54 protein-coding genes (2 of these 54 running past the window's edge) are annotated in these 57,671 nt (G+C 43.1%); 37 read left to right on the top strand and 17 right to left on the bottom strand.

The window, feature by feature from the left end; translation table 11 throughout:
• The 11 genes from VJY63_RS11720 to VJY63_RS11670 form a co-directional block, all read left to right on the top strand.
• Positions 1-216 carry the end of a helix-turn-helix transcriptional regulator gene (locus VJY63_RS11720; RefSeq protein ID WP_324051010.1) on the top strand. The gene continues 522 nt to the left of window position 1, outside the view, so only the last 216 of its 738 coding nucleotides appear in the window; its start codon lies beyond the left edge, outside the window; its stop codon occupies positions 214-216.
• Positions 217-234: 18 nt separating this feature from the next.
• Positions 235-1,122 (top strand): DMT family transporter, encoded by an 888-nt coding sequence (locus tag VJY63_RS11715; RefSeq protein WP_324051009.1) that lies wholly within the window; start codon positions 235-237, stop codon positions 1,120-1,122.
• Positions 1,123-1,189: 67 nt separating this feature from the next.
• Complete coding sequence (locus VJY63_RS11710; RefSeq protein ID WP_324051008.1) at positions 1,190-3,118, top strand: FAD-dependent monooxygenase; 1,929 nt, start codon at positions 1,190-1,192, stop codon at positions 3,116-3,118.
• A gap of 226 nt (positions 3,119-3,344) precedes the next feature.
• On the top strand, positions 3,345-4,376 hold the full coding sequence (gene queA / locus VJY63_RS11705) for a tRNA preQ1(34) S-adenosylmethionine ribosyltransferase-isomerase QueA (protein ID WP_324051007.1): 1,032 nt from the start codon (positions 3,345-3,347) through the stop codon (positions 4,374-4,376).
• A gap of 17 nt (positions 4,377-4,393) precedes the next feature.
• Positions 4,394-5,545: a tRNA guanosine(34) transglycosylase Tgt gene (tgt, locus tag VJY63_RS11700; protein WP_324051006.1), complete on the top strand. Its 1,152-nt coding sequence runs from the start codon at positions 4,394-4,396 to the stop codon at positions 5,543-5,545.
• Between the two features lie 53 nt (positions 5,546-5,598).
• Positions 5,599-5,931: a preprotein translocase subunit YajC gene (gene yajC, locus VJY63_RS11695; protein ID WP_324051005.1), complete on the top strand. Its 333-nt coding sequence runs from the start codon at positions 5,599-5,601 to the stop codon at positions 5,929-5,931.
• A gap of 36 nt (positions 5,932-5,967) precedes the next feature.
• Positions 5,968-7,812, top strand: a complete 1,845-nt coding sequence (gene secD / locus VJY63_RS11690; protein ID WP_324051004.1) for a protein translocase subunit SecD — start codon at positions 5,968-5,970, stop codon at positions 7,810-7,812.
• A 14-nt stretch (positions 7,813-7,826) separates the two neighbouring features.
• Positions 7,827-8,765: a protein translocase subunit SecF gene (gene secF / locus VJY63_RS11685; RefSeq protein ID WP_324051003.1), complete on the top strand. Its 939-nt coding sequence runs from the start codon at positions 7,827-7,829 to the stop codon at positions 8,763-8,765.
• Positions 8,766-8,806: 41 nt separating this feature from the next.
• Positions 8,807-9,781: an ABC transporter substrate-binding protein gene (locus tag VJY63_RS11680; RefSeq protein ID WP_324051002.1), complete on the top strand. Its 975-nt coding sequence runs from the start codon at positions 8,807-8,809 to the stop codon at positions 9,779-9,781.
• A gap of 67 nt (positions 9,782-9,848) precedes the next feature.
• Positions 9,849-10,739 (top strand): ABC transporter permease, encoded by an 891-nt coding sequence (locus VJY63_RS11675; RefSeq protein WP_324051001.1) that lies wholly within the window; start codon positions 9,849-9,851, stop codon positions 10,737-10,739.
• Between the two features lie 14 nt (positions 10,740-10,753).
• Positions 10,754-11,548, top strand: coding sequence for an ABC transporter ATP-binding protein (locus VJY63_RS11670; protein WP_324051000.1), 795 nt, complete (start codon positions 10,754-10,756; stop codon positions 11,546-11,548).
• 77 nt (positions 11,549-11,625) lie between these two features.
• Here the strand turns inward: VJY63_RS11670 and VJY63_RS11665 are convergent, their stop codons facing one another.
• Positions 11,626-14,187, bottom strand: a complete 2,562-nt coding sequence (locus VJY63_RS11665; protein WP_324050999.1) for a PBP1A family penicillin-binding protein — start codon at positions 14,185-14,187, stop codon at positions 11,626-11,628.
• 314 nt (positions 14,188-14,501) lie between these two features.
• On the opposite strand from VJY63_RS11665, the gene pilM reads away from it, so the two are divergent.
• The 9 genes from pilM to VJY63_RS11620 are packed head-to-tail and all read left to right on the top strand — an operon-like array spanning position 14,502 to position 22,683.
• Entirely contained in the window at positions 14,502-15,581 is a 1,080-nt protein-coding gene (gene pilM / locus VJY63_RS11660; RefSeq protein WP_324050998.1) for a type IV pilus assembly protein PilM, read from the top strand.
• Positions 15,578-16,117 (top strand): PilN domain-containing protein, encoded by a 540-nt coding sequence (locus VJY63_RS11655; protein ID WP_324050997.1) that lies wholly within the window; start codon positions 15,578-15,580, stop codon positions 16,115-16,117. The genes pilM and VJY63_RS11655 overlap by 4 nt, the downstream gene beginning before the upstream one ends.
• Entirely contained in the window at positions 16,114-16,797 is a 684-nt protein-coding gene (locus tag VJY63_RS11650; RefSeq protein WP_324050996.1) for a type 4a pilus biogenesis protein PilO, read from the top strand. Before VJY63_RS11655 ends, VJY63_RS11650 begins: the two co-directional genes overlap by 4 nt.
• 24 nt (positions 16,798-16,821) lie before the next feature.
• The gene (locus tag VJY63_RS11645; protein ID WP_324050995.1) at positions 16,822-17,319 is read left to right on the top strand and encodes a pilus assembly protein PilP; all 498 of its coding nucleotides are present in this window, start codon (positions 16,822-16,824) and stop codon (positions 17,317-17,319) included.
• Between the two features lie 6 nt (positions 17,320-17,325).
• Positions 17,326-19,077 carry a type IV pilus secretin PilQ gene (locus VJY63_RS11640; protein WP_324050994.1) on the top strand — a complete coding sequence of 584 codons (1,752 nt, stop codon included), beginning with the start codon at positions 17,326-17,328 and terminating at the stop codon, positions 19,075-19,077.
• Positions 19,077-19,616 carry a shikimate kinase AroK gene (gene aroK, locus VJY63_RS11635; protein ID WP_324050993.1) on the top strand — a complete coding sequence of 180 codons (540 nt, stop codon included), beginning with the start codon at positions 19,077-19,079 and terminating at the stop codon, positions 19,614-19,616. The genes VJY63_RS11640 and aroK overlap by 1 nt, the downstream gene beginning before the upstream one ends.
• A 24-nt stretch (positions 19,617-19,640) precedes the next feature.
• Positions 19,641-20,741 (top strand): 3-dehydroquinate synthase, encoded by a 1,101-nt coding sequence (gene aroB, locus VJY63_RS11630; protein ID WP_324050992.1) that lies wholly within the window; start codon positions 19,641-19,643, stop codon positions 20,739-20,741.
• 56 nt (positions 20,742-20,797) lie between these two features.
• Positions 20,798-22,348 carry an AAA family ATPase gene (locus VJY63_RS11625; protein WP_324050991.1) on the top strand — a complete coding sequence of 517 codons (1,551 nt, stop codon included), beginning with the start codon at positions 20,798-20,800 and terminating at the stop codon, positions 22,346-22,348.
• 38 nt (positions 22,349-22,386) lie between these two features.
• Positions 22,387-22,683, top strand: coding sequence for a hypothetical protein (locus VJY63_RS11620; RefSeq protein WP_324050990.1), 297 nt, complete (start codon positions 22,387-22,389; stop codon positions 22,681-22,683).
• 71 nt (positions 22,684-22,754) lie between these two features.
• On the opposite strand, the gene VJY63_RS11615 is transcribed toward VJY63_RS11620, so the two are convergent.
• From VJY63_RS11615 to map, 4 genes are all read right to left on the bottom strand, one after another.
• Positions 22,755-23,120 (bottom strand): hypothetical protein, encoded by a 366-nt coding sequence (locus tag VJY63_RS11615; protein WP_324050989.1) that lies wholly within the window; start codon positions 23,118-23,120, stop codon positions 22,755-22,757.
• 24 nt (positions 23,121-23,144) lie between these two features.
• Positions 23,145-23,492, bottom strand: a complete 348-nt coding sequence (locus VJY63_RS11610) for an ArsC family reductase (RefSeq protein ID WP_324050988.1) — start codon at positions 23,490-23,492, stop codon at positions 23,145-23,147.
• 64 nt (positions 23,493-23,556) lie between these two features.
• Positions 23,557-26,277 carry a [protein-PII] uridylyltransferase gene (locus VJY63_RS11605; protein ID WP_324050987.1) on the bottom strand — a complete coding sequence of 907 codons (2,721 nt, stop codon included), beginning with the start codon at positions 26,275-26,277 and terminating at the stop codon, positions 23,557-23,559.
• Positions 26,278-26,336: 59 nt separating this feature from the next.
• The gene (gene map / locus VJY63_RS11600; RefSeq protein WP_324050986.1) at positions 26,337-27,113 is read right to left on the bottom strand and encodes a type I methionyl aminopeptidase; all 777 of its coding nucleotides are present in this window, start codon (positions 27,111-27,113) and stop codon (positions 26,337-26,339) included.
• A gap of 356 nt (positions 27,114-27,469) precedes the next feature.
• Here map and rpsB point away from each other — a divergent pair, with 356 nt between their 5' ends.
• The 15 genes from rpsB to rnhB all read left to right on the top strand — a co-directional run bounded on the left by rpsB (position 27,470) and on the right by rnhB (position 41,896).
• Complete coding sequence (rpsB, locus tag VJY63_RS11595; protein ID WP_324050985.1) at positions 27,470-28,198, top strand: 30S ribosomal protein S2; 729 nt, start codon at positions 27,470-27,472, stop codon at positions 28,196-28,198.
• Between the two features lie 109 nt (positions 28,199-28,307).
• Positions 28,308-29,168: a translation elongation factor Ts gene (gene tsf, locus VJY63_RS11590; RefSeq protein WP_324050984.1), complete on the top strand. Its 861-nt coding sequence runs from the start codon at positions 28,308-28,310 to the stop codon at positions 29,166-29,168.
• Positions 29,169-29,297: 129 nt separating this feature from the next.
• A complete protein-coding gene (gene pyrH, locus VJY63_RS11585; RefSeq protein WP_324050983.1) occupies positions 29,298-30,032 on the top strand; it encodes a UMP kinase in 735 nt (244 codons plus the stop codon).
• Positions 30,033-30,073: 41 nt separating this feature from the next.
• Complete coding sequence (gene frr / locus VJY63_RS11580; protein WP_324050982.1) at positions 30,074-30,631, top strand: ribosome recycling factor; 558 nt, start codon at positions 30,074-30,076, stop codon at positions 30,629-30,631.
• A gap of 19 nt (positions 30,632-30,650) precedes the next feature.
• A complete protein-coding gene (gene uppS, locus VJY63_RS11575) occupies positions 30,651-31,397 on the top strand; it encodes a polyprenyl diphosphate synthase (RefSeq protein ID WP_324050981.1) in 747 nt (248 codons plus the stop codon).
• 21 nt (positions 31,398-31,418) lie between these two features.
• A complete protein-coding gene (locus VJY63_RS11570) occupies positions 31,419-32,225 on the top strand; it encodes a phosphatidate cytidylyltransferase (RefSeq protein ID WP_324050980.1) in 807 nt (268 codons plus the stop codon).
• On the top strand, positions 32,222-33,400 hold the full coding sequence (ispC, locus tag VJY63_RS11565) for a 1-deoxy-D-xylulose-5-phosphate reductoisomerase (RefSeq protein ID WP_324050979.1): 1,179 nt from the start codon (positions 32,222-32,224) through the stop codon (positions 33,398-33,400). Before VJY63_RS11570 ends, ispC begins: the two co-directional genes overlap by 4 nt.
• Before the next feature lie 24 nt (positions 33,401-33,424).
• A complete protein-coding gene (gene rseP / locus VJY63_RS11560; RefSeq protein ID WP_324050978.1) occupies positions 33,425-34,780 on the top strand; it encodes a sigma E protease regulator RseP in 1,356 nt (451 codons plus the stop codon).
• A 121-nt stretch (positions 34,781-34,901) separates the two neighbouring features.
• A complete protein-coding gene (bamA, locus tag VJY63_RS11555) occupies positions 34,902-37,268 on the top strand; it encodes an outer membrane protein assembly factor BamA (protein ID WP_414674858.1) in 2,367 nt (788 codons plus the stop codon).
• 19 nt (positions 37,269-37,287) lie between these two features.
• Entirely contained in the window at positions 37,288-37,812 is a 525-nt protein-coding gene (locus tag VJY63_RS11550) for an OmpH family outer membrane protein (protein WP_324050976.1), read from the top strand.
• An 8-nt stretch (positions 37,813-37,820) separates the two neighbouring features.
• Positions 37,821-38,855 (top strand): UDP-3-O-(3-hydroxymyristoyl)glucosamine N-acyltransferase, encoded by a 1,035-nt coding sequence (gene lpxD, locus VJY63_RS11545; protein WP_324050975.1) that lies wholly within the window; start codon positions 37,821-37,823, stop codon positions 38,853-38,855.
• Positions 38,856-38,935: 80 nt separating this feature from the next.
• Positions 38,936-39,373 carry a 3-hydroxyacyl-ACP dehydratase FabZ gene (fabZ, locus tag VJY63_RS11540; RefSeq protein WP_324051037.1) on the top strand — a complete coding sequence of 146 codons (438 nt, stop codon included), beginning with the start codon at positions 38,936-38,938 and terminating at the stop codon, positions 39,371-39,373.
• A 2-nt stretch (positions 39,374-39,375) separates the two neighbouring features.
• The gene (gene lpxA / locus VJY63_RS11535; RefSeq protein WP_324051036.1) at positions 39,376-40,143 is read left to right on the top strand and encodes an acyl-ACP--UDP-N-acetylglucosamine O-acyltransferase; all 768 of its coding nucleotides are present in this window, start codon (positions 39,376-39,378) and stop codon (positions 40,141-40,143) included.
• A complete protein-coding gene (lpxB, locus tag VJY63_RS11530; RefSeq protein ID WP_324050974.1) occupies positions 40,140-41,273 on the top strand; it encodes a lipid-A-disaccharide synthase in 1,134 nt (377 codons plus the stop codon). Before lpxA ends, lpxB begins: the two co-directional genes overlap by 4 nt.
• Positions 41,270-41,896 carry a ribonuclease HII gene (rnhB, locus tag VJY63_RS11525; RefSeq protein ID WP_324050973.1) on the top strand — a complete coding sequence of 209 codons (627 nt, stop codon included), beginning with the start codon at positions 41,270-41,272 and terminating at the stop codon, positions 41,894-41,896. Before lpxB ends, rnhB begins: the two co-directional genes overlap by 4 nt.
• Here rnhB and VJY63_RS11520 read toward each other — a convergent pair whose 3' ends face one another.
• The 12 genes from VJY63_RS11520 to tsaE all read right to left on the bottom strand — a co-directional run bounded on the left by VJY63_RS11520 (position 41,897) and on the right by tsaE (position 54,628).
• Entirely contained in the window at positions 41,897-42,481 is a 585-nt protein-coding gene (locus tag VJY63_RS11520; RefSeq protein ID WP_324050972.1) for an undecaprenyl-diphosphatase, read from the bottom strand. It abuts the gene before it with no gap.
• Positions 42,462-43,271, bottom strand: coding sequence for a methyltransferase domain-containing protein (locus tag VJY63_RS11515; RefSeq protein ID WP_324050971.1), 810 nt, complete (start codon positions 43,269-43,271; stop codon positions 42,462-42,464). Before VJY63_RS11515 ends, VJY63_RS11520 begins: the two co-directional genes overlap by 20 nt.
• A gap of 103 nt (positions 43,272-43,374) precedes the next feature.
• On the bottom strand, positions 43,375-44,670 hold the full coding sequence (locus tag VJY63_RS11510; protein ID WP_324050970.1) for an adenylosuccinate synthase: 1,296 nt from the start codon (positions 44,668-44,670) through the stop codon (positions 43,375-43,377).
• Between the two features lie 84 nt (positions 44,671-44,754).
• Entirely contained in the window at positions 44,755-45,924 is a 1,170-nt protein-coding gene (locus VJY63_RS11505) for an ATP phosphoribosyltransferase regulatory subunit (protein WP_324050969.1), read from the bottom strand.
• Positions 45,925-46,009: 85 nt separating this feature from the next.
• Positions 46,010-46,885 carry a protease modulator HflC gene (hflC, locus tag VJY63_RS11500; protein ID WP_324050968.1) on the bottom strand — a complete coding sequence of 292 codons (876 nt, stop codon included), beginning with the start codon at positions 46,883-46,885 and terminating at the stop codon, positions 46,010-46,012.
• Positions 46,885-48,120, bottom strand: a complete 1,236-nt coding sequence (hflK, locus tag VJY63_RS11495) for an FtsH protease activity modulator HflK (protein ID WP_324050967.1) — start codon at positions 48,118-48,120, stop codon at positions 46,885-46,887. The genes hflC and hflK overlap by 1 nt, the downstream gene beginning before the upstream one ends.
• 88 nt (positions 48,121-48,208) lie before the next feature.
• Positions 48,209-49,504, bottom strand: a complete 1,296-nt coding sequence (gene hflX, locus VJY63_RS11490; RefSeq protein WP_324050966.1) for a ribosome rescue GTPase HflX — start codon at positions 49,502-49,504, stop codon at positions 48,209-48,211.
• A 22-nt stretch (positions 49,505-49,526) separates the two neighbouring features.
• Positions 49,527-49,763, bottom strand: coding sequence for an RNA chaperone Hfq (hfq, locus tag VJY63_RS11485; protein WP_324050965.1), 237 nt, complete (start codon positions 49,761-49,763; stop codon positions 49,527-49,529).
• A gap of 149 nt (positions 49,764-49,912) precedes the next feature.
• Complete coding sequence (gene miaA / locus VJY63_RS11480) at positions 49,913-50,923, bottom strand: tRNA (adenosine(37)-N6)-dimethylallyltransferase MiaA (RefSeq protein WP_324050964.1); 1,011 nt, start codon at positions 50,921-50,923, stop codon at positions 49,913-49,915.
• The gene (gene mutL, locus VJY63_RS11475; RefSeq protein ID WP_324050963.1) at positions 50,920-52,818 is read right to left on the bottom strand and encodes a DNA mismatch repair endonuclease MutL; all 1,899 of its coding nucleotides are present in this window, start codon (positions 52,816-52,818) and stop codon (positions 50,920-50,922) included. The genes miaA and mutL overlap by 4 nt, the downstream gene beginning before the upstream one ends.
• Complete coding sequence (locus VJY63_RS11470) at positions 52,815-54,155, bottom strand: N-acetylmuramoyl-L-alanine amidase (RefSeq protein ID WP_324050962.1); 1,341 nt, start codon at positions 54,153-54,155, stop codon at positions 52,815-52,817. Before VJY63_RS11470 ends, mutL begins: the two co-directional genes overlap by 4 nt.
• Positions 54,156-54,169: 14 nt before the next feature.
• On the bottom strand, positions 54,170-54,628 hold the full coding sequence (tsaE, locus tag VJY63_RS11465) for a tRNA (adenosine(37)-N6)-threonylcarbamoyltransferase complex ATPase subunit type 1 TsaE (RefSeq protein ID WP_324050961.1): 459 nt from the start codon (positions 54,626-54,628) through the stop codon (positions 54,170-54,172).
• A gap of 98 nt (positions 54,629-54,726) precedes the next feature.
• On the opposite strand from tsaE, the gene VJY63_RS11460 reads away from it, so the two are divergent.
• Both VJY63_RS11460 and VJY63_RS11455 read left to right on the top strand, forming a co-directional pair.
• Entirely contained in the window at positions 54,727-56,526 is a 1,800-nt protein-coding gene (locus VJY63_RS11460; protein WP_324050960.1) for a sensor histidine kinase, read from the top strand.
• Positions 56,523-57,671, top strand: partial view of a sigma-54 dependent transcriptional regulator gene (locus tag VJY63_RS11455; protein ID WP_324050959.1) — the 5' portion only. Its footprint extends 246 nt past the window's final position; 1,149 of the gene's 1,395 nt are visible here — the first part of the coding sequence; its start codon is at positions 56,523-56,525; its stop codon lies beyond the right edge, outside the window. The genes VJY63_RS11460 and VJY63_RS11455 overlap by 4 nt, the downstream gene beginning before the upstream one ends.

Genomic DNA, 57,671 nt, shown 5'->3' with positions numbered 1-57,671 from the left:
CAGTTAAATCAAGCGCAACTTAGTCAGGGTCCCTTAGCATTTTTATCTGAACGAGAAAGGCAAGTATGTGCGGCTGTTCTGCAGGGAAAAAAGAGTGAAACCATTGCTTATGAACTGGATGTTGCCCCAAGCAGTGTAGTGACCTATCGCAAAAGAGCATACGAGAAACTGGGTATTAGTAGCCGCGCCCAGTTATTTGCAATCTGCCAAAATTAATTATTGGTTAGGAAAAAGATGACGCAACACCTTAGAGCAGATCTTCTATTAGTGGCAACCACCTTAATTGCCGCAGCGGGTTGGATGTTTTCTAAAGAAGCATTAGCAGGTTTTAGCCCTTTGTTTTTTATAGCTTTACGCTTTGCAGGAGCTGGTGTGGTGCTAGCCTTTTTTTGTATAAAGCCGCTGCAAAGTTTAACTAAAATTCAGTTAATTGCAGCTATAAAGATAGGCCTATTATTTGGGTCTGCTATGGTATTTTGGATACTGGGTTTGAAGCATGCTCAGCACTTGGGGGTAGGCGCTTTTTTAACCAGCTTGGGTGTGGTTATGGTTCCTTTGCTAAACTTTATTTTAGGTGGAGAAAAACCCAGTCACTTTGCTTTTCTTTCCCTGCCTTTTGTTGTTTCTGGATTAGCTGTTTTATCTTTAGATAGTGAGTTTTATTTTGGTCTGGGAGAGCTGTGCTTTTTACTTTCAGCCTTCTTCCTAGCCTTTATGTTTATCTTTAATAGCCGTGCAGCAATTAGTATTGGCGCTTTACCTTTAACTTCTGTGCAGCTTATGGTTGCCGGTCTTGTTACAGGGTTAGTTTCAGCTTTTTTTGAAGAGTGGAGCTTCCAGTATTCACCAGCCATTTGGGGTTGGTTTTTTGCCAGCTTATTTTTAGCCACCAGCCTAAGATTTTTAATGCAAACCTATGCACAAGGCTTAGCACCACCTAGCCACACTGCGATTATTATGACATTAGAACCCGTTTGGACTGCCTTATTAGCCAGTTTTTGGTTTAGTGAAACAATGAGTTTTTCACAATTACTGGGCTGTACCTTAGTATTTGTTGCTGTGCTAGTTAACCGCGCACCCGCCTTACGTTTATGGTTAAGAGCCAAGCGTCCCCATTTATAGGTGACAGACTTTTTTTGCTTACCCTCTAGACTCTAGTGCATCAGTTTATTGTTAAGAGGATTAGGCAATGCAGTTTCACCTGAATGGTTTTAAGCCAGGTAATTATCAAATTCCAGACGCAGCTCGAAAGCCTGCGCCTATTCCACCGATTAAAGACCTACCCAAAGAAGTCGATGTGTTAATTGTCGGTTGTGGTCCTGCAGGCTTAGCTTTAGCAAGGCAACTGGCAGAATTTCCAGATATCTCCACCTGTATAGTGGAACAAAAAACTGGCCCTATGTTGTTTGGTCAGGCCGATGGTATTTCATGTCGTACCATGGAAATTATGGAAGCTTTTAATACCAGCGAAATGCTGGTTAAAGAAGCCTACCAACTTCATCAGAATGCTTTTTGGGAGCCAGATAGTGAGCAACCCAACCAAATAAAGCGCACCCATAAAGTAGCCGATGCCAGACTCGGGCTTTCTGAGTTTACTCACTGTGTAGTGAACCAAGCACGCCTTCACGAGTTGTTGCTTGATGGTATGGAAAACTCTGTTACCCAACTAGTACCCCATTACAGCCGCCAGTTAGTTGATTTAACAGTTGATGCTAAGCTTACCCAAGATTTGAATGCCCACCCCATTACAGCAACTTTTGAAAGAAGTGCTGCAGGTGCTGCTAAAGTAGAAACGGTTAAAGCTCGTTATGTGGTAGGTACTGATGGTGCAAGAAGTGCCGTTCGTAAAGGTTTATCTATAAAACTAGAAGGTGACTCAGCCAACAAAGCTTGGGGGGTAATGGATATTCTACTTGTCACCGACTTCCCCGATATTCGTGTAAAAAGCTTTATTCAATCCAAGCAAGATGGCGCAGTAATGATAGTGCCACGCGAAGGCGGTTACCTAGTTAGGCTGTATGTAGAGCTAGATTTACTTGATAAAGGCCAGCGAGCGGCAGCTCTAGATTTGGATGCACAAGCTATTATCGCCAAGGCGCAAAAAATTATGCAGCCTTACACCCTCGATGTTAAAGAAGTGGCTTGGTGGTCTATTTATGAAGTGGGGCAGCGAGTTGCCGACCGTTTTGATGATACGCCAGCGGGTAATCCTGAAGGGCTAATCCCACGGGCTTTTGTTGCTGGTGATGCTTGCCATACCCATAGCCCTAAAGGTGGCTGGGGTTTAAACACCTCCTTACCTGATACCTTTAACCTAGGCTGGAAGCTGGCCGCTGTCTTGCAAGGCAAAGCCGACCCCAAACTGCTGCAAACTTATTCATCAGAAAGACGCAAGGTTGCACAGATGCTGATTGATGCCGACAGGCAAATGTCGGCTTTGGTCGCTACCAGCCCCACAGCAAATAAAGGTGCGAACCAAACTAAAACTAGCACTGCCGATATCGAAAAGTTTATCGCTAAACAAAACGGTTTTATTGCTGGAACTTCAATAGGTTATGACCCTTCTTTTATAGTAACCGGCTTAGAAAACCAAAGCTTGGCTAAGGGTTTTAAGATTGGGCAGCGCTTTCATTCAGCTAAAGCCTTGCGTGTGGCCGATGGCAGGCCGCAACACTTAGGGCATTTAAATAAAGCCGATGGTCGTTGGCGCATCTTTATTTTTGGCGACAAGAAAAATCCAACTGATAAGGCTTCTGGTGCTTACAAGTTGGTTGAATACCTAGCTAACTCTGAAAATTCACCAGTCAAAAAATACACGCCTAAGAGTGCGGATATTGATTCAATCATAGATGTTTACTCAGTTTTTCAACAGCAAGATTTAGCTATAGAAGAACTGCATGATTTTTTATGGCCAGCTAAAGGTAAGTTGGGTTTAAGGGATTACGAAAAAATATTTTATACAGATACTGCTAAAGATATTTTTGAGCTACGTGGCATCGACCGCAAACAAGGGTGTATGCTAGTGGTGCGACCTGATCAGCATATTGCTAATATCCTGCCTTTGAGCGCCCATAAAAAATTAAGCGACTTCTTTGCAGAATTTATGCTTGTGCCTTAAGTGTAATTAAAAAGTTAAGCGACAACTCAAGCTAGCCTACTTCTAAAAAACACCTTGAAAGTCATTTTTAAAATAAGGATTTTAAGGGGGTGGGCTGATTTAATTTTTTCTATATTTTGATTGTGTGAAAACTGAATAACAGCCAGCAATGACCTTTGCTGCTATCTAGGTTAAAATCCTGCCCTTTGTAAAATCAAGCACCATCTAACCAATAGCTAGGGCAACCATGCAGCGCAGCGATTTTCATTTTGATTTACCCAACGAGCTTATCGCCCACTATCCAACTGCACTAAGGCGCGGTTCGCGTTTATTGGTGCTAGAAGGCGATAACCTACAGCACCGTCAATTTCCTGATCTGTTAGATTATTTACACAAAGGCGATCTGTTGGTTTTTAATAACACCCGCGTTATACCTGCACGCTTATTTGGGCAAAAAGCCACCGGCGGAAAAATAGAAGTATTAATAGAGCGCCCGTTAGATGAACACCGTGCTTTAGCGCATATACGTGCCAGTAAATCACCCAAAGCTGGTGCTAAATTATTTTTAGAAGGCGGTATAGAAGTTGAATGCACAGGCAGAGAAGGGGCGCTGTTTTGCTTAACCTTTCTTAACCCTGAGCCTTTGTTAGAGCTGTTAGAAAAACACGGTCATTTACCTTTACCACCTTATATAGACCGTGCTGATGAACTGGATGACCGAGAACGCTACCAAACGGTTTATGCTCAGCATTTAGGTGCGGTTGCAGCACCCACTGCAGGTTTACATTTTGATGATGAACTGCTAGCGCAAATTCGTGCCAAGGGCGTAGATACGGCTTTTGTAACCTTGCACGTTGGCGCAGGCACGTTTCAGCCAGTCAAAGTGGATAAACTAGAAGAACACGTTATGCACAAGGAATGGCTGGAAGTCACTGAAGCCGTTGCCGCCCAAGTGAATGCGACTAAATCGGTTGGCGGACGTGTAATTGCGGTGGGTACAACTAGCGTGCGCTGTTTAGAAACCGCTACCCGTTGCGGTGTAACGCAGGCTTTTAGTGGTGACACGGATATTTTTATCTACCCTGGGTATCAGTGGCGTTGTGTCGATAAATTACTGACCAACTTTCATTTGCCAGAATCCACGCTATTAATGCTGGTTAGTAGTTTTGCTGGCTATGAACCCATTCAAACAGCTTACCAAGCTGCAGTAGCCGAAAAATACCGATTTTTTAGTTATGGCGATGCCATGCTCTTGTCGTTAAATACTGCTGCCGATTAAATTACAGGATTAAATCAATGAAGCGTTCTGAATGTTCTATGCAGTTTGATTTATTAAAAACCGATGGCAAAGCTCGCCGAGGACGGATTACCTTTCCCCGTGGCACAATTGAAACGCCTGCTTTTATGCCTGTGGGGACTTACGGGACAGTGAAAGGCATTATGCCGGATGAAGTCGAAAAACTAGGTGCTGAAATTGTACTGGGTAATACCTTTCATCTTATGCTAAAGCCCGGCACAGACGTGGTGCAAGCGCACGGTACGTTGCATGATTTTATGCAGTGGCAAAAACCGATTTTGACGGACTCGGGTGGTTTTCAGGTTTTTTCATTGGGTAAACTGCGTAAGATTACCGAAGAAGGCGTTCACTTTCGTTCACCACACGATGGTTCTAAAGTATTTATGGGACCAGAAGAATCCATGCAAATTCAGCGCGAGTTAGGCTCTGATATTGTGATGATTTTTGATGAATGCACACCTTATCCGGCGACTTTTTCTGAAGCCGAAGCGTCGATGGAGTTGTCATTGCGTTGGGCGAAGCGCTCGCGTGACGCGCACGGTGATAGTTCTGCTGCTTTATTTGGCATTATTCAAGGCGGTATGTACCCTGATTTACGCAAGCGTTCATTGGAAGGTTTGTTGGATATTCAGTTTGATGGTATGGCGATTGGTGGCTTGTCGGTTGGCGAACCTAAAGAAGATATGATTAGTACACTAGATTATTTGCCAGCCCTTATGCCAGCGGATAAACCCCGTTATTTAATGGGCGTGGGCAAGCCAGAAGATTTAGTTGAAGCGGTGCGCCGTGGCGTGGATATGTTTGATTGCGTGATGCCGACGCGTAACGCTCGCAACGGTCATTTATTTACCAGCAGCGGTGTCGTTAAGATTCGCAACGCTCAGTATAAAAAAGACACTGGCCCGATTGATGCTGAATGCGATTGCCATACTTGCCAAAATTTTTCGCGTAGTTATTTGCATCACCTTGATCGTAGTAAAGAAATGCTAGGTTCGATGCTCAACACTATTCATAATTTACGTCACTACCAGCGCCTTATGGCCGGTTTGCGTCAGGCGATAGAAGCAGGTAAATTGACGGACTTTGTTGAAGATTTTTATTCGCGTCGCGGATTGCCTGTGCCAGAAATGCTTGCGCCAGAAATGGCTTAACTATCACCCCATAGCAATTAAAAATAAACACCCACAACCCTTAGGAGTTTTTTATGGACTTTTTTATCACTGCTGCACACGCTGCTGATACTGGCGGCGCTAGCCCTATTTCTAGCATTGTTATGCTGGTTGGTTTTGTTGTAATTTTTTACTTTATGTTGATTCGTCCACAACAAAAACGGGCTAAAGAACACAAAAACTTGCTAGCCGATATCGCCAAAGGTGATGAGATCTCTTTAGCAGGCGGTATGCTAGGTCGTGTGACTAAAGTAACCGATGAGTTTTTAGTCATTGAAATTGCAAACGAAGTTTCAATTAAAGTACAAAAAGCAGCCGTTACTGCTGTGTTGCCTAAAGGCACTTTAAAAGCAGTGGATGCTGAATAATCCAAATAATTTTTCTCCGACCAAATTAAGGCTGCCATGCTGAACCGTTATCCACTCTGGAAAAACCTGCTGATACTGCTAGTGATCGGCATAGGGGCGATTTATGCCCTGCCAAACCTCTACCCAGAAGACCCCGCTGTACAAATCTCTGGTACACGAGGTTCAATTGAAATCACCAACACTGATTTAAAGCGTGCCCAAAAAGCACTAGAACAGGCTGGCATTAATGTTCTGCAGGCCAGTTTAGAAGGTAACAGCGGCTTAATCCGTTTGTTAGCGGATGATCAGCAACTGGCAGCCCGTGAAGTTATTCAACAGTCTTTAGGTGAAAAATACGTTGTTGCCTTATCTCAGGCAGCAACAACACCCGATTGGTTAGTTAGTCTAGGCGCACGTAGCGTTAATTTGGGTTTGGATTTACGTGGTGGTGTCCACTTCCTTATGGAAGTGGATATGGAGGCAGCGGTTAAACAGCAGTTAGAAGTCACTGCGAGCGAAATTCGCGCTACCCTACGCAAAGAAAGGCTGCGTTTTCGTAAAGTCAGTGTAGAAAAAGGGCAAATAGAAGTACTGCTTGGCAGCGCAGATGACTTTGAAAAGGCGCGTCGCCTGTTACAGGTTGACCGCCTAGATTACACCTTTACCGAAGGTGATTCCGGCTTGCTGCTAATCGCTATGAATGAGCAAGCAATTAGAAATTTAGAAGACTATGCAGTCGATCAAAACTTAACCACCTTGCGTAATCGTGTAAACGAGCTGGGTGTAGCAGAGCCACTCGTTCAACGCTCTGGCCGTAACCGCATAGTAGTAGAGTTGCCCGGTGTACAAGACACAGCAGCCGCCAAACGTATTCTAGGTGCTACCGCTAACTTAGAGTTTCGCCTAGAAGCGCGTCGCAATGCTGATCCTCTTGATACAGAGAGCTTTGATTTTCGTGACCAACCCAACCGTAGCGCTATTTTAGAAAGGGATATAATTACTACCGGTAATCATGTCGCTAATGCCAGCGTAGGCTTTGATGAAAACAATAAGCCGCAGGTGAATATTCGCCTGAATGGCCAAGGTGGCCGTTTAATGTCACAAGCGACTAAAACTAATGTGGGTCGCAGTATGGCAGTGCTATTTATTGAGCATAAAACGCGTACACGTTTTGTGCAGCGTGATGGTGAGCGCGTTGAAATACGTGAGCCCTATACTGAAGAAGGCATTATTTCTTTAGCCACTATTCAAAGCCAATTAGGTGCAAGCTTTCGAATTACCGGCTCTGGCAGTGTGCAAGAAGCCTCTGAACTTTCTTTGCTTCTTCGTGCCGGTGCATTAGCCGCGCCTATTTATTTTGTTGAAGAACGCACCATAGGCCCAAGTTTAGGTCAGAAAAATATTGAGCAGGGCGTAACTTCCATTCAAATTGGTTTGGCGCTAGTGGTTATCTTTATGCTGGCTTGGTACCGAGTATTTGGTATTTTTGCTTGTGTTGCACTAACCACTAACCTAGTTATGTTGGTTGCCTTACTGTCGGTGCTAGGTGCAACCCTAACTCTGCCAGGTATTGCCGGTATAGTGCTAACCCTAGGTATGGCGGTAGATGCTAACGTGTTAATCAACGCGCGTATTAAAGAAGAAATTCACCAAGGCGGTTTATCGCCCCAAAATGCCATTCATGCCGGTTATGAAAGAGCTTTTGCAACCATCTTAGATGCCAATATCACCACCTTCTTAGTAGCTATTATTCTTTTCTTTATAGGCACTGGGCCAATAAAAGGCTTTGCCGTTACACTTTCGTTGGGTCTGCTGACTTCCATGTTTACCTCCATAATGGTTACCCGAATGCTGGTGAACTGGGTTTATGGTGGACGTAATATTAAACGTCTTTCGTTATAGGTCAGGAGCCGAATATGACTAACAAAACCAGTTACAAACTAACCAATATTAACTTTATGGGTTTGCGCTTTTTTACCTTTGGTTTATCAGCAGTATTACTATTGGTTTCTATTGGTTCTTTAGCCACACAAGGTTTGCGTTTAGGCTTAGATTTTACCGGCGGCACCTTGGTAGAACTGCATTACGCCAGCTCGCCAGATTTAGAAGAAGTTAGAGGACACCTAGAAATAGCTGGCTACGAACAGTTTGTAGTGCAAAATTTTGGTAGTTCGCACGATGTTTTAATACGCCTTAATCAAGGCTTTTCGCCTGAAGTGGGTGAACAAGTACGCAGCCTTTTAGATGCTCAAGATGCAGGAAAAGTAAAACTAACTCGTGCGGAGTTTGTTGGTGCTCAAGTAGGTGATGAACTGCGTGACCAAGGTGGTCTAGGCATGTTAGTTGCCATGTTAGGTATCATGATTTACGTAGCCTTCCGCTTTCAGTACAAGTTTGCAATTGGCTCCGTCTTAGCATTAGTACATGACGTTATTATTTTGCTGGGCTTTTTCTCAGTCTTTAAAATTGATTTTGACCTCACCGTACTAGCAGCACTTTTAGCAGTGGTAGGTTATTCCATTAACGACACCATCGTTGTTTATGACCGTATTCGTGAAAACTTTCGCAAGGTTCGTGAAGGAACGGTGAGCGAATTAATTAATGTCTCTATTAACCAAACGCTAATACGTACCACCATAACTTCATTAACAACCTTGTTAGTTGTGGTTGCGCTTTTCTTGTTAGGCGGAGAAATGATTCGTAACTTTGCCCTAGCGTTAATGGTGGGCATTATTGTAGGTACTTATTCTTCTATCTACATAGCTGGCACACTTTTGCTTACCATGAAAGTAACCCGAGACGATTTGGCTATCCTAATTAAAGAAGGTGTATTGGAAGACGACGGTCGCCCCTAATGGGCTATTCAGGTTAATAACCTTATTGGAGAACCTAACCTATGCGTAACTTTTCAAAAAAAGTGCTAACTGTTTTAGCCGCTGTTACTTTGGCAACAATGACCAGCCTGCCTGCTCTAGCTGCAACTAAATCGGTTGCTATTACTGCCATTGTTGAGCACCCAGCCTTAGATGCTGTAAGGGATGGCGTGTTGGATGCGCTGAATGAAGCCGGTTATATTCAAGGCAAAAACCTTAAATGGCAATACCAAAGCGCTCAAGGTAATACCGCTACAGCAGGACAAATAGCACGTAAATTTATTGGTGATAATCCTGATGTTTTGGTTGCCATTGCAACGCCATCAGCACAATCCGCTGTAGCCGGCACTAAACGTGTGCCGATTGTGTTTTCAGCCGTAACCGACCCTGTTGAAGCACAGCTAGTGCCTTCTTGGGAAGCCAGCGGTACTAACGTAACGGGTGTTTCTGATTTATTAGCATTGGATAAGCAAATTGAGTTAATCCTAGAAATTGTGCCTAATGCTAAAAAAATTGGCATGGTTTATAACCCAGGTGAAGCAAATTCTGTGGTGGTGGTGGAAGCCTTTAAAAATATTTTACCTAACTATGGCATGGAACTCGTTGAAGCGGCTGCGCCGCGTTCGATTGACGTGGGTTCTGCTGCACGTAGTTTAGTGGGCAAAGTTGATGTGATTTATACCAGCACCGATAATAATGTTGTTTCTGCTTATGAAGCCTTGGTTAAAGTCGGTAATGATAGAAAAATACCTTTAGTCGCTTCAGACACTGACAGTGTAAAGCGTGGTGCTATTGCTGCCTTGGGTATGGATTATCGTGACTTAGGCCGTCAAACGGGTCGTATGGTAGTCAGAATTTTAGAAGGTGAAGCGCCAGGTAAAATTAAGCCAGAAACGAGCGATAACCTACAGTTGTTTTTAAATGAAGCAGCTGCCAAAAAACAAGGCGTTACTCTTTCTGAAGAACTATTAAAAACTGCCACTGAAGTTATCCGTTAATTTAAATCTACCTACCAAGTTTTAAATACAGACTTGGTAGGTTTTAATCACCCCTTGGGTTTAACTCATGTCTTTGTTTTCAATGTTTGGTGCACTAGAAATTGGTCTTATTTTTGGTCTAGTGGCACTGGGTGTTTTTATATCCTTTCGCTTATTAAAGTTCCCCGATTTAACCGTTGATGGCAGCTTTCCTTTAGGTGGTGCTGTTGGTGCGGTTCTAATAGCCAGTGGTATGGATCCTTTTTTAGCTACCTTTTTGGCTATGTTAGCTGGCGCATTAGCCGGTGTATTAACGGCTTTATTAAACGTGCATTTGAAAATCATGGATCTGCTAGCCAGTATCCTAATGATGATAGCCCTTTACTCCATTAACCTTAGAATTATGGGTCGCCCTAACGTACCTTTAATTATGGAGCCTACAGTTTTTAGTATTTTAGAAGTCAGCTGGATTGAAGATTACATCATGCGTCCGCTAATTTTAATTCTAGTGGTGATTATTGCTAAGCTGCTGTTAGATGCCTACTTTGCAACCCAGCAAGGATTGTCGATTCGTGCCACAGGTTCTAATCCACGCATGGCACGTGCTCAGGGCGTGAACACCGGCGCAATGATTATTCTAGGTATGGCGATTTCTAATGGTTTAGTCGCGCTGGCGGGTGCGTTGTTTGCACAAACGCAAGGTGGTGCAGATATTTCAATGGGCATTGGTACCATTGTTATTGGCTTAGCCGCAGTGATTGTTGGCGAGAGTATTTTACCGGCGCGTAAAATGTATTTGTTAACCCTAGCTGTGATTATTGGCGCTGTGGTTTACCGCTTCTTTATTGCCCTAGCTTTAAATAGCGATTTTATTGGTTTGCAAGCGCAAGACCTTAATCTAGTGACTGCGTTGCTGGTTGTATTTGCCTTGGTTATTCCCCTGATTAAAAAGCGTTTTAGCCGCGCTAAAAGACTTTAAAAGAGATTTTAATTATGTTGCAGGCATCTAACCTTACGATTACTTTTAATGCAGGTACGCCCATTGAAACCCGCGCTTTACAAGGCTTGTCTGTCGCCATTCCTTCCGGTCAATTTGTTACTGTGATTGGCACGAATGGTGCGGGCAAATCGACTTTTTTAAATGCAGTTTCAGGTGATTTAGACGTTGATAGTGGCAGTATTCTAATTGATGAAGTTGAAGTGGCTAATCAGCCTGTTTGGAAACGCGCTAGCTTAGTAGCACGGGTTTTTCAAGACCCAATGGCGGGTACTTGTGAAGACTTAACCATTGAAGAAAACATGGCTTTAGCCCAACAAAGGGGCAATTGCCGTGGTTTAAGCTGGGCAGTTAAAGCGTCACAAAAAGATTACTACCGTGAACAGTTAGCCCGTTTAAACTTAGGTTTAGAAAACCGCTTAACCGACCGTATTGGGCTGCTTTCGGGTGGACAACGCCAAGCCGTTAGCTTGTTGATGGCTTCTTTACAACCTTCACGTATTTTATTGCTAGACGAACACACTGCAGCACTTGACCCCCGCACTGCCAACTTTGTATTGGAGCTTACCAATACGTTAGTCACCGAGAAAAATCTTACCACTATGATGGTGACTCACAGTATGCGCCAAGCCTTAGACATCGGCGATCGCACTCTAATGTTGCACCAAGGCAAAGTGGTTTTAGATGTTGCCGGCGAAGAACGTAAAGGTATGCAAATAACCGACTTGCTCGCCATGTTTGAGCAGGTAAGAGGCGAAGAAGTAACCGACGATGCGCTTTTATTAAGCTGAAGATTGGCTGTGTGATTAACCTTAATGAATTTAACATTAATCACTTTTAACCACCTATCTAGCTAATTTTCTTATGTTTAAAACAACGCTTCTGGCGGTGGGGCGTTGTTAGGCGTTGTTAGCTCACCTTCTTCTTCAAAATTATTTTGCAATAGGTTATCAAAAGAGTAATCTTCTGGAACACGTTCACGGTAGAAAGTTTCAAACATGGCATTTTGTTGGCCCGGACTAGCTAATAAGCCATTGGTTGGATCAATCCGTACTGTTACCAAACCTTCAGGACGTGCCATCGCACTTTCGGGCTTATTTTTTAACGCCACTTCCATAAACTTTATCCACATTGGCAAAGCTAGGTTAGCGCCATATTCGCCCGTGCTAGAGGGTTGATCGAAGCCTGCCCAAACAGTCGTAACCAAATCGCTGTTAAAACCCGAAAACCAAGCATCATGCAGCTCGTTGGTGGTGCCTGTTTTGCCACGAATGTCACTACGATCCAATGCTTTAGCACGGCTGCCCGTGCCGTCATCAATCACATCACGCAAAATAGAATGCATGGTGTAAACAGCACGTTCGTCAACAGCAGACTTAGACAAAGGATAAGTAACGCCAGCTAAATTAATATTGGGTTGATCTGCTGGGCAGTTACGACAAACCTTAGGCTTAACAGCGCGATACAGCACTTCACCATCAAAGCTTTCAATGCGTGTTACCAAGTGCGCTTCTACCGGATAACCGCCATTCGCCAACATGGCATAAGCACGGGTCATTTCAACGGGCGTTACGTTAGCACTGCCTAACGCCAAAGATAAGTTACGCGGCATACGGTCAGCAGAAAATCCAAAACGACTAATGTAATCAATGGCTTGCCCAATACCTATATAATTAAGTACACGAATGGAAATTAGATTACGCGACTTGTATAAACCCTCACGCAAGCGAGTTGGCCCATAAAAAGTACCCGTTGAGTTTTGTGGCCGCCAAGCATCTTCCAACTGCTGATCTTCAAATACCACCGGCGCATCGTTAATAATAGTGGCTGGGGTATAGCCTTTTTCCAACGCGGCCATGTATACAAAAGGTTTAAAAATAGAACCTGCTTGACGCGCTGCTTGATCGGCACGGTTAAAATGGCTTTGATTAAAATCAAAACCACCCACCATCGCAGTAATTTCACCAGTTTCAGTCTTCATCGCTACTAAGGCGGCTTCTAAAGCCGGTAATTGCGCTAATTGCCAAGGCTGTTGATTTGCACTGCTGCGCTGCAATCGTATTAAATCACCTTGTTTAGCGAGGCGATTGCCGGTTAAAGCGTGTCTATCTTTCCAAAAAGGTGAATGATAACGCCCTGCCCAATCCCAAGCGGCTGGGGTAAGTTCAATTAGCTCGCCACCTTTTTTTAATACTAATAAACGCTTAGATTCAGCTTCAACCACAATCGCAGGCTGTAAATCACCATAAACAGGCGTGTTAGCTAATACCTTTAACCAATTGCTAACATCTTTACCTAATTGTGCTTGTAGTTTTCTTGCTACTGGATCTTGCAAGGCAAGCTGCACTTGCTCTAAACCCGATTCAGTAGCTTCTATTTCAGCCAAAGCATCACCTTCCAAAGCTTCTTGCTGTGCCACCAATGGAATCGCTTCACGCTCTACACCGCGCCAACCTCGCCGTTTATCATAATTAAGCAAACCGTCTTTAATGGCTTGATTAGCCGCTAGCTGCTGTTCGCTAATAATGGAAGTGTAGACTTTTAAACCACGTGTATAAGCTTTATCGCCAAACGTTTCTAGTGCAAACTGGCGTGCATTTTCTGCCACAAACGGGGCATCAATATCCTGCTCTGGCGGGTAATAACGTGCAGTAACGGGGGCGCGAATGGCTGCTTCATAGCTAATATCGTCTAATAAATTTAGGTGATACATCCGCGATAAAATCCAATTACGGCGAATTAACGCACGGCGTGGGTTAACAATGGGATTATAAGCAGAAGGCGCTTTAGGCAAACCAGCAATCATCGCTAATTGCGCCAAATTTAGGTCTTTTAATGGTTTACCATAATAAACTTCAGCAGCAGCACTGATGCCATAAGCACGATTGCCCAAATAAATTTTGTTAACGTAAAGTTCTAAAATTTGTTGTTTGCTTAGTTGTTGCTCAAGGCGTAAAGAAAGAAGGATTTCACGGATTTTACGCGCAAAAGTACGGTCACGGGTGAGTAAGTAGTTGCGCGTAACCTGCATGGTAATCGTAGAGCCGCCCGATTGAATTCGCCCAGAATCAACTAACTGCACAGCAGCACGTGCCAAGCCTTTAATATCAACACCTGGATGTTCATAAAAGCTGGTATCTTCTGCTGCTAATAAAGCATCAATGTAACGCTTAGGAATGTCTTGATAATTAATTCGGGTGCGACGATGCTCACCAAATTCTGCCACTAATAAATTATCGGCCGTATAAACGCGCATCGGCACTTCTAGCTGCTCACTTAGCAAGGATTCCATATCCTGTAACTGAGAGACCTCTTCATGCAAACTTGGCCAATAATATACAACAATCGCAAAAGCCCACAGACCACCCAAACCTGCTCCAGCAAGGCCAAGCCAGAAAAAAAACTTCAGGATATTTTTGAAAAGACGCATAACTTACCTAGTGATGATTACTGGGTTTATTCCACTCGCAATTAAGCGCCGATAATGACACAAAACCTTATGAAAAGGGCTGGCCAGCACGAATTTTTAGTATTTCTATAATGTAGTCAAAGAAAACTGCAACCAAGAAATGCTAAAGCACTTACTCTTCGATACAAAAAAAAGTAGATAGCCACAAAAAATCAACCTATACAACAAAGAGCTATTTCATAAATATCGGCTCAACAAAATGGCAGCCATAAAAAAACATCACGCTAAATTAATTACCTGAGCTGAATTAACTATCTGAGGATTAAAATTTTGCCATGCTTAAAATGCCAAAGCTTAGTTTCTTTAGTTCTAAAAAGTTGCCGCTTATCGGTATCGACATTACGAGTTCAGCCATTAAATTGCTGGAAATCCACCCTTATGGTAACAAATTACAAGTCGCTAGTTACGGTGTTGCACTTTTAGAAGAAGGCGCTGTTATTGATCGGCGTATTAAAAATGAACAATCCGTTGCACGCAGTATTAAACACGTGATCGAGAAAACTCAGCCAAGCACTCAACGTACGGCTGTTGCTGTGCCTACTGCAGCGGTTATTACTCGCACGCTAAGCCTACCCATAGCGTTAAGTGACAACGAAATGGAAGCGCTTATTATGCTTGAAGCAGAGCAGCACATTCCTCACCCTTTAAATGAGGTGGCGATTGATTTTCAGCGCCAACGACCACTTAACCTTAATGATGAAAACCAGCCGGTGCTTTTGGTTGCCTGCCGTAAAGAAGTAACCAACCAATTAGACTGTATTTTAGACGCTGCTGGTTTAGAGCCGCTAGTAACCGATGTTGAAAAATTTGCAATGGAGCGTTCGCTGGGGCTGATTATTAATAAATTACCCAAGCAGCAAACAAACCAAATCGTTGCTGTTGCTGATATTGGTGCTCACACGTCAACGCTTAATGTGCTGCATGATGGCGAAATCATTTACAGCCGTGAACAAATGTTTGGGGGCAAACAACTGACCGATAACATTCAACAATATTACGGGTTATCAGGCAAGGAAGCCGATTATTTTAAGAAAAAAGGTGACTTACCCGCCGACTATAGCACAACACTTTTAAAACCTTTTAAAGCAGCACTTATTCAGCAAATAGAACGGCAATTGCAGCTGTTTTACTCGTCCATGCCCTACCAAGCTATTGATTCTTTAATACTTGCAGGGGGTTCTTCAGCGATTGAAAATTTACCTCAACGGCTACAAAAACAGCTAGGTTGTCCTACTTATATCGCCAATCCTTTTGTCGACATGGTGTTAAGCGACAAGGTTAATGCACAAGCTTTAGCTCAAGATGCACCCGCCATGATGATTGCCTGTGGACTCGCCATGAGGGTTTGGGTATGACTATTAATCTACGACCTTGGCGTGAAGCAAACCGCCAAAAACAACAACGAAGCTTTACACAATTAAGCCTTGCTGCGTTAATGTTTGGCTTATTAATCAGCCTATTGCTATGGCACAACACCACAAGCTTAATCACCAATATTCAAAAAGAAAATCAGCTTATACAGCAGCACCTAGCCCAGCTTGAGCTTGAAATTAACACTGTCGCCAATCTGCGCGAACAACACCAGCAGCTCCTAAAACGGATAACCATTATTCAGCAACTACAAAATAAGCGTGCTATCGCTGTTGAGCTAATGCAACAACTTGCCAGCAGCATTAATGAGGGTGTTTTTTTAACTGAACTCAAACGAACAGAAACAGCGTTATTACTCAAAGGGCAAGCCAATACACCACAAGCCATTGCTGCTTGGATGCGCGATTTAAAAACCCAATCACGCTACGGTGAACCCATTCTACGCAGCATGACCAACAATGATAAAACTCGCTTAACGCATTTTGATTTACTGATTCCTTTACAGGCGTTAATACCATGATGTTAAACGTGGCGATAATCAGAATAAAAGAGTGGTTTAAAGGTGAGTTAGGCGCTATTAAACGATTAAAACAAGATGACCTAGACCTAGTTAATGCAGGGCAATGGCCGAGTTTAGTTAAAATACTGTCACTATTGCTGCTCATCAGTAGCGTTGTTTTTATTAGCCACTGGCTGTTGCTTAGCCGCTATCAAGAAGCTTTAAGCAGCGCACAAAAAGAACAGCAAAGCTTTTTGGCACATTATCAACAGCGCTCTTTTCAGGCCGCCAATTTAATCGCCTATCAACAACAGATGCAGCAAATGGAAGCAACTTTTACCCGTTTGCTGGCTTTTTTACCCAGTGAGAATGAAGTCCCCCATCTGCTAGATAACATACAGCAACAGGCAACGCAGCAACACCTTGAAGTTCTTGCGGTTAATTTAAAAAAACCTGAAGTACACAATTTTTATACTCGACTGCCCTTTGAAATGAAAGTGCGAGGCGATTTCCATCGTTTAACCCATTTCATGGCTGGTATTAGTCGTTTTGATCGAATTGTCACACTGCACAATTTTAGTCTGATACCCGATAAAACCGACCCCAACCTTTTAGCTTCAGATCAATTATTAATCTTAGAAATTGAAGCACAAACCTACCGTTACAACGCATCACTTAGCATGGCAGAAGGGAATCAATAATAAATAATAAGGAAATAAATAATAATGTACCGATTTTTATTATCGCCATTCTTGCTACTCCTAATAGCTTGTAGTGATTCAGCAGCAACCCAAGCAATTGAAGCGCAATTGGCTGGGTTACGGATTAAACCGCAAGGCGAAATAGAGGCGCTGCCCCATCTTCCCAAGATCCTAAAAATAACCGATACCTATTTACCAGCAAGAGACCCTTTTTTACCAGTCAACAACAGCATCAACAATCTTAAACTTTCAGTTCCAAATTTAAACCGTCCACTCACGGTTTTAGAACAATGGGACGTTGCACAACTTTCTTTTCGCGGCAGTATGCAGCGAGGTAAAAGTCTACGCGCATTCATTATCACGCCAGATAAACAGCTGGTTACGGTTGTAAAAGGCGACCGCATGGGTAAAAACCACGGCACCATCGTGCATTTAGATAAAGAAAGCATAACGCTTGTTGAAATCATTTCTTCAGGTTCTGAATGGCAGGAAAGGAAACACATCATTAATCTATCTAGGTAGGATTTTATGACTGCTAACTTACACACTCACACTCAATATTGGCTAGTAACGCTGCTCTTAATTGGCGTTTTTATGCCGTTCATTGCATGGGCTAATAGTACGCTAACTAATAGCACTCAACTTATTGGTATCGACTTTCGGCTTACGCCACAAGGCAATGCTTTAATTATTATCGACTTTTCTACTGTTCCCACGTTGCCTAATACAAAACAACTTGCCAACGGCTTACACTTAAAGTTTGCAGCCACCAACATTAATCACAACTTAATTAATTTGTATGACAGCAGCGACTTTGCGACTCAAGTTAAGCAACTGGAGCTTCTTCAAACGGGCACAATGGCTGAATTAATCATGCAAATAAACGGTGAATTTAGCTACCAGCTAAATACTAACGGTCAGCAGTTGCAGATTGAAATAGCCAATAAATTGAGGCAGCAAACAACAGTTGATACTCAGCCTAATGAGGATGAACGCTACACAGGCGAACTGATTTCGTTAAACTACCACGACATTCCATTGCGTAGCCTGCTGGCTGAACTTGCCGCATTCTTGGGCTTAAATTTAATGACTGACGACAGCATTACCGGCAATGCTACATTGCACCTTGATAGCATTCCTTCCGATCAAGCTTTAGCTATTTTGCTTGCTTCCCAAGGATTGGCTAGCCGCCAACAAGGTAACGTATTATTGGTTGCGCCCGTTGAAAAATTGATTCGCTTAGAGCAGCAACAAAAATCAACTTTACAACTACTCAATACACGCCCTTTAGAAGAAGCCTTTATTAAAATTAGTTACTCTGATGCCAAAGCGATACAAGGGTTTATTCTAGGCGACCAGCAGCCAGTGCAAGCACAACAAAAAGAAATCAATATTCAAAACACGCAGCGTTTTTTATCAGACCAAGGTCATTTATTAGTCGATGATCGCACCAATACCTTGTATGTGCGTGATACTGCTGAACAAGTTGAGCGCATTAAAGATATTGTCGACATCCTTGACGTACCTGTCGATCAAGTAATGATTGAAGCTAGAATTGTGGTTGCTAGTACAGGGGTCGGTGAGCAACTAGGCATACGTTGGGGAATGCGTAACAGCCCTACAAAGGGTGCTAGTCAATTTGAAACAACGCAAGTCAATACGAATGGCAATCTACTTAATGCCAATATGCTCAGCAGCAATCAAGGTACAAGCCTAGATTTTAACCCTGTAACGGGCTTCAATTTTGGTTTCATTTCTAATAATCTATTGCTTGATTTAGAGTTAGCTGCATTAGAATCAGAAAATCGTAGTGAAGTCATTTCTCAACCTAGAGTCATTACCTCCAATCGTAACAAAGCAGTGATTCGATCCGGTGAAGAAATTCCTTATACTTCAATAGATAAAGACGGGGTACGTACTACCGAGTTTCGCCAAGCTGAATTGCGTTTAGAAGTAACACCACAAATAGTCAATGATGGACGAATTTTTTTAACGCTACAGGTTAACAATGACAGCAAAGGTGAAGAAACAGCGAATGCTGGCCCAACCATCAACACTAACGCAGTAGATACTCAAGTATTGGTAAATAACGGAGAAACTATTGTCATTGGTGGTATATTCACTTCACAAAAACTAGAAGGCGAAGTTAAAACACCCTTATTGGGTGACATCCCTTTAATTGGCTGGTTATTTCGCCGTACCTTTAGTGAGCAAAAGAAAGTAGAATTACTTATTTTTATTACTCCCAGAATGATTAACAATACTTTGGCTAAACAATAATGCAGGATGAACAGCGCTGTAACTCGCTTACTAACATTTTTTTAATTGGCTCAATGGGTGCAGGTAAAAGCACGCTTGGTCGTTTATTGGCAACCGCTTTAAAGCGCCCTTTTTACGATTCAGACAAGGTAATTGAAGAGCGGTGTGGTGCTAGCATTCCGTGGATTTTTGATCTTGAAGGCGAAGAAGGGTTTCGAGAGCGCGAAATTCAAACCATTGATGACCTAACGCAACTAAAAGGCATCATACTTTCAACTGGCGGCGGCAGTGTTATTAAGCCAGAAAATCGCCAGCATTTAAAAGAACGCGGCGTGGTTATTTTTTTACGCACCACAGTAGAACAGCAGCTGTTACGCACCAGCAACGACCGTAACCGACCGCTGTTGCAAACAGACGATCCACGCGCAAAATTAGACGCACTAAAAAAAGTACGTGATCCACTTTACCTAGCAACAGCCCACATCGTTGTGGATACCGATCAGCGTCCACCTCGCCAAGTGATGCTAGACATTAAAGCGCAATTAATGCAGCACCTGTAACCACAAGATTCTATTGGAATGTATATGCACAGCCTGAACTTAGACCTTAAAGAGCGTAGTTACGCTATCCACATTGGTCAAAATCTACTTAATAAACCGCATTTAATTCTGCCTCAACTCAACGGAAAACAAGTATTAGTGGTCAGCAATACCACGGTTGCACCGCTTTACCTTGAGCAACTTACGACTAACCTAAGCCAAGCTAAGCCAGAACTGGTGATTAAAACCTGTATTTTGCCCGACGGTGAAGCTTATAAAAACCTAGCGCATTTGGCATTGATTTGGGATGCCTTGTTAACCGCCAACTTTAGCCGCAATGCAACGTTAATTGCTTTAGGCGGTGGCGTGATTGGCGATATGACGGGGTTTGCGGCGGCTTGTTATCAGCGTGGTATTAACTTTATTCAAATTCCTACTACGCTTTTGTCGCAAGTTGACTCTTCAGTGGGCGGAAAAACGGGCGTTAATCACCCACTGGGCAAAAATATGCTAGGTGCTTTTTGGCAACCGCGCCTAGTGCTAGCCGATACTGAAGTTTTAAAAACCTTACCCACTAAAGAACTTGCCGCAGGCATGGCTGAAGTCATTAAATACGGTTTGCTGGGTGATATTGAATTTTTAGGCTGGCTAGAAGAAAATATGGCTGGTCTTATGGCGGGTGATAGCCAGCTATTAAGCGAAGCGATTACCCGTTCTTGCCAGTGTAAGGCTGATATTGTGGCAAAAGATGAACGTGAAAGTGGTCAGCGAGCTTTATTGAATTTTGGACACACTTTTGGTCATGCCATAGAAACTGAAATGGGCTATGGACAATGGTTACACGGTGAAGCGGTGGCTTGTGGTATGTGGCTAGCGGCTGATTTATCGCGCCGGTTAGGTTGGTTAAGCACCACCGATGTTGAACGGGTAGAAAATATTCTACGTGCTGCCAAACTGCCTACTTTACCGCCTAAAACCATGACTCCAGCCAGTTTTTTACAGCACATGGCGGTCGATAAAAAAAATATTGATGGGCAGCTTAGGCTTATTCTTTTAAAACAACTAGGCACAGCTGAATTGGTGGATTTTAATGACCTACCCTTACTAAAAGAATGCCTAGCAGACGCACTTAAAAAAACGCTGTAACCTTAATTCTAAACACGTTTTTTAAGCCAAAGTAAAATGTCCACGGAGTCGCTGGCATGCAACCTAGGGAACCATTACTAAACAGTGAAACATCGTTTAATGAACAGCTATTACTACTTGAGCATGTGAATGACGGTGCTGTTTTTTATGCAGGTAAACAACACGGTAAACACTTAGATTTATTGCTACATCTAAGCCGTTACAGTAACTTGCTATTGACCGTTACTGGTCAGCAAGGCAGTGGTAAAACACACCTAAAAAACCGGATGTTACAACAGCTAGATTCCGGTGTTGTCGTTAGCCTACTTGATGCAAAAACAGCCACATCAGCCGCGCAGCTATTACCTAAACTTAGTCAAAGCTTAAACATTGAAATTCCGGCTAAAGCAGATTTTGAATTTTACTTAACAGAAATTCGTCACCTAAGTAATCAGCTAAGTGAAGAGGGCGGTAGCTGCCTGATCGTCATTGATAATGCCGAGAATTTAGAACAAGACGCACTGGATCTTATTTTAGAGCTTGCTACCACAATCAGCGATAGCCAAAGGCCTCATCTTGCTTTATTTGGTCGCCAAGCGTTATTTACTAAACTGCATCACAAAGACAACCTTGCCCGTTTTGAATCGGTAGGCCATCATTTACCTTTAGAAGGCTTTAATGAAAGCGAGGCTAGATCTTACCTAGAACACCGTTGCGCTAGCGTGGGAATTAATAGCCTGCCATTAAATGAACAGCAGTTTGCTAATGTTTATAAAGCATCCAAAGGCTTGCCTGGGCTGCTTAATCTAGCGTTAGTCAATCAACTACGGCAAGGTGAAAATAATCCAGTCACACCCAATGACGAGAAGCCGGCCAAAAAAATTAAAAGCCCCGCCAAGCCAACAACAGCTAAAGCAAAGCCCAATAAAACAACTAAAAAAGCTAATGAGCAGCGTAAGTTACCGCTTTGGCTTTTATTTGCAGGTGCGGGTGTTCTTGCTTTGTTAGTCGTCGGTTTTCTTTACAAAGATCAATTTCTGTCGAACTCAACACCCAATGAAAGCCTTGCTAATGATTCAAAAGACCCATTGCACAGTAAAAACACCCTACCAACCCTGCCGATTAAACCTTTAGTTGAAACCGATCCACTCATTATAGAAGAAGCTTTTACGCCAGAAACAGTGATTGTTGACGAGCAACCCACCATACCAGCCACTGAAATATTGCTTGATTTACCCGATGACACACCTAATAGCATTAAACCTAGCATTGCGCCTACGCCTGCAACGCCTAAAGTAATCGCCAAGCCAGCCGCTTGGGTTGATGCAGGTTCACGCCGTGAAGCAACTTTGATGGCAAAACCTGCCAATCATTACAGCTTGCAAATGATGGGTACTCAAGATGAAGCAGCGGTTAAAAGCTATATTCAGGCACAAGCAGCACCAGCAAACTTCTCTTATTTTGAAGGCCGCTATAAAGATAAACCTTGGTATGTGGTGGTCTATGGTGATTATACAGACCGCGATCAGGCCTTGGCAGCTATTCAAAGTTTGCCCGAAGCGCTACAAAAGCAACGACCTTGGGCGAAAAGTTTTCAAAGTGTACAGACCGATATTCGTAGCCGTTAAGTATTCGTTAAACCTAAATTTTATTGGAGTAGCAAAGAATGAAACTTAAATACCGCTTACAAGGCACAACTACTAGCGGCGAAATTATTGATTTGCCAGATTTAGCTGAAATTGAAGTAATTTGGGACAAAGGCTTACCGGCAACTATTTTAATTAGCCCCGATTACCTAGAAGGTAGCAGCCTTTCAATTGAAGTGGGTAGCGAAGAAAACGAAGAACACAGTGTAGAAGACTACGGCGTATTAGTCTTGCGTCCTGGTTCTTGTAATGTATTAGACATTCAAATTGAAACGCATCGCATGGAAGAAGAAAAAGAAGACTGTAATCACTGCTAAAGTTTAATCAATGTAAAAATCCCAGCAATCACGGCTGGGATTTTTTTAAAGCTAGATTTTAAAACGAAACTCTAGTCGTCTACTTCATCTAAAATAGTTGCCAGTAAAGGGGCTTGTTCATCTAAATCAAACACCATAAATGACAGCTTTACATCTAAAAATGCATCAAATAAAGCACGATCCATATCCGCCGGCCAAGCATTTTCGTCATCTTCCCAAGACAAGAGTTCATTTTCTAATAATTCAAAGTGGCGTTCATCAATAAAATCTTCCAGTGCCTGCTCATCTTCTAATTCAGGAATAAGATAAGTCGTAGCTTCTAGGTTAACTTCATTAAGATTAACCTGCTCATCTCCGTCTTCGTTTAGGCTGTTAATCCAATCCACAAAAGGTTGTTTTAATTGGATACTAATGGCAGAGCGGTTGAGCATTTTCATGGTGAATCTCCGGCTAAAAATCAATTATTGGGTAAGTTGCTGTTGCCATTCTGCTGGATTAAAACCCACTAACAATTGGCCAGCTGTATTAAGCACTGGACGTTTAATTAAGCTAGGGTTGGCTTGCATAAGCGTAATCGCAGACGCTTCGTTGATGGTTTCACGGTCAGCTTCAGGTAATTTACGCCAAGTAGTGCTGCGACGATTAATTAATACTTCCCAGCCGACTTGATCGACCCAAGCTTGCAAAGTGCTGATAGCTATTCCAACTTTTTTATAATCGTGAAACTGAAAATCTAGCTGCTGTTCTTGTAACCAGACGCGTGCTTTTTTCATAGTGTCGCAATTAGGTATTCCGTAAAGAGTCAACATTTTAACCTTTCTATTAATCTTCTGCTGATAATTATTAGCATTAATATCAATAACCTAGCGTTTCTTAACGATTCCAACCCGAATCATACAACGGATAACCCGGTTCTTTAGCTTCTTTGTCAAGTTCATCACATAAACGTGCTTCTAACTGCTTACACAATTCAGGATCAGACAAAGGATTACCATTTTGTAAGGTAACAAAAAAGACATCTTCAACCCTTTCACCAAGCGTAGCTATTTTGGCATTTTGTAACCACAGATCAAACTCAACAAAAATACGCCCTATTCTAGCTAATAAACCAGGACGGTCAGGGGTTATCACTTCGATTAAAGTCCGCAAGTTATTCAGGTCATTACTAATATAAACTTGCGTTGGTAGCGTAAAATGCTTTAGCTGTCTTGGCGTGTGGCGTTTAACCAACTGTGGAAAATTATCAGGATTATTTAGTGAACCAATTAATTCACGTTCAATTTCGGCTAGGCGCTGACTACTGCAAGGGATTTTGCCATTTTGCTCTAATACAATTAGCGTATTTAGTGTAAAACCTTCGTCACTTGAAGCAATGCGTGCATCGTGAATCGACAGACCTAAACGGTCGAGTGTTGCCGCTGTTGCTGCAAAGCCAAAAGCAACATCACGCGAATGGATAAAGACTTTAGTGCCGCCTTCGCTAATATTTTTGGTGGGTGCTAATAACAATACTAACGGCTCTTTGCTGGGCGCATGATTTAAGATGCCTAACGTATGCCATACCACTTCATCGGCGGTATTTTGCAAAAAATAATCGCTACCCAAATTAGCCCACAAATTTAGAATGCTTGACTGATCCACGCCTTGATCTTGCAAATGCACTAAAGCTTCACACTGGGTTTCTTCTACCCATTCGGCAGTATCAATTGGGTTTTCTAAACCACGCCGTAAAGCCCGCTTGGTTTCAGAGTACAGTTGGTTAAGTAACGCTGCTCGCCAACCATTCCAAAGCTTAGGATTAGTCGCATTAATGTCTGCAACGGTTAAAACGTGCAAATAATCTAGGTGCTGCTGATTACCCACTTTTTGGGCAAAACGGCGAATCACTTCAGGGTCGGTTAAATCCTGTTTTTGGGCAGTGATCGACATAATTAAATGGTTTTTAACCAACCAAGCGACTAGCTGCGAATCACGTTTGCTTAAACCTTGCCTGTCACAAAAAGCCCGCGCACTCACAGCGCCTAATTCAGAATGATCGCCACCATAACCTTTGCCTAAATCATGAAACAAACCAGCCAACCAAATTAAAGCCAGATTAGGTAGTTTGGGGATAATGGTTGAGGCTAGTGGGAAGTTCTTTTCTTGTGCAGGATCACGAAATTTTTGCAGCAAACGCAGCAGTCTTAACGTATGTGCATCGACCGTATAAATATGAAATAAATCGTGCTGTGTTAACCCTACAGCATGACCAAACTCAGGTAAATAACGTCCCAAAATGCCATAACGACTCATGCGAGTCAGTTGCAACGGCACATCACCAGAAGAATTGACCAGCGCCATAAATAATTGATTAACACGGTGATCTTGACGAAAAGCTTCGTCGATTAAATGCCGGTGATCGCGCAATGCCCGAATAGTCGTGGCTCGCACCCCTTTAATCGTCGAGTGTTCCGCCATTAACAAAAATATTTCAATGAGTGCAAAAGGGTCGCGCTCAAAAACATCATCGCCCAAATGCTCGATTAAGCCATCGCGAATTTGAAAGCGTTGATTAATGGCGGTGATTTTTTGTGCTTGATTCGTTTTTAACAACGCTTCTTCAAAATACTGCAGCAGCACATCGTTGAGTTCTGTCAGCGTGGTAACAACGCGGTAATAACGTTTCATAAACTGTTCAACAGCCAAGCGTTTTTCAGTATCTAAATAACCAAACAACACCGCCAATTGACGCTGGTAATCAAATAACAAGCGGTCTTCGCAACGGTCTGCTGTTAAATGTAATGCATAACGTACTTGCCATAAAAAGCTTTGCCCTTGTTCTAGCAAACGAATTTCTGTGGCCGTTAAAAATCCTTCAATAAACAAGTCTTGTAAAGAAGCTGCGTTAAAATGCCGTTTAGCAACCCAGCCAATCATTTGAATATCGCGCAAACCACCCGGCGAGCTTTTTATATTAGGTTCTAGGTTATGGTCGCTATTATTAAATTTATGATGCCTTGTTACTTGTTCTTGCCATTTAGCATTAAAAAATGCCGCAGAAGGCCACATTTTATCGGGTGCAAGGCGTTGATTCATGGTTGTTTGTAAAGCTAAAGACCCGACTAATAAGCGGTTTTCAAGCAGATTGGTTGCGACAGTAATGTCAGCACTAGCTTCACGTTCGCAATCAAGCAAGGAGCGAAAGCTGTGCCCAACTTCTAGCTTAATATCCCACAACAAAGTAATAAATTCACTGACGGCTTGACGACAATTTACGGTTTCGTCAGCGGTCAAAATCAGCAGATCAATATCCGATTTAGGGTGTAATTCGCCGCGCCCATAACCACCCACAGCTAGTAAAGCAACGGTATTATCTGGCCAAACAAATTGTTGCCAAATAATCATCAACAGTTGATCTAATGCCCAAGCACGCCCATAAACCAAATCACGAATATCTGCACCATCGTAAAAGGCTTGATCTAAGCGCTGATTAATCAATCCTAATGCTTGCTTTAATAGTGGGATTTGTACCTGTTTACCTTGTTCAAGCTGCTGTGAAAGGCGACTAAAATCATAGAGTGCTAAATTAGGTTGAAACTTATAGTTAACACTCATTGACTTGCCTCTAAAATTACTTTGTAAAAAAATCTTATAGAAAAAATAGCCGTACAGGATTAGAAGTTTTCTTCGTTGCGGCGAGTTAAAGCTTCAACACCCGTGTGTGTTACCAATAAAGTGTGTTCCCATTGCGCGGTTAAACTGTGGTCTTTAGTCACGACTGTCCAGCCATCATTTAATTGTTTGCAATGGCGTTTACCGGCATTAATCATTGGCTCTATAGTAAAACACATACCCGGCTCTAACACTAAATCGGTATGTGAGGTATAGCCATTATAGTGAAGAATTTGTGGGTCTTCGTGAAAGCCACTACCAATGCCGTGACCACAGTATTCTTGCACAATCGAAAAGCGCTCTTTTTTAGCCATTTCTTCAATAACTTGACCAATTTCAGAAATACGCGCACCCGGCTTAACCAAAGCAATGGCTGCATACAGTGCTTCTTTGGTAAATTCCGTTAAACGCCGTGCCAAAATAGAAGGCTCGCCTACATAAAACATTTTACTGGTATCACCGTGATAACCATCTTTTATTACTGTGATATCAATATTAATAATGTCGCCTTTTTTAAGCTGCTTAGCGTCATCAGGAATACCATGACAAATTACATGATTAACCGAGGTGCAAATCGACTTAGGAAAACCGTGATAATTAAGTGGTGCAGGAATGGCTTGTTGCTCTTCTACTATGTATTTATGACAAATCGCATCCAACTCACCGGTAGAAACGCCTGCTTTAATATAAGGTTCAATCATTTCTAAAACGTTTGCTGCCAAACGACCAGCAACGCGCATTTTCTCTATTTCTTCAGGCGTTTTAATTAAAACATTCATTAAACAAACTCACTTAAAAAGTTAACTCAAAAAAAATCAGGCTTTATGTTAGCGCTAGACTGTGCTATAAAGTGCGCGCTTAAAATCAACTGTAAAAGGATACGACAAGGGTCGTCCATTGGCAAACAAGCTAAGGTATGAATCTTGGTCAATAGGCGTTGATTTTGAACAAAATAGCTTTGAAAAAAGCAAATAACCGCACTTATTTAAGTGCAATTTAACGTCACACATATACCGACACATTCATCTGGGTGCCTTTACCTTTAGCAATGAAGATTTTGCTAAACTTTTATTAAGTTAAGGTTGATGTTTGGGGTGTATGGAGGCCTAACCCGCAGTACTGGAGTATTAAAGAAATGGCACAAGTATCAATGCTTGAATTGTTACAAGCTGGCGCTCACTTTGGTCACCAAACGCGCTACTGGAACCCAAAAATGGGTAAGTACATTTTTGGTGCGCGTAACAAAATCCACATTATTAACTTAGAAAAAACCGTTCCTGCATTAAATGAAGCGATTAGCTTTGTTGAAAAGCTAGCTAGCGGTAAAAACAAAATTCTTTTTGTTGGTACTAAACGCGCAGCTAGCAAAGTTATTCGTGAAGAAGCTGACAAGGTTAATATGCCTTATGTTAACCACCGCTGGTTAGGCGGTATGCTGACTAACTACAAAACCATTCGTCAGTCAATTCGTCGCCTACGTGAACTAGAAACTCAGTCACAAGACGGTACATTTGAAAAGCTAACCAAAAAAGAAGTGTTAATGAACTCGCGTGAAATGGAAAAGCTAGAGCGCTCCATTGGCGGTATCAAAAACATGGGTGGCTTACCTGATGCACTATTTGTTATTGACGTAGACCACGAGCGTCTAGCCATTAACGAAGCTAACAAGCTAGGTATTCCTGTTATCGGCGTAGTTGACACCAACTCTAACCCAGATGGCGTAGACTTTATTATTCCTGGTAACGATGATGCGATTCGTGCCGTACAGCTTTATGTACGCTCTATTGCAACCGCTTGCAGCAAAGCACGCGAAGAAGAAGTTGGCGAAGAGCTAATTGAAGTTGCAGCAAACTCCGCTGAGTAATTAATTCAGCTTAGCCTGCCTAGTAAACCTTGGGCAGGCTTTCTCTCTATTTTGGTTGTTGTTTTAGGCAATAACTTTCTAAACATCTTCTAATTAAGGGGATTGGTTCATGGTAAAAATTACTGCTGCACAAGTAAAAGAACTGCGTGATCGTACCGGTTTGGCAATGATGGAGTGCAAAAAAGCACTCGAAGAAAGCAACGGTGATATCGAGCAAGCGATTGAAGACCTACGCAAAAATTCTGGCTTAAAAGCGGCTAAGAAAGCAGGCCGTATTGCTGCTGAAGGTGCGATTGCAACGCGCGTTGCTGCTGATGGTAGCTATGGCGTTATGGTTGAAGTTAACTCTGAAACCGACTTTGTTTCGCGTGATGACAACTTTATCAATTTTGTAAGCCTAGTTGCTGATAAGCTACTTGCAACACGCGAAACGGATGTTGCTAAGCTAACGGCTGGCGAAATTGAAGACGCGCGTGGTGCATTGGTACAAAAAGTAGGCGAAAATATTTCTGTACGCCGTGCAGCCATTATTGAAGGTGCTGTTGTTGGTGAATACGTTCACGGTGGTCGTATTGGTGTACTTAGCTTACTAAGCGCTGGTGATACGGATGTGGCTAAAGACGTTGCGATGCACATTGCAGCGGTTAATCCTCGTGTTTGCAAGCCTTCAGATATGCCTGAAGAAGAGCTACAAAAAGAAAAAGACATTATTTTAGCGCAACCAGACATGGCGAGTAAGCCAGCTGAAATTGCTGAAAAAATGGTGGGTGGTCGTCTGAAGAAGTTCTTAGCAGAAAACAGTCTAACTGAACAAGCTTTCATCAAAAACCCAGAGTTAACAGTGGGTGCTTATGTTAAAGCGGCTGGCGGCGAAGTTGTTAGCTACCAGCGTTTTGAAGTTGGCGAAGGCATTGAAAAGAAAGAAGAAGATTTTGCTGCAGAAGTAGCAGCACAGGTTGCTGGTCGTTAGAATCGACTTAAACCCTAGTTTGTGGGCTAGAAAGCTAGCTTAGAAGCTCCTCAAAAACGTGCTGGGTTTTCCCTGCACGTTTTTGTGCAATTAAAGAACCCTATATTCTGCCTATTTGGAGACTTGCCCATGGTCACACCCTCGGATCGAAACGCAAAATACAAGCGCATTCTTCTTAAACTCAGCGGCGAAGCCCTAATGGGCGATCAAGAATTTGGTATTGATCCCAAAGTTTTAGATCGGATGGCTTTAGAAATTGGGCAATTAGTAGGTATAGGTGTTCAAGTTGGCATCGTGATTGGTGGTGGTAATTTATTTCGTGGTGCTGCACTGAGCGCTTCTGGTATGGAAAGAGTCACCGGCGACCACATGGGTATGTTAGCAACAGTAATGAATGCACTTGCCATGCGTGATGCCTTAGAGCGCACCAATATTCGTACTCGCGTTATGTCTGCCATTCCCATGAGCGGTGTTGTTGAGCACTATGATCGCCGTACAGCCATTCGCTACCTTACTTCAGGCGATGTGGTTATTTTTGCTGCTGGCACTGGCAATCCTTTCTTTACAACCGATTCAGCAGCTTGTTTGCGCGGTATAGAAATAGATGCGGATGTTGTTATTAAGGCCACTAAAGTGGATGGCGTTTATAATAAAGACCCTGTTAAATACCCAGATGCGGTAAAGTATGAGCATTTAACTTATGACGAAGCGCTGGATCAAAAACTTGAAGTCATGGATTTAACCGCCATTTGTTTAGTGCGTGACCAATCCATGCCCGTGCGTGTATTCAATATGAATAAATCAGGTGCTTTACTTAATCTGGTAGTCGGTGTCCATGAAGGTACACTGATTTATAAAGGTTAGACCTTATCTACAGCTGAGCTATTTTTGTAAGAGGCAAAATTATGATTGATACAATTAAAAAAGACGCACAAGAACGTATGGACAAAAGTTTGGAAGCACTACGCAGTGCTTTTAATAAAATCCGTACTGGACGCGCCCACCCAAGTATTCTTGATGCTGTGCGTGTTGATTACTATGGCAGTGAAGTTCCTTTAAGCCAAGTTGCTAACATCAACATGGAAGACAACCGTACTTTAATGGTTATTCCTTGGGAAAAAAACATGGTGCCAGCGGTTGAAAAGGCAATCATGAAATCTGATCTTGGTCTTAATCCTAATACCGCTGGATCTAACATTCGTGTACCTATGCCTGCTTTAACGGAAGAAACCCGTAAAGGCTATACAAAACAAGCACGTACTGAATCAGAAAATGGCCGTGTGGCAATACGCAACATTCGCCGTGATGCTAACAACCAGCTAAAAGCGTTGCTAAAAGACAAAGACATTAGCGAAGATGAAGAACGCCGCGCACAAGACGAAATTCAAAAAGTAACGGATAAGTTTATTGTCGAAGTCGACAAGGCGCTAGCATCCAAAGAAGAAGACTTGATGCAAATCTAATTCAAAACAGGCTTGACGAATGTCTTCAACGCATAACCTGCCACAACTAGAAGGTTTGCCTAAGCACGTTGCCATTATTATGGATGGCAATAATCGCTGGGCAAAACAGCGTAGGCTTCCTAGCTTTGCTGGACATAAAGCAGGGGTTGATTCTGTTCGAGCCGTTGTTGAGGTTGCATTGCAGCAGGGTATTGAAGTGATTACCCTGTTTGCTTTTTCTAGTGAAAACTGGTCTAGGCCTGCTGAAGAAGTTAGTGGCTTAATGGCGTTGTTTAAGTGGGCGTTGCGCCGTGAAACCAAGCGCCTGAATAAATACCAAGTGCGCTTAAAAGTGGTCGGGGATCGTACTGGGTTTTCTAACGAACTGCAGCAGCTAATGCTTAAAGCTGAAGAATTAACCGCTAACAATACTAAAACAACTTTGGTCATTGCAGCTAACTATGGTGGCCGACAAGATATAACCCAAGCAGCACGGCAATTGGCTTTGCAGGTTGAAAAAGGTGAGCTAAATGCACAAGACATTACCGAAGCCGACTTTCAAAAACACCTAGCTTTAGAAGCATTACCCGACCCTGATCTGTGTATTCGAACCAGCGGCGAGCAACGCCTTAGTAACTTTTTACTTTGGCAGTTAGCTTATGCTGAGCTGGTATTTGTTGACGCTTATTGGCCTGACTTTCGTCAACAGGCTTTTTATGACACTTTAAAAGTCTTTATTAACCGCCAGCGACGCTTTGGTGGACGTGAAGAAATCACCCATCGTTAAACCCAACGGACATTTTCTGCCATGTTAAAACAAAGACTGCTGACCGCGATTTTTTTAGCGCCTTTGGCACTTTGGGGCTTGTTTGGCCTTAGCGGTATTGCATTTGCCATTTTTACTGGCGTAGTGATTGGTATTGGGGCTTGGGAATGGGCGCGATTATCTGGCTTTAAGTTGGTGGGTCAAATTATTTTCCCAGCCTTTATTTTACTAATCCTATTTGGCGCTTTTGAAAAGCCAGAATTACTGCACCAAGCTTTGTGGTTAGGTTTGGCTGGCTGGCTAGTAGCGCTATTTTTTGTCACCACTTACCCTAAAACAGCCAACCTGTGGCGTTGCCCATCACGCCGTTTAATTATGGGTGTGTTTATTCTTGCCCCTGCTTGGGCTGGCTTTATTTTATTGCGTGAACAAGGTTGGTTTTGGCTACTTTATGTACTGTTAATTGCTTGGGTTGCTGATGTTTTTGCTTATTTTGCAGGCCGTGCATTTGGTCAACACAAGCTTGCCCCTGCGGTTAGCCCAGGAAAATCTTGGGAAGGTGTTGCTGGTGGCTTGGTTGGTACTAGTTTACTAAGCGTTGCGGCCAGCTTTTATCAAAGTTTTTCATTCAAACAGTTTTTATTGCTGCTGGTTATTACACTGATTATTACCGCAGTTTCTGTGTTGGGTGATTTAACCGAAAGCTTGGTTAAACGTGAATCAGGCATGAAAGATTCTAGTCAATTATTACCCGGACATGGTGGCATTATGGACAGAATTGACAGTTTAACGTCTGCTGTACCTTTATTTGCTTTATTAATGCTTAATTTTGCAGGCGATTTATTGTGATACACATTGCAATTTTAGGTGCAACAGGCTCAGTCGGGCAATCAACGTTAGATGTGGTGGCGCGTAATGCTGACCAATACGAAGTTTTTGCGGTGTCGGGCTATCAACGCTTGGCTGAATTACTACAAATCTGCAAAAAATTCCAACCGCAACTGGCTGCCGTTCCTGAAGCCGCAGCTGCTGAGTTTCAACAAGCATTAAGTGCAGCAGGCTGTAAAACACAAGTAGTAGCCGGTGAAGAGGGTTTGCAGCTTTTAGCCAGCACGCCTGAAGTTGAGGTCGTTGTAGCGGCCATAGTGGGTGCTGCCGGTTTAGTGCCAACGCTGGCTGCGGTTAAAGCCGGCAAACGCATTTTATTAGCCAATAAAGAAGCGCTGGTGATGTCTGGGGCGCTGTTTATGGATGCAGTAGAACAACACCAAGCAACACTGCTGCCGATTGATTCTGAACACAACGCTATTTTTCAGTGCCTGCCAACTGATTTTTCTAAACGTAGCTTTGCTGAACAAGGCATTGAAAAACTCTTATTAACGGCTTCAGGTGGGCCATTTCGTGGCTGGCAAGCCGAAGCTTTAAAAAACGTTACACCCGAACAAGCCGTTGCTCATCCTAATTGGTCAATGGGACGTAAAATTTCCGTTGATTCAGCCACCTTAATGAACAAGGGTTTAGAGCTAATTGAAGCTTGCTGGCTATTTAATGTGCAGCCGCAGCAAATTGAAGTTGTTGTGCATCCGCAAAGCATTATTCATTCGATGGTTAGCTACCGTGATGGCTCAGTATTAGCGCAGCTAGGCAACCCTGATATGCGTACCCCCATTGCTCACGCTTTAGCTTGGCCAAAACGCATTGCTGCTGGTGTCGACCCACTTGATTTAATGACAGCCAGCGCCTTAACGTTTGAAAAACCAGATGAAATTGCTTTTCCTTGCCTACAACTAGCCCGCCAAGCTTTTCAAGCCGGTGGCACAGCGCCCGCTATTTTAAATGCTGCCAATGAAGTAGCGGTTGCGGCATTTCTTGAACAAAAAATTGGCTTTACACACATTCCTGACATTATTCAGCGTGTACTTGATCTTAGCCCGATTCAAGCAGCAAACGATCTTGAGCTTTTATTGTCAGAAGATCGGCGTGCTAACCAGCTAGCACAATACATCATTCAAAAGCGTCATTAACCTTTTGCGGACTTAAAGCCTGTTATGGATTTTTTACACACTATTTTTTCGCTTATCATCACTTTAGGCATTTTAATTACTTTCCATGAGTTTGGTCACTTTTGGGTAGCAAGGCGCTGTGGTGTTAAAGTGCTGCGCTTTTCGGTGGGCTTTGGTAAACCGCTGCTGCGTTGGCACGACAAACAAGGCACTGAGTATGTGATTGCAGCACTGCCTTTAGGCGGTTACGTTAAAATGCTTGATGAGCGCGAAGGTAATGTGCCGCCAGAATTGGCGAGCCAATCATTTAACAGTAAAAGTGTAGGACAGCGTTTTGCGATTGTTGCAGCAGGACCGATTGCTAACTTTTTGCTAGCAATTGTGGCTTATTGGTTTATTTTTGTTGTGGGAACGCAAGTGCCTGCGCCTTTAGTAGGCAATGTTGAACAAGGCTCACCCGCTGCTGTTGCTGGTTTAAAGCAAGGCGATGAAATTTTAAGCATTAACGGTAGCAATACACCCAGTTGGCAAGAAGTGGGTTTGAGCTTATTGTCGCGCATGGGTGAAACCACGCAAATTACGTTAAGCGTGCAAAACGAACAAGACAGTTATCAACGCGAAGTTAAGGTTCAAGTCACTCATTTTTTAGCCGGACAAGAACAACCCGACCCATTTGGCAGTTTAGGGGTTAGGCCTTGGCGACCCGACTTGGCACCTGTTTTAGGCAGTATTCAAGCATCTGGTGCGGCAGAACAAGCCGGTTTACAAGCCGGTGATAAAATTATTGCCGCCAACAATGCTGCTATTAATAGCTGGGCTGCATTGGTTGAAGTCTTACAAGCCAATCCTAATCAGCAACTGTTTCTTTCTATAGAAAGAAACCAACAGCCACTAGAACTGGCTATAACACCCAATATTAGAGTCCAAGAAGACGGTCGTGAAGTTGGCTTTATTGGTGCAGGTGTGCAAATGCCCGAATGGCCAGCAGAGCTTCTACGCGAGCAACGCTTTGGCCCTGTTGATTCACTGGTACGTGCTTCACAAAAAACCATAGAAATGAGCTGGTTAACACTGAATTCTATAGGCAAAATGGTGACTGGTTTAATTAGTCCAACTAACTTATCTGGCCCAATTACCATTGCCCGTGTGGCTAGCGATTCGGCACGTTCAGGTTGGGAAAGCTATATTAGCTTTTTAGCTTATGTCAGTATTAGTTTAGGCATTCTTAACTTATTACCCATTCCTGTACTGGATGGCGGGCATTTACTTTTTTATGCCATTGAAGCGATAAGACGCAAACCCGTCACTGAAGCGGTACAAGAAGCGGCAACACGCGTGGGTGTATTGATGTTAGGTAGCTTAATGCTGCTGGCTTTTTATTTTGATTTACTGCGTCTTTAGCCTTTATTTTAATAGCAACCCACTAGGTTAATAGCCACTAGGTTAATAGCAACCGCCACTAAAACGGATACTGAATAGCGTGAAATTTCGCACTTCAATTTTTTTAACACCAAGCCTAGTCTTGTTACTTGCTTTGGTTTTTTTGCTTGCCTTAGTCAACGCTGCTTCTTTAGAGGCCGCTAATCGCACTTTTCAAATGGACGATCTTCGTATTGAAGGCTTGCAGCGTGTTTCACCGGGTACAGTATTTTCAGAGCTACCTTTACAAGCCAACGAACCCATTGCTTTAGAGCAGATTACCAAGGCCACTAAACAGCTATTTGCTACGGGCTTGTTTGATGATGTTGCTGTTTATGAAGATGCTAATCAGCTAGTGATTAAGGTAAAAGAGCGCCCAACGCTGCAAAAGCTTGAAATTGAAGGCAACAAAAAAGTCAGCACCGAAGATTTAACCAAAGGTTTGTCGCAAGCTGGTTTAGAAGAAGGGCAAATTTTTCAACGCTCCACCCTTGACAAAATTAAGCTTGAGTTAGAGCGGATGTACCACGCACAAGGCCGCTACAACGCAAAAATAACCAGCGAAGTTGAAGCATTGCCGCGCAACCGTGTAGCAATTAAAATTAGCATTACTGAAGGCAGTGTTGCTGCAATACGCCGTATTAATATTGTTGGTAACACTAGTTATACTAACCAACAACTGCTTAAAAACTTTGAGCTGAATGAAACTAAAGGCTGGACATTATTTTCGTCTGCCGACCAATACTCCCGCGAAAAACTAAGTGGTGACTTAGAGCGTTTACGGTCTTGGTATTTAGATAAAGGCTATTTACGTTTTAATGTTGAGTCGACTCAAGTGTCTATTAGCCCAGACAAGCAAGACATCTTTGTTACCGTTAATATTTTTGAAGGCGATCAATATAAAGTCAGCGCTGTTGAGTTAGCTGGCGAGCTTATTTTAGAAGAAAACGAATTGACCTCGCTTATTCTTCTTAAAGTAAACGATGTGTTTTCTCGTAGCGCCATGACCGCGTCCAGTGAAAATATGCGTAGTCGTTTGGGGATTGAAGGCTATACCTTTGCAGAAATTAACGCCCGTCCTGAAATTGATGACCTAAAAAAAGAAGTTAAATTAACCTTTTTTGTTGATCCCGGTCGCCGTAGCTACGTTCGCCGCATTAACTTTAACGGCAATATCAGCACCAAAGATGAAGTGTTACGCCGCGAAATGATTCAACTGGAAGGTGCTTCTGCCAACACTGATTTAATTCAACAATCTAAACAGCAGTTAGAACGCCTTGGCTTTTTTAGCAGTGTGAATGTCGAAACGCAGCCAATTGCTGGCAGCCCTGATTTAATTGATGTGAACTACACGGTGGAAGAACAGCCGTCTGGGTCTATTTCTGCTAGCGTGGGTTACTCTCAATCCAGCGGCGTGGTTTATGGTGCATCGCTATCACAAAATAATTTTTTAGGAACGGGTAATGTCGTTAGCCTTGGCGCTAACCGTAGTGATTTTCGTACCAGTTATAATTTTTCTTACTTAAACCCTTATTACACCATTGATGGTATCTCAAGAGGCTTTAATCTTTTTTACCGTGAAACGGACTTTAACAGTGAAGATTACGGTATTTCTAGTTACGCCACTGATGCTTATGGTGCCAATGTTACTTATGGCTACCCTATTTCTAGGTTCAGTCGTTTAAGTTTGTCGCTAGGTTTTGATAATACGCATGTGCAAACCGAAAAAATGACGGGTTCAGATTTTATTTTACTGGATGATATTCGTGCTTTTAATGCACTTTATGGCTTAGATTTTTTTAATTATAAGTTAACGGGGCGCTGGACAAGAAACAAACTTAATCGCGGTATTTTGGCAACCGACGGTAGTTACCAAAGCCTTAGCTTAGAATTAGCAACACCCGGTTCTGACTATGAGTTTTTTAAAGCCAACTACCGAGGTCAGAAATATTTCACGCTTGCTGATAACTGGTCACTTAAATTTAAAACTGATTTAGGTTATGGTGGCAGCTTAAATAGTGAATACAATCAGCTACCTTTTTATGAGAATTATTTTTCGGGTGGTTTAAGTTCGGTGCGCGGTTATCGCTCCAATAGCTTAGGGCAACGCAGTACACAAACTGACGGCTTAGGTGGTAAAACAAGAGAAACAACCAATGCTTTAGGTGGCAACGTACTCATTGAAGGTTCTGCTGAGCTTATATTCCCACTACCCTTTATTGAAGATCAACGTTCGATGCAAACCAGTTTATTTGTTGATGCAGGCAGCGTATTTATGACTGAATGCATCATAGGGCATGATACTTGTACTAAAGGTGTAAACTTAGATGAATTGCGTTATTCCGCGGGCATCAGTTTAACTTGGCTAACCGCCATTGGGCCTTTAGCTTTTAGTATTGCTCAACCACTCAATGACGGCCCTAAAGATCGTACAGAGTTCTTCCAATTCTCATTGGGGCAAACCTTTTAATACTTTAAAGGATAAAACTATGAAACTTAATCGCTTAATAACGACTGGGTTATTTGTATTGCTGTTTAGTTTAAGCTTTGGTTTAGCTGCTGATGATTTTAAATCCGTGCGTGTTGCTGTACTTGATTGGCAAGGTGCGTTGATGGAGTCAACAAAAGTTCAAGCAGAATTTAAAGCAGCCGAACAACAACTAAGTGGCGAGCAAAACCGAGCGCGTCAACTGGCTGAAGAAGCGCGTAGCTTGCAAGAGCGTTTACAGCGTGATGGCTCGATTATGAGCGAAGATGAACGCCGTAAAATGGGGCAACAAGTTGAACAAAAAGCCCAAGAATATCAGTTTGTTGTTTCCAGATTGCAAAAACAGCAACAAGCAATGCGTCAAGAAATTGTTGAGCGTCATCGCCCAACACTTGAAAAAGTAGTCAACGCAGTGATTGAAGAATATAAAATAGACATCCTGTTAGACCGTCAAGCGGTTGCTTTTGCACGCCCACAATTTGATTTAACACCGGCTGTTGCAGATAAACTTAATAAGGCTCAATAACTAACCTAATGAAAACTTTTACTTTGGGTGAACTGGCTACTTATCTAGGTGCAAAAGTTCACGGCGATCCTGACTATCAGGTAACTGAGATGGCTAGCCTTGAAAAAGCTAATGCATCTCAAGTTAGCTTTTTAAGTAATCCTAAATATTTACCTTACTTAAAAGACTGCCAAGCAGGTGCAGTATTACTTAAACCTAATCAAGCAACTAACTTTGTAGGTAATAGCTTACTCATTGAAAACCCTTATTTAGGTTTTGCTAAGCTTAGTCATTTATTTGATGATGATAAACCAGCCAAGGGTGTGATTCATCCCAGTGCAATTATCGCCGAAGATGCAGAGATTGACTCTTCTGCACATATCGGTGCTTTTGTTGTTATTGAGGCAGGCTGTAAAGTGGCTGCAGGCGTTATAATTGGCGCTCACTCAGTTTTGGCAAAAGGCTGTGTTGTCGGTGAAAATACCCTATTGCACCCTAGAGTAACGCTCTATCGCCGTGTACACGTTGGTGACGCGTGCATTATTCATTCTGGCGCGGTCTTAGGCTGCGATGGTTATGGTTTTGCACCTACTGGCAGCGATTGGGAAAAAATTGCTCAATTGGGTCATTTAGTCATCGCCGATCAAGTGGAAATTGGCGCTAACACCACCATTGATCGAGGTGCTTTAGATAACACGCGCATTGACCGTGATGTTAAAATTGATAACCTAGTCCATATCGCTCACAACGTTAAAATTGGTGAACATACCGCCATTACAGCACAAGTAGGTATCGCTGGTTCGACCAGCATTGGTGCTAATTGTATGTTTGGTGGCAATAGTGGCATTGCTGGTCACATACAAGTTTGTGATAATGTCCAAGTAACTGGCATGGGGATGATTACTGGCTCTATTAATAAACCTGGTGTTTACTCCTCCGGCACCGGTCTCCTAACAAATCGCAACTGGCGTAAAAGTGCCGTGCGTTTTCGTCAATTAGAAGAACTAAACCAAAAGGTTAAAAGCCTTGAAAGTCAGCTCCGGCAACTTACTGAACCGGAATAAAATATCGCCCTGATTTGTCAGGTGCTAAACAACTTAACGTCTCATCTTGCTTTGGCGTTTTTTAGAGGTAGAAATCCATGATTATGGATATTAATGAAATAAGAAAGTACCTTCCGCATCGCTACCCCTTCTTATTGGTCGACCGGGTAACTGATTTTGAACTTGGAAAATCAATTACTGCTTATAAAAACATTACAGTTAACGAGCCTTATTTTTTAGGTCACTTTCCTGAACATCCCATTTTTCCGGGTGTGTTAATTATTGAAGCGATGGCGCAAGCTGCTGGTATTCTTGGTTTTAAAACAGTTAATAAATTACCTGCCGATGGTCATTTGTATTATTTTGTTGGCTGTGAAAAAACACGTTTTAAGCGCCCTGTAGTACCCGGTGATCGCTTAACGTTAGAAGCCAAAGTGTTGCGTGAAAAACGTGGTATTTGGGTTTTTGCTTGCCGTTCGCACGTCGATGGTGAAACCGTTTGTGAAACTGAAATTACTTGTGCGGAGAAAAAAGTTTGAGCTTGATTCATTCTACTGCGCTGATTGATTCCTCGGCACAACTGGCAGACGATGTTGAAGTAGGTCCTTACTCAATCATTGGCCCTAACGTAACCATTGGTGCGGGTACTGTCATCGGCCCACACGTCGTTATTAATGGCCCAACAACCCTAGGCAAGCGCAACCGTATTTTTCAGTTTGCAAGCGTCGGGGAAGATTGCCAAGACAAAAAATATAAAGGTGAACCGACCCGCTTAGAAATGGGTGACGATAACGTTATCCGTGAAAGCGTTACGATTCACCGTGGTACGGCCCAAGATTTAGGCTTAACCAAAATTGGCAGTGGCAACTTATTTATGGCTTATTCGCACGTTGCTCACGATTGTATCGTGGGTGATAACTGCATTATGGCTAACCAAGCTACGCTGGCTGGCCATGTTACTATGGGCGATTTTGCGATTTTAGGCGGATTATCTGCAATCCACCAATTTAGTCGAATTGGTGCTCACGCCATGTGTGGCGGTGGCTCGATTATACTTAAAGACATTCCTGCCTACGTTATGGCCAGTGGTCATCCGGCGGAAACGCATGGCATTAACTACGAAGGGCTAAAGCGCCGTGGTTTTTCTAAAGAAGCCATGCAAGCTTTACGCAATGCTTACAAAGTGGTCTTTCGTCAAGGTTTAAACCTGCAAGATGCCATTGCACTACTTGAAAACAGTGATGTGCTTCCTGAAGTAAAAGTGTTTATTGATTCACTTAAAAACTCTCAGCGCGGTATAACCCGTTGAAAATCTACCTTGTTGCTGGAGAAATTTCTGGCGATATTTTAGGTGCAGGATTAATCACTGAACTTAAAGCTCTCTACCCTGCTGCTGAATTTCGCGGCATGGGTGGCGAGTTAATGCAAGCGCAAGGTTTAACCAGTCTGTACCCATTAGAAACCCTGTCCGTTATGGGGCTACTAGAAATACTGAAACACCTCCCCAAACTTATCAAAGTAAGAAAGCACCTTTACCAAGATGCGTTAGCTTGGGGCGCTGATGTGATGATTGGCATTGATTCTCCTGACTTTAATTTAGGTTTAGAAAAAAAGCTGCGCCAACAAGGTATGAAAACGGTGCATTACGTTAGTCCTTCAGTTTGGGCTTGGCGACAAGGCCGCATCAAAGGCATTAAAAAAAGTGCTGACTTAATGCTAGCGTTATTGCCTTTTGAAGCCGACTTCTATCAACAGCACGCTATGCCTGTTACTTTTGTTGGCCACCCCACGGCAGACAAAACGCCAATAGAACCTAACAAATCGTCTGCCCGTAATACCTTAGCATTAACGGATAAACAGCACCCCATCATAGGTTTGTTACCAGGGTCACGCAGTGGTGAAATTGCGCGGTTGGGTGAATTATTCTTACAAACTGCTCAAGCTTTAAAAAAGCTACACCCACAGGCTGTTTTTTTACTGCCGGCGGCTTCTGCTAAACGCTACACAGAACTAGAAATATTGCTAACCGACAACCCAGTGACAGATTTAAAGTTGCTACAAGGCAAAGCGGATTTAGTGCTACAAGCTGCTGATGTGTGTTTGGTGGCTTCAGGTACGGTGGCATTAGAAACACTGTTTTGCAAAACGCCTATGGTGGTTAGTTATAAACTTGCACCTTTTACTTGGTGGCTATCAAAATGGATGTTGAAATCTAAATGGGTTAGCTTACCTAATTTATTAGCACAAAAAACACTGGTACACGAACGCTTACAAGATCAAGCCAATGTTGAACAGCTGACTTATGACCTTAATGAGTTGTTAACCCAGCCAGCCGTTGCAGCAGAACAAACCCAAGCTTTTTATGCCATTCACCAGCAACTTAGCTGTAACGCAAGTAAACAAGCGGCAAAAGCCGTAGCGAACCTTTTAAACCCATGAAAAAACCTAATTTAGCGCCTTTAACAGCTGATGAAATCCCTTACCAAGGTTTGTTACTTGCTGGTGTTGATGAAGCGGGACGCGGCCCCTTAATTGGCTCAGTCGCCGCCGCAGCGGTGATACTTGACCCTAACCAACCCATTATCGGTTTAGACGATTCTAAAAAGCTAACTGAAAAAAAACGTGAAGCTCTAGCCATAGAAATTAAGCAAAAAAGCCTTGCTTGGGCGGTTGCTGAAGCCAGTGCTGCTGAAATTGATACGTTGAATATTTTACAAGCCAGTTTTTTAGCCATGCAAAGAGCAATAGATGCGTTACCAACTGCCGCAGAGTTTGTTCTAGTTGATGGTAATCGTCTACCTAAAAGCTTACAGCAACCCGCTTTGGCTGTAGTAAAAGGGGATGCGCGTCACCCTGCCATTGCTGCGGCCTCTATTCTGGCTAAAGTCTATCGAGACGCACAAATGCTAGCATTAGATAAACATTACCCTAATTATGGCTTTGCAAAGCATAAGGGTTATCCTACAGCAGCGCATTTTGCTGCACTAAAAGAACATGGCGCACTTGCCGAGCATCGTCGAAGTTTTGCACCAGTAAAAAAGCAATTAGAGCTAGATGCCTAGTTAGTTTTTTAATAGCCAATTAGGTAGTTTGATGCAGGTAAATAACTGATAAAAACGTTCTAAGCAGTTCAGTTTACCTACTAAAAAAATAACCATCAGTGAAGAAATCCCACCTAGTAAAGCAGCACCCACTATATCTAAAGGGTAGTGAACACCCACAAAGACCCTTGCTAAACCGGCTAACACACTTAATAAGCACAATGCATAGCCTAAGCTTCTAGTCGCTTGATTAAATACATACATAAATGCAATGGCAAAAATAAACGTGGTGTGATCCGAAGGAAAAGAAGCATCCGCAGTGTGTTCAACCAGTTGCGTCCCTAAATGTGCTACAAAAGGGCGTGGATGAAAGTAAACCAAGCCAATTAAATAACTGATAAATAAAGCCAATAACACAGAATAACCAGCAAAAAAGCTAATTCGTTTCTTTTCAAAACTTCCAAAAAACCATAACAGCAGCATCAGCGCTATTAATAAAAAAGGCATGGCTTCTGCCATAAAAATGACCAAAACATCAACAATAGTGTTCTTGCCTGCATATTGATTAATCAATAAAAAAAATGTGCTATTTAAATCCGCTATCACTTAACTGGCCTTTTTTAGCATTAATTAAAATATAGCGCCCCATGCGCCACCAAGGTTCTTGTTGGCAAAAGCGGCGTTCAATATCTAGCAAGCGTGCCGGTGTTGCTTCAGGAGGTAGTTTTAAGCGCAAGTAATCATTAAAAACCCTAACGCCTGTCGTAGCAGTAATTTCAAAACCAGCCTGCTGCAACCAGTCAATCACTTCATTAGGTTTTAAGGGTGAAATCGGTGTTAGGCGTTTACCTTTACCTTTACCTTGCAAGGGTTTTTCTAGCACTCTTTGCCAGTTTCCCTTTAAAATATTTGCTAACAACAACGCATCAGCATTAAAAAACATCAGCGACAAATGCCCACCTGGTTTTAAAAGCTGCAATAGTTCTAATAAGGTTTCTTTTGGTTGCTGCAGCCATTCCAAAACCGCATGGCAAACAATTAAATCAAAATTTTGCTGATCTTTTGGCAATTGCTGCGCTAGGTCTTGTATAGACGCATTTAACGTTGTGACACCAGAGCGCTGCAGGCGTTTAGCCGAATAATCAAGCATTTCTTGGGCCGGTTCAGCCAATAGCACATGATGCCCTTTACGCGCCAACCAACAAGAAATTTGCCCTAAACCACCACCAGCATCCAGCACCTTTAAGCCTTTTTTTTCTAAAGGTAGCTCGGTAAGCATACGTTCGCGCAAAATTTTAAGGCGCAAACGACCTTTAGCCGTGCCATAGATATTTCGGGCAAATTTCTCTGGCATACCACCACTGAAAAGACGGTCTTGTTGACTAGCGCTAGGCATAAAATAACTACTATAGAAGGAGCAATGAGAGGTAACGCTTAACAATACGCAGCTTAAACCTACATTCAATCAAACAAGGTAAAAGCTGCGCTATTTTTACTGGCTAGTCTGCGAAGGGATCACGCAATACAATTGTTTCAACACGGTCAGGGCCGGTTGAAATAATGTCAATCGGTACACCTAACTTTTCTTGTAAAAAAGTAATGTAGTTACGCGCATTAACAGGTAATTCTTCGAGGGTTTTAGCGCCTACTGTTGATTCAGTCCAGCCCGGTAATGTTTCATAAATCGGTGTAACCGCAGCAAAACCTTCCGCATCAATCGGGCATTGTACGCGCTGACCGGATTTATCTTCGTAAGCCACACACACTTGCAGCGCTTCTAAGCCATCTAATACATCAAGCTTGGTTAAGCAAATGCCAGTCACCGAATTAACTTGTACGGCATAGTTAACAGCGACGGCATCAAACCAACCGCAGCGGCGCGAACGGCCTGTTGTAGTACCAAATTCGTGACCTTTAGTGCCTAAATACTCACCAACTTCATCGAGTAACTCGGTAGGCATTGGGCCAGAACCCACGCGTGTGGTATAGGCTTTAGTAATACCAAGAATGTAATCTAAGTATTTAGGGCCAAAACCTGAACCCGTTGCTACACCGCCTGCTGTAGTATTAGAGCTAGTAACAAAAGGGTAAGTACCGTGATCTATGTCTAACAAAGAACCTTGTGCGCCTTCAAACATGATTTTAGCGCCCTGCTTACGTAAATCATGCAAGTAGGTAATGGTGTCAGCAACCATTGGACGCAGTTGCTCAGCGTAAACCATGCACTCATCTAATAACGTTTGATAATCAACAGGCGCTTCTTTAAAAAAGTTTTCTAAAACAAAATTATGGTAAACCAACACTTCTTTTAGTTTTTCTGCAAAACGCTCTGGGCAAAGTAAATCGCCAATGCGTAGACCGCGACGCGCAACCTTGTCTTCATAGGCTGGCCCAATACCGCGCCCTGTTGTACCAATTTTAGCTTCGCCACGGGCATTTTCACGCGCCACGTCTAAACGTACATGGTATTCAAGGATGAGCGGGCAAGCAGCGGATAGCTTTAGACGGTTGCGTACTTCAACGCCACGCTCTTCCAGCATTTTAATTTCTCTGAGCAAAGCATCAGGTGCAACGACTACACCATTACCAATTACGCAGGTGACATTTTCACGTAGGATGCCAGAAGGAACCAAGTGGAGTGCAGTTTTTTGACCATTTACAACAAGGGTATGTCCTGCATTATGCCCACCTTGAAAACGCACTACAGCTTTAGCATTTTCTGTTAGCAAATCAACAACCTTACCCTTACCTTCATCACCCCATTGGGTACCTAAAATGACAACGTTATTGCCCATTTTTTAATCTCTGTAGCCTAAATGAATTTAAAAAGCCAAACCTGACAAGGTTAACAAGCCTACTTAGCTTGTCAAACACTTAGTTCACTCTGCGATCACCCACTGATCATTTTTATGTGTAATTTTCTGGCCAGAAGCAGACGATAAAGTAGTCTCCGCAGCTTGTAAAATTACTCTTTCACCTTTAGCACGTAGGTCTTTTAACAAAGCTCTACCTGCTTTATCCCTTAAAATAGCTGCAGGGGCAATGAAAGGAGCTTTAGCTTGTTGTGTTTGCTGCAAACTGACCAAAGCTTTTAAATCGGTTGAAAAACCTGTAGCCGGACGTGCTCGACCAAATACTTTACCAATTTCATCATAACGCCCACCCTTAGCAAGGGCTTGCCCTAAACTAGGCACATAAGCAGCAAAGACAATGCCTGTATGGTAATGAAAGCCACGTAATTCCGACAAGTCTAAGTAAATGTTTAAATCGGGGTATTGTTCTGTTAAAGCGCTAACAAGCTGTTGCAGTGCTGTTAAGGCTTCTTGTACCACTGCTGGTGCATTAGTCAACATTTGCTGAGCAAGCGCGAGTACTTCTGTACCGCCATTTAATTGAGACAAGGCTTTAATCAGCTGAATAGCAGCTTGATCTTCCCAAGGCGCTAAAAAGGCATCCAGTTCGTCTAAGCGCTTTTGCTGCAAAATTCCAAATAGTTGGTATTCAGCTTCTTCAGGCAAATTGCTGTCGGTTAGTAAGGCACGGTAAATGCCCACATGACCTAAATCTAAACACAAATTTTCAGCGCCCGCCAATAACAAGCTATCGAGCATTAAACATAAAATTTCTAAATCGCTATCAACGCCATTTTGACCAAATAGCTCGGCACCCAGTTGAATGGGTGAACGCGAACCTAAAAGGTTGTCTAACTGAGTACGCACAATTTCTGCTGAATAACAAAAACGTGCTGTGCCTTCAGAGTGCATCGAATGAGCATCCATACGTGCAACTTGTGGCGTAACATCGGCACTTACACCCATCATGCGACCGCTTAATTGGTCGGTTACTTTGAATGTTTGTAGTCCTAAATCATGCCCAGCGCCCACTAACAAAGATTCTAAAAATTCAACTTTAGGGGGTAGAACCAGTTCATAACCCCAGCTATGAAAAAGGTCTAACAGCTTACGACGCAGATTTTCAATTTGACGCGCACGAGGAGGTAGCACCTCATCCATTCCATCAGGTAGCAGCCAACGGTCTGCACTACTCATAAACTTCTCCAGCCTTATTGCATTTATGCTTTACATAAAAAACCGGGAGGTGTGACTCCCGGCGAACCCAAGCCTAAAAGCTAAGTTATTTACTGCCTTTGGCGTTATCTAAATAACGGAAAAAATCGCTTTTTGGGCTAACAACTAAAATATCTTGCTTGCTGTTAAAGGTGGCACGATAGGCTTCCATGCTACGCAAGAAACTGTAAAGCTCACGGTCTTGATTATAAGCACGCGCATAAATCCCTGTTGCTTCTGCATCACCTTCACCGCGTAAAATATCAGCATCACGTTCTGCTGTTGCAAGAATAACTTCACGCCCACGGTCTACTGCTGCACGAATACGCTCGGACTGTTCTTGACCTTGAGCACGGTATTCACGCGCTTCACGTTGACGTTCAGTACGCATCCGCTCATAAACCGAGTTAGACACTTCGGACGGTAAATCAATTTGCTTCACACGAATATCAAAGATCGCAACACCCATCGAGTCACGCAAAGCAAGGTTTAATTCTTCAATTGGACGACTCATTAACTCATCACGTTGTTCGCTAACAATTTCACCCAAAGTACGACGGCCAAATTCGTTACGCAAACTTTCATCAACACGCGGTGCAATTAAGCGCATAGAAGCTTGTTCGTCACCGGCTGTTGCTTCGTAATAACGCGTAACGTCAACAATTTTCCACTGTACAAAAGAGTCAACGATCACGCCTTTACGGTCACCCGTTAAGTAACGTGACGGACTACCATCAAGGGTTTGCAAGCGCGTATCAAATAAACGTACCGTGTTATAAACCGGCACTTTAATGTGTAAACCTGGTTGAATATCAGATTCTACAACTTCACCAAACTGCAAACGTATGGCACGTTGTGTTTCATTAACGATGTATAAACTGCTACTAGCTAACATTGCTAATAGAGCAAGAATAGCCAACGCAACTATAGAGCGAGCGTTCATTAGCGACCCTCCCGACGGATACTGGTATTGGCGTTTTGGCGTTCACGAATCTGTTCAATCACTTGATCCGTTAACTGCTCTAAATCATAGTCAGTCGTTGGCGCTGTTGCTGAATTACTGGTGACGTTACGTGATGCTGTTGCGGGTGTAGATGAGCCTAAACGATCCAGCGGCAGATACATCATGTTGTTGCTACCTTCTTCAGTATCAACCAGTACTTTACTTGCGTTAGATAACATCGCTTGCATTGCGTCAATGTATAAACGTTCACGCGTTACTTCAGGTGCTTGGCGGTATTCTTTTAGTAATGCTAAGAAACGACTTGCTTCACCTTCTGCTCTTGCTGTTACTGATTCACGATAAGCTTGCGCTTCTTCACGAATACGCGCTGCACGACCTTCAGCATCAGGTAGTACTGAGTTTTCATAAGTACGTGCTTGGTTAATACTGCGCTCACGGTCTTCACGGGCGCGAATAACATCATCAAATGCTGATTGAACTTCATCCGGTGCGGAAGTGCTTTCAATGTTAATGGTTTCTAGCGTTAAACCCACCGCGTAGTAATCCATAAAAGCTTGTAAACGCTTATTCACACCTTGGGCTAAAATTTCACGCCCTTCGGTTAAAATTTGAATTAAATCGGTTGTACCCACTTCATGGCGTAACGAGGAGTCTAAAGCATACTCAAGGCTGCGCTCTGGGCCACGAACATTCAATAAATAATCTTTTGGGTTACTAACCACATACTGTACAGAAATACTAACTTGTACGATATTTTCATCACGGGTTAGCATGGTGGCACGTTGATTAAATGAACGAATACGCGTCACGTTAACTTTTGTTACCGAATCAATAATCGGCGGATTCCAATGTAAGCCAGGTGTTACTGTTTCATGGTATTTGCCTAAACGCAATACAACACCGCGCTCAGCTTGGTCAACCAAGTAAAAGCCACCAGCAACCCATATGGCTAGAACAAGTACAGCAATCAAAGCGGTTAAACCATAACCACCAAATTTACTGGGCGATTTAGAGCCGCCAGAACCACCCCCTTTCCCACTACCAAAAATGTTGGTTACTTTATCTTGTAGCTTCTTTAAGGCTTCGTCTAAATCGGGTGGTCCTTGATTGGGTCGCTGGCCATCATCTTTACCTGAGTTACGGTCGGGCTTACGTCCACCGCCGCCCCAAGGATCGTGCTGATTGCCGTTACCGCCTGGCTCATTCCACGCCATAGAGTGCTCTCCACTAAAATTATGTAGTCTTTGATTGGTTTTTTAAGCAATAAATATCGCGCAATGCTACCTTAAATTGTGATTAAGGTCATGGTTTTGTAATCCAAAGTAACGACTCTTCTGCTAGATTTAACTGCGAAAGAAGCTGCCGAAAATCTTTTTGTGGCAAACGTAATTGCAACTGACAGTGACCTTCTTCACTGTAGTTTTCAACAGTCACTGCATTTAAATTAAACAAACCAGCACGTAAACGTGTTTGAGCGGGATGAAGCTGCAGCAAACCCTTAACAATTTTAATCGCTAAGCGCTCGTTAATGGCTTGCAGCAGTAAATCACAACCCTCACCGGTTGCTGCTGACAACCAAACCCTTTTTGGTACGCCATTAGCATCACGCTCAATTCTTGGTTGTTGTTCTAGCCGATCAATTTTATTAAATACCATCAAAGTGGGTACCTCAGCAGCGCCCACTTCGTCTAGCACTTGCTCAACCTGATCTATATTGTCATCCCTTTCATGGCTTGCAGCATCGACCAAGTGTATTAACAAGGTTGCTTCAGCGGCTTCTTGTAAGGTTGCCTGAAAAGCTTCGATCAGTTTATGCGGTAGATGACGAATAAAGCCGACCGTATCAATAAGCACAACTGTCCCGACATCCTCTAACTCGATGCGCCGCAAAGTAGGATCAAGGGTCGCAAAAAGCTGATCAGCAGTATAAACATCCGCATTGGTTAGACGGTTAAATAACGTTGATTTACCTGCGTTGGTATAACCTACTAACGAAACGGCTGGGATCTCAGCCTGTACTCTGGCACGGCGACTGGTTTCACGCTGCACGCGTACTTTTTTTAAGCGGCTTTGAATTGCCTCAACGCGCTTACGCACTAAACGTCGATCGGTTTCTAACTGCGTTTCACCTGGCCCACGTAAACCAATACCACCTTTTTGGCTTTGTAGGTAAGTCCGCCCACGCACTAAACGCGTAGTCAGAAATTCTAGTTGTGCTAATTCAACTTGCAACTTACCTTCATAGGTACGCGCTCGTTGAGCAAAAATATCCAGAATTAAACCAGTACGGTCAAGAATTCGACAACCTAATTCTTTTTCAAGGTTACGTTCTTGAGAAGGCTTTAAGCTGTGATTAAACAAGACTAAATCGGCTTGATATTCTTCGACTGCTGCACGAATTTCTTCTAATTTACCATCACCGACAAATAATCTTGCCGAAGGTGATTTACGGCTACCACCAATAAGAACCAGCACCTCTGCACCAGCAGAACGCACTAGCTCTAAAAACTCGGCTGAATCTTCACGTTTCAATTCATCAGGTAAATCTATGTGCACAAGGACAGCCCTGTTGCCGCCCTCTTCGCGTTCAAAAAACAATCAATAACTCCCAATACAAGCTTTAAGATTCATCTTCATCCGAACTAGGTAGGCGTACATTGCGTGAAGGCACAACAGTAGAAATAGCGTGCTTATAAACCATTTGGCTGACGGTATTACGTAACAAAATCACAAACTGATCGAACGATTCAATTTGACCTTGCAACTTAATCCCATTAACTAAAAAAATAGAGACAGGAACTCGCTCTTTACGTAGCAAGTTTAGGTAGGGGTCTTGTAACGTTTGCCCTTTAGACATAGTGGTATCTCCATTAAACATTAGAATTTTTTATACATTTTTTATACATTTTTTATAGAACTTCGATTTATTTATGCGTTGCTCTAAAGCAATTATAACCATCCCACCCAGTCTTTGTCCGTCATTTCTGCTGCACCTGCAAAAGAAACTTATAATAAAGTTGGGTTTAATGCTAATAATCTATTTTCAATTGCCTTATTCGTCGTTTCATTTGCTATAAATGCCGTTGCCGCTGCTAGTACACAAGGTAAAAGTTGCGAGTGATCACTTTGCAGCCAATTAAGATGCTGCCACGAGCGCATCCAAGTCAATTGTCGCTTAGCTAATTGGCGTGTTGCAGCGATGCCTCTAGCTTTTAACTCGGTTAAATCAAAATCACCGTCTAAATATTGCCACGCTTGGCGATAACCTACTGCACGCATGGAAACTAATCCCAAGTGCAAATCACTACGTTTACGCAAAGCTTCGACCTCTTCAATTAAACCTTGTTCCAACATCAGCAAAAATCTTTGCTCTATACGCTGGTGCAAAGTGCTGCGCTGGGTAGGCGTTAAACCCAGTTGCAATAAACGCCACGCAAAGGGTTCTGGCTGCTGCTCTTGCCAAAGTTGGGTGCGAGTTTTACCTGTTTGCAGAAATAATTCCAAAGCACGCAGGGTGCGCTGCGGATCGGTTGGTGCAATTTTAGCCGCTGATTCTGGATCAATGGCTGCTAAACGCTGGTGCAGCGCTGGACAGCCGATAGCCTGTAATTCTTTTTCTAGCTGTTGGCGAATCAGCGGGTTAGACGAAGGCAAATTGCTATCGCCTGCTAATAAGCGCTGGTAATAAAGCGATGTGCCGCCGACCAACAAAGGCGTTTTGCCTGCTGCGGTTATTTCCTGCATCGCCTGCAAAGCATCACGGCGAAAATCGCCTGCTGAATAACTTTCTGCTGGATCACGCAAGTTAATTAAACGGTGCGGCGCTCTGGCAAGCGTTGCAGCATCGGGCTTGGCAGCGCCAATATCCATGCCTTTATACACTTGGGCAGAATCCACGCTAATAATTTCACAATTTAATTGCTCAACCAAAGCAATGGCTAAATCAGTTTTACCCGCAGCAGTGGGACCTAGTAAAAAAATAGCCGGTGGGCGTTCATCTAACACTTCTAGCATCATCGCCCCCTTAAAAACATCGTGTCTAAATCTTGCATACTTAACTGAAACCAAGTGGGGCGACCATGATTACATTGATCGCTGCGTTCAGTGATTTCCATATCACGCAGCAAAGCATTCATCTCAGGAATCGCTAACTGCCGACCTGCCCGCACCGAACCGTGACAAGCAATGCTGGCAAGCACTTCATTAATGGAGTTTTCTAAACTACGCGCCGTGCCGTAGCGTTTTAGCTCATCTAATAAAGTAGACACTAAAGCAGCGGCATTAGCACCTTGCAACAGCACCGGCATAGAGCGGATAACCAGTTCTTGCGGGCCTAGTATATCCAGCTGCACGCCTAAATCATGTAACAGTTCAGTATTTTTACTCGCTAGTTCAACCGCAACTTCATCAGCACTTACCGCTTCAGGAATCAGCAAAGGTTGGGCGGTTAACGGGCGTTTTAACCAGTCAGTTTTTAAGCGCTCATAAGTAATTCGCTCATGGGCAGCGTGCATATCGACGACGACCAAACCTTGGGCATTTTGCGCCAAAATATAAATCCCCTGCATCTGCGCCAGCGCATAACCCAAGGGTGGAATGTTTGAAGCCGTAGTGTTTGAAATAGCAGGGGCTGCTTTAGGTGGCAAGTCCGCCGCTAATTGATGGTAAAAATCTAAAGTAGCACCCGTGGTTGCTGGTTTAAAGGCTGCTGCGGTTGATTGCGGCACGGGCCAATTTAATGACGCTTGTTCTTGCAACTGTTTTATGGGTGGGCTGAATTGGTTTGCTGACGCTGCTACTGTTGGATAATTTTGCTGTTCTTGTGAGTGTTTTTCAGCGCCAATCTTTTCAGCGCTAATCTTTTCAGCGCCAATCAGTGCCCCCGATAAACGCCGATGCAGGCTGCTAAATATAAAATCATGCACCCAGCGCCCGTCTCTAAATCGCACTTCACTTTTGGTGGGATGAACATTGACATCAACAATTTTAGGATCAACGTCTAAATACAAGACAAAAACCGCATGACGACCACCATAAAGCACATCTTGGTAGGCTTGGCGTATGGCATGAGCCACTAGCTTATCGCGCACCACTCGGCCATTGACAAAAAAATATTGGCGATCAGCTTGAGCACGGGCATAAATCGGTAAACCCACCCAGCCACGCAGTTGAATGCCCGTTGCAACGGCTGCAATGGGTAACGACTGTTCAATAAAATCTTTGCCTAATAACTGGGTGACGCGGCGCTGCTGTAAACCTTGCTGCTGTAAATCTTCATCTTCCGTATAACAAGGCACAGCAGTCAGTTGATGAATGAGTTTACCTTGGTGTTTAAGCGTAAAAGCCACGTCTTGACGCGACAGCGCTAACCGTCGAAATACTTCTTCTAAATGGCTAAATTCGGTACGTTCGGTGCGTAAAAATTTACGCCTTGCTGGGGTGTTAAAAAATAAGTCGCGTATGATTAAGCTAGTACCACGCGGGTGCGGTGCTGGGCTAATTTGCGACTGCATTTCTCGACCTTCTGCCACCACGCGCCAGCCTTTACCCGAATCATCGGTGCTAGTGATTAGTTCTAGGCGTGAAACCGAGCTTATTGAAGCCAAAGCTTCACCCCGAAAGCCTAAGCTAGTCACACCTTCTAAATCATCTAAAGTGGTGATTTTACTGGTGGCATGACGTGCCAGCGCTAGCGGTAAATCGCTCAACGCAATGCCGCTGCCATTATCACGAATTCTTAATAATTTTACGCCAGCGTCTTCTAGCTCAATATCCACTTGGCTAGCGCCAGCATCCAGGCAGTTTTCAACCAGCTCTTTTAGTACTGACGAAGGACGTTCAACCACTTCACCGGCAGCAATTTGGTTAGCTAAACGTGGGCTAAGCAGTTGAATGGATGGTTCAGCGTTCATGTTGATGGAATCCTTAATCTTTGTCCCACTTGAATAACATCATCATTTAAGTCGTTCATTTTACGTAACTCGCTGATATCAACACCTTTACGCCGTGCAATTTCTGACAAGGTATCACCACGGCGAATGGTATAAGACGAAGATTGCTTGTATTGCTTGTTTGATAAGAGCGTATTAGGCGGTGGGTTTTCTAAAAAATAATCTTTGATTGCATTAGCAATTTGTTGTGCTAATTTGCGCTGATAAGCCAAATCACGCAGGCGCTTTTCTTCTTGCGGATTCGAAATAAAACCCGCTTCAATCAGCATCGATGGCATATCGGGCGATTTAAGCACTAAAAATCCGGCTTGTTCAACGTCGCGTTTGTGCAGCGTATTGATTTGACCTAAGCTTTGTAATACCCGCGAACCCACTTTAAGGCTTTCTGAAAGTGTTGCTGTCATGGATAAATCAACCAATACACCCGCCAGCGTTTCATCTTTATCGCCCAGCGTTAATACGCCTTCTACGCCACCAATTAAATCGGCACGGTTTTCGCTATCGGCCAACCAACGCGCTGATTCAGACGTTGCTCCCCGTTGTGACAAAACATAGACCGACGAACCTTGCGGTTGCGGCAAGCGATAAGCATCCGCATGAATAGACACAAATAAATCGGCACGCGCTTGACGTGCTACATTCACACGCTGGCGCAAACCGATGTAGTAATCACCCGTGCGCGTTAATATTGGCTTAAATACAGGATCGCGCTCAATAATTTTTGCTAACTCTCTGGATATTGCCCATACAACGTGCTTTTCACGCGTACCGCTTGGGCCAATAGCACCGGGGTCTTCACCACCATGCCCTGGATCAATGGCGATAATTATTTGGCGCGGCTGTTTGGATTGAGCGGTTGATCTAACAACGGGCTGCCTAACCGCTGCCTGCTTTTCTGGCAAGACTAAGTCAACGACTAAACGGTGGCCATATTGTGCATTAGGCCTTAATAAAAAGCTGCGTGGCTGAATATCTTGGGATAAATCCAGTACGACTCTTAAACCTGTTCGATTACGCTTAGCAGAGCGCAAACGACTAATAGGCGTTGAAGCTAGATCGGTATTGTCCAGCACGGTATTAAGGCGCACATCGCTAATATCAATCACTAACCGTTTAGGGTTGTCCAAACTAAAAACGCGGTGTTCGACCGGGCCAGACAAGTCAAATACCAAACGCGTATGATCGGGTGCTGGCCAAATTCGAAGATTATTAATCCGCGAGCTTGCCTGTACTTGTAGCGATAAGACAGCAAAAAACACTAATAACAAAAAATATCGGGTAAGTTTTAAAGTCATCATTATCAACAAGGCGTTCAGGAATTAAGAAGCTGTTGTAAAGCTATTTCAGCCGCTGATGTCAAAGCTTCTATTTGTAAATAGCGGCCTGAATCTTGATATGTAAAAGTTAGCTGCAAATCTGCTTTAGGTAAAAAGCCTCTACCTTGTTGCGGCCATTCTACCAAACACAAGGCGTTGCTCTCAAAATAGTCTCGAACACCGATGTACTCAAGCTCTTCAGGATCGGCTAAACGATAAAGGTCAAAGTGATAGATAAGACGGTCTTGTAATAAATAGGGTTCTACCAGCGTATAGGTAGGACTTTTTACTGCGCCCTGATGACCTTGACCTTGAATCCAGCCCCGTGAAAAAGTGGTTTTACCACACCCTAAATCACCTTCAAGGTAAACTATGCCTTTTGTAAATAAACCGCCAAGCTTAGCACCTAGCTCTGCTTGAGCTGTTTCATCGGCCAAATAAAACTGTGCTTTCATATTTTATCCTTTATTTATTAGCGATCTATTATAGGCAAAAATCAAAAAGCTTAGTAGCGTTAACTAAACCAACGCACTCAACGCATAAAGAGTAACCCATGACTTTTTTAAAAACACCTTGGCGCAGTTTCTTATGGTTGGCACTTTTGTTAGTGCTCTTGCTTTGGCCTATTCACCGCTTTGTTGAAGGTTATTACCTTGAAGGACTGAGCCGTAAAAATGAACAAACGCTAGACTTGTTTGTGGCTAATTTACAAGGCACTTTGCAACGCTATGAGGTTTTGCCACAAATTTTAGGTCGCTTGCCCAGTGTACAGCAAGCGTTACTTAATCCTACCGATGCTAACACGCTACAAACCGCCAATACGCTGCTTAAAAGTATTCAACAACAAACAGAGGCGAGTGTTATTTATCTAATGAACACCCAAGGGCTAACGCTAGCGGCTTCAAATTGGAATGATAAACACAGTTTTATCGGTAATAGCTTTGCTTTTCGTCCTTATTTTAGAAATGCATTAAACAATGGTCGCGGTGAGTTTTTTGGTTTAGGCAATATTTCATTTAAACGCGGTTATTATTTTGGCGGTGCGGTTTATTCTAACGAAAAAATTAGTGGTGTTATTGTGGTTAAGGTTGATTTAGATTTCACCGAAACCCTTTGGGGGAAAACGCCAGAACAGCTATTAGTTACCGATAAAAACGGCGTGGTCATTTTAACCTCTCAACCTGAGTGGCGTTTTAAAGCCACGCGTGAACTTGATTCAGAAGAGCAGCTTAGCATTGCTGAACATCAGCCTTATACTTCCATCAACCCGAGTCTATTAACCATCAACCCACAAGACTGGTTAAGACTTAACCAATTGCTCGCTCATATAGGTTGGCAAGTGAGCATTTTTACACCAAGGCGTTTAATTAACGAACCCGTTAACACGGCTATGGCTGTTGTTACGGCTTCTTTATTAGCAGTGTTACTTATTTTTGGCTTATTGATGCAACGTAAGCGCCATTACTTAGAACGCATAGCAATGGATGCCCAAGCTAAGCGTGAATTAGAAGCCAATGTACGCACCCGCACTCAAGATTTACAAACGTTAAATACACGCTTAAAACAAGAAGTCTTAGAGCGTGAATCAACCCAACAAGAGCTGGTGAGAGCACAGGATGAACTTATACAGGCTGGTAAGTTATCGGCTTTAGGTATTATGTCTGCCAGCATTAGCCACGAATTAAACCAGCCATTGGCCGCCATACGCAGCTATACCGACAATGCCAAAGTTTTGCTACAAAAGCAGCGCTTAGAAGAAGCGGTTAAAAATCTTGGTTTGATTGCTTCATTGACTGAGCGTATGGCTTCTATTATTGAGCATTTGCGTGCTTTTGCGCGGCGTGACCGTCATGCTTCTGAACACGTTGCCTTGCAACCAGCAATTGATGATACCCTTGCGTTAATCGCTAAGCGCCAGCAACATTTAGGCATAGAAATTATTCGTGACATTCCTGAAGCCACGCTTTGGGTTGAAGCCGGTGAAACACGTTTACGACAAATTTTAAGCAATCTAGTTAACAACGGGTTAGATGCTTTAAGTGAAAGTAAAACGCCACGCCAACTTTGGTTAAATACACAAGTTATTGATGGCTGGGTTATTTTAACCCTTAGAGATAACGGGACAGGTTTTACTAAAGAGGCTTTACAACAGGCTTTTGAGCCTTTTTACACCACCAAAACTAGCGCCAAAGGTTTAGGTTTAGGGCTGGCCATTTGTAATAGCCTAATCCAAGCACTTAAAGGTCGCCTAGTGCTGGCTAACCACCCAGAAGGCGGTGCTTTAATTACACTTTATTTACGCCAAATTCCTGATGTCGCTCAATTGCACGCTAGCGAGGATAGCTTTAGATGATTCAGATAAGCCCAAACACCCATGTAGTGCTTTTAGATGATGACAGTCATTTGCGTACAGCGCTAAGCCAAACTTTTGATTTAGCCGGTTTAAACGTGCAAGCCTTTGCCAGTGCTAAAGGTATTTTAACAGCGTTACCCAAAGATTGGTTGGGCGTATTAGTCACCGATATTCGTATGCCAGATATTAGCGGTTTAGCGCTTTTAGAACAGGTTCAACAAAGCGACAAACAATTACCTGTCTTACTTATCACAGGGCAAGGTGATGTGCCCTTAGCCGTGCAAGCTATGCGGCAAGGGGCTTATGATTTTTTGCAAAAGCCTTTTGCTAGCGATTTGTTATTAGACAGTGTAAACCGTGCATTAGAAGTGCGTCGCCTAGTCATAGAAAACCGCGCCTTACGCTTTGCCCTTGCCGAACAAAAGTTACTGGGCGAACGGCTGTTAGGGCATTCTAGCAGCGTGCAACGGTTACGTGAGCAAATCAGCGCTTTGGCAAACATTCAAGCCGACGTGTTGATTTTGGGTGAAACTGGCAGCGGTAAAGAAGTGGTAGCAAGGGCTTTACACGATTTATCACCGCGCCGCGCTGCGCCTTTTGTGGCAATTAATGCTGGCGCTTTAGCTGAGTCGGTGATTGAAAGCGAGCTATTTGGTCATGAAGTCGGTGCATTTACTGGGGCAAATAAACGTCGGATTGGTAAATTTGAACACGCCAAAGGCGGTACTGTTTTTTTAGATGAAATTGAAAGCATGAGCCTTGATGTACAAGTTAAGCTGCTGCGCCTTTTACAAGAAAGGGTGGTGGAAAGGGTGGGTTCTAACCAACTGATTCCTTTGGATGTACGCATTATTGCTGCCACCAAAGAAGACTTGCTAACAGCAGCCGATGAAGGGCGTTTTCGTGCTGACTTGTTTTATCGCTTAAATGTTGCCCAGCTGAATATTCCACCCTTACGCCAGCGTACGGAAGACATTCTGCCGCTATTTCAACACTTTGCTAGCCTTGCTGGTCAAAAATACCAATTAACAGAAATACACTTAAATGCCATTAGCTTAAACACTGCTACTCGTGCTCAACTGCTAAGCCATGAATGGCCAGGTAATATTCGTGAGCTACAAAATGCTGCTGAACGCTGGGCATTA

Source organism: Marinospirillum sp., from assembly GCF_035271045.1.
Taxonomy (GTDB): Bacteria; Pseudomonadota; Gammaproteobacteria; order Pseudomonadales; family Halomonadaceae; genus Marinospirillum.
The sequence above is the reverse complement of the archived record's forward strand: the minus strand, read 5'-3'. Positions and strand labels throughout refer to the sequence as shown.

Coding starts and splice junctions, on each gene's coding strand:
- pyrH (WP_324050983.1), top strand. CDS start 29,298: ATGGTCACACCCTCGGATCGAAACGCAAAATACAAGCGCATTCTTCTT.
- pilM (WP_324050998.1), top strand. CDS start 14,502: ATGCTTAAAATGCCAAAGCTTAGTTTCTTTAGTTCTAAAAAGTTGCCG.
- VJY63_RS11505 (WP_324050969.1), bottom strand. CDS start 45,924: ATGAGTAGTGCAGACCGTTGGCTGCTACCTGATGGAATGGATGAGGTG.
- yajC (WP_324051005.1), top strand. CDS start 5,599: ATGGACTTTTTTATCACTGCTGCACACGCTGCTGATACTGGCGGCGCT.
- map (WP_324050986.1), bottom strand. CDS start 27,113: ATGAATGTTTTAATTAAAACGCCTGAAGAAATAGAGAAAATGCGCGTT.
- VJY63_RS11510 (WP_324050970.1), bottom strand. CDS start 44,670: ATGGGCAATAACGTTGTCATTTTAGGTACCCAATGGGGTGATGAAGGT.
- VJY63_RS11470 (WP_324050962.1), bottom strand. CDS start 54,155: ATGATGACTTTAAAACTTACCCGATATTTTTTGTTATTAGTGTTTTTT.
- VJY63_RS11570 (WP_324050980.1), top strand. CDS start 31,419: ATGTTAAAACAAAGACTGCTGACCGCGATTTTTTTAGCGCCTTTGGCA.
- VJY63_RS11550 (WP_324050976.1), top strand. CDS start 37,288: ATGAAACTTAATCGCTTAATAACGACTGGGTTATTTGTATTGCTGTTT.
- secF (WP_324051003.1), top strand. CDS start 7,827: ATGACTAACAAAACCAGTTACAAACTAACCAATATTAACTTTATGGGT.
- queA (WP_324051007.1), top strand. CDS start 3,345: ATGCAGCGCAGCGATTTTCATTTTGATTTACCCAACGAGCTTATCGCC.
- VJY63_RS11610 (WP_324050988.1), bottom strand. CDS start 23,492: ATGTTGACTCTTTACGGAATACCTAATTGCGACACTATGAAAAAAGCA.
- uppS (WP_324050981.1), top strand. CDS start 30,651: ATGTCTTCAACGCATAACCTGCCACAACTAGAAGGTTTGCCTAAGCAC.
- VJY63_RS11460 (WP_324050960.1), top strand. CDS start 54,727: ATGACTTTTTTAAAAACACCTTGGCGCAGTTTCTTATGGTTGGCACTT.
- hflC (WP_324050968.1), bottom strand. CDS start 46,885: ATGAACGCTCGCTCTATAGTTGCGTTGGCTATTCTTGCTCTATTAGCA.
- tsaE (WP_324050961.1), bottom strand. CDS start 54,628: ATGAAAGCACAGTTTTATTTGGCCGATGAAACAGCTCAAGCAGAGCTA.
- VJY63_RS11665 (WP_324050999.1), bottom strand. CDS start 14,187: ATGCGTCTTTTCAAAAATATCCTGAAGTTTTTTTTCTGGCTTGGCCTT.
- VJY63_RS11625 (WP_324050991.1), top strand. CDS start 20,798: ATGCAACCTAGGGAACCATTACTAAACAGTGAAACATCGTTTAATGAA.
- VJY63_RS11605 (WP_324050987.1), bottom strand. CDS start 26,277: ATGAGTGTTAACTATAAGTTTCAACCTAATTTAGCACTCTATGATTTT.
- VJY63_RS11640 (WP_324050994.1), top strand. CDS start 17,326: ATGACTGCTAACTTACACACTCACACTCAATATTGGCTAGTAACGCTG.
- VJY63_RS11710 (WP_324051008.1), top strand. CDS start 1,190: ATGCAGTTTCACCTGAATGGTTTTAAGCCAGGTAATTATCAAATTCCA.
- tsf (WP_324050984.1), top strand. CDS start 28,308: ATGGTAAAAATTACTGCTGCACAAGTAAAAGAACTGCGTGATCGTACC.
- rnhB (WP_324050973.1), top strand. CDS start 41,270: ATGAAAAAACCTAATTTAGCGCCTTTAACAGCTGATGAAATCCCTTAC.
- hfq (WP_324050965.1), bottom strand. CDS start 49,763: ATGTCTAAAGGGCAAACGTTACAAGACCCCTACCTAAACTTGCTACGT.
- VJY63_RS11670 (WP_324051000.1), top strand. CDS start 10,754: ATGTTGCAGGCATCTAACCTTACGATTACTTTTAATGCAGGTACGCCC.
- lpxD (WP_324050975.1), top strand. CDS start 37,821: ATGAAAACTTTTACTTTGGGTGAACTGGCTACTTATCTAGGTGCAAAA.
- secD (WP_324051004.1), top strand. CDS start 5,968: ATGCTGAACCGTTATCCACTCTGGAAAAACCTGCTGATACTGCTAGTG.
- rseP (WP_324050978.1), top strand. CDS start 33,425: ATGGATTTTTTACACACTATTTTTTCGCTTATCATCACTTTAGGCATT.
- VJY63_RS11615 (WP_324050989.1), bottom strand. CDS start 23,120: ATGAAAATGCTCAACCGCTCTGCCATTAGTATCCAATTAAAACAACCT.
- VJY63_RS11650 (WP_324050996.1), top strand. CDS start 16,114: ATGATGTTAAACGTGGCGATAATCAGAATAAAAGAGTGGTTTAAAGGT.
- VJY63_RS11680 (WP_324051002.1), top strand. CDS start 8,807: ATGCGTAACTTTTCAAAAAAAGTGCTAACTGTTTTAGCCGCTGTTACT.
- VJY63_RS11675 (WP_324051001.1), top strand. CDS start 9,849: ATGTCTTTGTTTTCAATGTTTGGTGCACTAGAAATTGGTCTTATTTTT.
- miaA (WP_324050964.1), bottom strand. CDS start 50,923: ATGATGCTAGAAGTGTTAGATGAACGCCCACCGGCTATTTTTTTACTA.
- VJY63_RS11715 (WP_324051009.1), top strand. CDS start 235: ATGACGCAACACCTTAGAGCAGATCTTCTATTAGTGGCAACCACCTTA.
- frr (WP_324050982.1), top strand. CDS start 30,074: ATGATTGATACAATTAAAAAAGACGCACAAGAACGTATGGACAAAAGT.
- VJY63_RS11620 (WP_324050990.1), top strand. CDS start 22,387: ATGAAACTTAAATACCGCTTACAAGGCACAACTACTAGCGGCGAAATT.
- aroB (WP_324050992.1), top strand. CDS start 19,641: ATGCACAGCCTGAACTTAGACCTTAAAGAGCGTAGTTACGCTATCCAC.
- VJY63_RS11645 (WP_324050995.1), top strand. CDS start 16,822: ATGTACCGATTTTTATTATCGCCATTCTTGCTACTCCTAATAGCTTGT.
- rpsB (WP_324050985.1), top strand. CDS start 27,470: ATGGCACAAGTATCAATGCTTGAATTGTTACAAGCTGGCGCTCACTTT.
- aroK (WP_324050993.1), top strand. CDS start 19,077: ATGCAGGATGAACAGCGCTGTAACTCGCTTACTAACATTTTTTTAATT.
- VJY63_RS11515 (WP_324050971.1), bottom strand. CDS start 43,271: ATGCCTAGCGCTAGTCAACAAGACCGTCTTTTCAGTGGTGGTATGCCA.
- tgt (WP_324051006.1), top strand. CDS start 4,394: ATGAAGCGTTCTGAATGTTCTATGCAGTTTGATTTATTAAAAACCGAT.
- mutL (WP_324050963.1), bottom strand. CDS start 52,818: ATGAACGCTGAACCATCCATTCAACTGCTTAGCCCACGTTTAGCTAAC.
- hflK (WP_324050967.1), bottom strand. CDS start 48,120: ATGGCGTGGAATGAGCCAGGCGGTAACGGCAATCAGCACGATCCTTGG.
- VJY63_RS11655 (WP_324050997.1), top strand. CDS start 15,578: ATGACTATTAATCTACGACCTTGGCGTGAAGCAAACCGCCAAAAACAA.